Here is a 57,428-nt window from a genome sequence, read left to right as displayed (position 1 = left end):
CGATGTTCGGGCCGACGTTACGGCTGTATTCACCCTTGAGCACCTCAGGCGCTGCGCAGGCGAACTCGACGTTCTCGATACCGCGCTTGAGTTCGCCAGCCGCGTCTTCCAGCGTCTTGCCATGCTCTTCGCTGATCATCTGCGAGATGCGTGCTTCGTTCTGCTCCAGCAGTTGCTTGAAGCGGAACATCACCTGGGCACGCTTGGCCGGCGGGGTGTTGCGCCAGGCCGGGAATGCAGCCTTGGCAGAGTCGATCGCTTCCTGAACGGTCGCGCGGCTGGCCAGCTCGACCTTGCGTACTGCCTGGCCAGTGGACGGGTTGAAGACATCGGCGGTGCGCTCACCCTTGGAAACCAGCTCGCCGTGGATCAGGTGCTGAACAATGCTCATGCAAAACTCCAAATAAAGAAGGTTGATGCTGGCGCGCAAAAAACTCACGCGCCTTACGTCAGAATCGGAAAGATCAGTCGATCTTGTTCAGCGCTTCACCGACCGCGTCGAACAGACGGTCCAGTTCCTGCGGCTGTGTATTGAACGTTGGGCCAAACTGCAAGGTGTCGCCGCCAAAGCGCACGTAGAAGCCGGCTTGCCACAGCTTCATCGCGGTTTCATACGGACGGACAATGGCATCGCCATCGCGGGCGGCGATCTGGATCGCGCCGGCCAGGCCATAGTTACGGATATCGACGACGTTCTTGGTGCCCTTCACGCCGTGCAACAGCTTCTCGAAGTGTGGCGCCAGCTCGGCGGCGGACTGCACCAGATTTTCCTTCTGCAGCAGGTCCAGCGCGGCGATACCGGCGGCACAGGCTACCGGGTGGGCCGAGTAGGTATAGCCGTGCGGGAATTCCACAGCGTATTCCGGGGTCGGCTGGTTCATGAAGGTCTGGTAGATCTCGCTGCTGGCGATCACCGCGCCCATCGGAATGGCGCCGTTGGTGACCTGCTTGGCGATGCACATAAGGTCAGGGGTCACGCCAAAGGCCTCAGAACCCGTCATGGCGCCCATGCGACCGAAGCCGGTGATCACTTCGTCGAAGATCAGCAGGATATTGTGCTGGGTGCAGATTTCACGCAGGCGCTTCAGGTAGCCCTTAGGCGGCGGCAGTACACCAGCCGAACCCGCAAGCGGCTCGACAATCACAGCTGCGATGTTCGACGCATCGTGCAGTTCGATCAGCTTGAGCATTTCATCAGCCAGGGCGATGCCGCCCTCTTCCGGCAGGCCTTTGGAGAAGGCATTGACCGGCAGCACAGTGTGCGGCAAATGGTCGACGTCCAGTAGCTGGCCAAACATCTTGCGGTTGCCGTTTACGCCACCCAGGCTGGTACCAGCGATGTTCACACCGTGGTAACCACGGGCACGGCCAATGATTTTGGTCTTGGTGGCCTGGCCCTTCAGGCGCCAGTAGGCGCGGACCATCTTCAGCGCGGTATCGGCGCACTCGGAACCGGAGTTGGTATAGAAGACGTGATTCAGGTCACCAGGGGTCAGCGCGGTGATCTTCTCGGCCAACTGGAACGAAAGCGGGTGACCGAACTGGAAGGCAGGGGAGTAATCCAGGGTGCCGAGCTGACGTGCAACCGCTTCGGTGATTTCCTTGCGGGTATGCCCGGCACCACAGGTCCACAGGCCCGACAAGGCATCGAAGATCCTGCGCCCTTTGTCATCGACCAGGTAATTGCCTTCGGCCGCCACGATCAGCCGTGGGTCGCGATGGAAATTGCGGTTGGCGGTGTAAGGCATCCAGTGCGCATCCAGCTTGAGCTGGCTTGCGATACCGGCAGGAGCGGTTTCGGGCATGTTCATCGGCGGTTCCTCGAAAAACGAATAGGCAACGATGGATGTTGTTGCAGCTAAATTCGCACGTGGATAAAGTCTGAAAAAGACTACATTTCTAATCTTCAGGTAGCGCAAGACTAAACTTATGAGCCGACGCCCCGATCCACTCGCCCAAGTCAGCGATTTCGACATCCGCCTGCTGAAGATCTACCGCAGCGTGGTCGAGTGCGGCGGCTTCTCGGCTGCCGAAAACGTGCTGGGCATTGGCCGCTCGGCCATCAGCCAGCAGATGAATGACCTGGAGCAACGCTTGGGCCTGCGCCTGTGCCAGCGTGGCCGCGCCGGGTTTTCGCTGACCGAGGAAGGCCGCGAGGTCTACCATTCGGCGCTGCAACTGCTCAGTGCGCTGGAAACCTTCCGTACCGAAGTCAACGGCCTGCACCAGCATCTGCGCGGAGAACTGAACATCGGTTTGACCGACAACCTGGTAACCCTGCCGCACATGCGCATCACCCATGCATTGGCCGAACTCAAGGATCGCGGCCCCGAGGTGCGCATCCAGATCCGCATGATCGCCCCAAGCCAGGTCGAGCAGGGTGTGCTCGATGGCAGCCTGCATGTCGGCGTGGTGCCGCAGACCAGCCCGCTATCCGGCCTTGAGTACCAACCGCTGTATAGCGAACGCTCGCTGCTCTATTGCGCGGTTGGCCATCCGCTGTTCTATGCCGACGATCAACAGATCGACGAAGCCCGCCTCAACAGCCAGGAGGCGATCGCTCCGACCTTCCGCTTGCCCGCCGAAATCCAGGCCCATTATCAGGCCCTGAACTGCACCGCCAGCGCCTCGGACCGTGAGGGCATGGCATTTCTGATCCTCACCGGCCGCTACATCGGCTACCTGCCCGACCACTACGCAACACTTTGGGTCCAGCAAGGTCGCCTGCGCGCCCTCAAGCCCTCGCAGCGCTTCTATGACCTGAGCCTGAGCTGGGTAACGCGCAAAGGGCGGCGGCCGAACCTGGTACTGGAAAGCTTCCTTGAAAGCCTGGCTGCGACACGCTGATGCCTGCTTGTGACGCTAATGCTTGTTACTTGAGCGCAGGAAGGTAATCTTGTCCGACATCCGTTGCCACAGACCTGTACGGAATCGTCCATGACCCTAGAAGTCCCTGCGCATCGCCTATCCGCCTCGGGCAAGCCCGCTGGCCGCATCCGCCAGAAGAACGAACAGGCCATCATCCAGGCCGCCGAAGACGAGTTCGCCCGCCATGGCTTCAAGGGCACCAGCATGAACACCATTGCGCTGAAGGCCGGCTTGCCCAAGGCCAACCTGCATTACTACTTCACCAACAAGCTCGGCCTGTACATTGCCGTGTTGAGCAACATCATCGAGCTCTGGGACAGCACCTTCAACGCCTTGAGCGTTGATGACGACCCCGGTGCTGCGTTGAGCCATTACATCCGCACCAAGATGGAATTCTCCCGGCGCAATCCGCAAGCCTCGCGGATCTTCGCCATGGAGGTGATCAGCGGAGGCACTTGCCTGACCGAGTACTTCAGCGCCGACTACCGCGAGTGGTTCCGGGGCCGGGCGGCGGTGTTCGAGGCCTGGATCGCGGCAGGCAAGATGGACCCGGTAGACCCGGTTCACCTGATATTCCTGCTATGGGGCAGCACCCAGCACTATGCCGACTTCGCCACCCAGATCTGCCAGGTTACTGGCCGCAGCCGCCTTACCAAGCAAGACATGGAAGATGCGAGCAATAACCTTATCCACATCATCCTCAAGGGGTGCGGCATCACGCCGAGTGCCTGACATCGACTTATGCCTTCTACCCTGCTCGACCTCTGCGAGTTTCGCGAGGAAATCCGCAAAAGCCGCTTCATTACCCTCGCCGGCCCGATATCCAGCGCCGCCGAGGCGATGAGTTTCATCGAACGCCATAGCGACTTGGCTGCCACGCACAATTGCTGGGCCTGGAAGCTGGGCGCGCAATACCGCAGCAGCGATGACGGTGAACCTGGCGGCACGGCCGGCAGGCCAATCCTGGCTGCCATAGAAGCCCAGGACTGCGACCAGGTCGTGGTATTGGTGATCCGCTGGTACGGGGGCATCCAGCTAGGCACCGGCGGCCTGGCCCGGGCTTATGGTGGCGGTGCCAACAAGTGCCTGCAGCAGGCGCCGAAAAGGCTGCTGGTGCAACGCAGCGAGTACAGCTGCAGCTGCAGCTTCAGCGAACTGGCCCTGGTCAAACTGCGCCTGGCCGAAGTCGACGCTTTGGTGCTGGAAGAACGGTTCACCGCCAACGGGGTGGATCTGCACATTGCGGTAGGTGAAGCACACATCGGCGCGCTGCAACAGCAACTGGCCGACCTCAGTCGCGGGCGCATCCTCTTGGAAGCCCACTGACCTTTGCCCACAACAACTGTGGGCCTGCCTGTGGATAAGCTTGGGGCATTCTGATGCAGGCCACGCACTTCAAGGCCTGCAGAGCATTGAGCGTTTTTTGACCACTGCGTGGTGAAAAGCTCGACCCGCTGAGCTGTCAAGAGTTATCCCCAATCGTCAAGCGTATAACACTACGGCCGCCTGGCAGTTTGCACACATTAACTGTGGAATAGCCTGTGGATAACCCGTTAGCCAACAAGCGAAGCACCCGGGCGCACACAGCCAAACGCCATTGCTCATTTCTTGACCAGTGTTGATGCGGCGCATGACACCAGGCTGAAGTATGCTCAAATCCTTTTCTTCTACCGCGACAGGAATGCTCCTATGACCACTCCACGAACTGCCCTTATCATCGGCGCCTCCCGCGGGCTTGGCCTTGGCCTGGTGCAGCGCCTTCACGAAGATGGCTGGAACATTACAGCCACGGTGCGTGACCCGCAAAAAACCGGCGCACTCGGCGAAGTGCCTGGGGTGCGCGTCGAGCAGCTGGAAATGAACGACACCGCACAGCTCGATGGCCTGAAGCAGCGCCTGCATGGCGAAGTCTTCGACCTAGTGTTCGTCAATGCCGGCGTCATGGGGCCGCTGCCGCAGGACCTGGAAACCGTGCAGCGCAATGAAATCGGCGACCTGTTCATGACCAACGCCGTGGCGCCGATCCGCGTCGCCCGACGCCTGGCCAGCCAGGTGCGTGAAGGCTCGGGCGTGTTGGCGTTCATGAGCTCGATCCTGGGTAGCGTGACCATCCCCGACGGTGGCGAGGTCTGCCTGTACAAGGCCAGCAAGGCCGCCCTGAACTCGATGATCAACAGCTTCGTGGTCGATCTGCAGCGACCTGACCTTTGCGTATTGGCCATGCACCCGGGTTGGGTAAAGACCGACATGGGCGGCGAGAACGCCGAAATCGACGTGCTCACCAGTACCCAAGGCATGCTCGAACAGATCAAGGCGCAAAGCGGCAACGGCGGGCTGCGCTTCATCAATTACAAGGGCGAATCGCTGGTCTGGTGAGTTGAACCTGATCAGTGGTTGAAACAATGCAGGGCCAGGCCGGGCGCAATGCCCGGCCTGGCCCTGTAGAATGGCGGCAACCGTACCTGATTTGAGAACACCCACTATGTATGAATGGTTGAACGCCCTGCCCAAGGCTGCACTGCACCTGCACCTGGAAGGCTCACTGGAACCCGAGCTGCTGTTCGCCCTGGCCGAGCGCAACAAGATCGCCCTGCCCTGGAACGACGTCGAAGCCCTGCGTAGCGCTTACGCCTTCAACAATCTGCAGGAATTCCTCGACCTTTATTACCAAGGTGCGGACGTGTTGCGCACTGAGCAGGACTTCTACGACCTGACCTGGGCCTACCTGCAGCGCTGCAAGGCGCAGAATGTCATCCACACCGAACCGTTCTTCGACCCACAGACCCACACTGACCGCGGCATCCCGTTCGAAGTGGTGCTCAATGGTATCAACCAGGCACTCAAGGATGGTCGTGAGCAGCTGGGTATCAGCAGCGGCCTCATCCTGAGCTTCCTGCGCCACCTGAGCGAAGAAGAAGCACAGAAAACCTTGGACCAGGCCCTGCCCTTCCGCGACGCGTTCATCGCGGTAGGCCTGGACAGCTCCGAGAAAGGCCACCCGCCGAGCAAGTTCCAGCGCGTCTTCGACCGTGCCCGCAGCGAAGGCTTCGAGGCGGTGGCCCACGCTGGCGAGGAAGGCCCACCCGAGTACATCTGGGAAGCCCTCGACCTGCTCAAGATCAAGCGCATCGACCATGGCGTGCGCGCCATGGAAGACGAGCGCCTGATGCAACGCATCATCGACGAGCAGATCCCGCTCACCGTGTGCCCACTGTCCAATACCAAACTCTGTGTGTTCGACCACATGAGCCAGCACAACATCCTCGACATGCTCGAGCGCGGCGTGAAAGTGACCGTGAACTCGGATGACCCCGCCTACTTCGGCGGCTACGTCACCGAAAACTTCCATGCCTTGCACACTCACCTGGGCATGACCGAAGACCAGGCTCGCCGCCTCGCGCAGAACAGCCTGGACGCACGGTTGGTCTGACCGGACACGGCGTTGCAGTTACCCCACCTGCAACGTCGGAACGCGGGCAATGCGATTGATCTGCTGAATCCCCAGGGCCGAGATCTGCAATGCCCGCGTATTCTCGGCCTCACGTATCCATCCCGATTGCAGGAACAAGGTGAGCAAGGCCTGCCCCAGGCTACCGCCAAGATGAGGCCCCTGGTCGCTCCACTCATTACAGTGGCAGATCACGCAACCGCGCTGCTGCTGAGGTGCCAGTGCATCGATATAGACGCCAATGCTTGCCAGCTGCGCCCGGCCCTTCTCACTGACCATCATCTGATGCACGCTGCCCTCCAGCCAGCCTGCTACCACCAATCGGTGATAGAGCTCACCGGCCAGCTCGCCGCCCAAGTGATCAGCGCAGCGACGCGCCCGGCGCATCGACATTGGCATCGGCAGCGGCTTGGCCTGCGCGCCTCTGTCATTACCCAGTTGCACACTGGCCAAGGCTTCTACGGCTGCGCCCACCTGGGGCGTCGCCAGCCGGAAGTAACGCTTGCGACCGCGCGCCTCAAGCCTGAGCAGGCCTGCCGAAGACAGCAATGACAAATGGGCGCAGGCCGAGGAGGAGGTCAACCCAGCCATCATCGCCAGCTCATCGGTCGGTCGCGGCGTGCCATCAATCAGCGCCCACAACATGGCGCTCCGCTTGGGGTCGGCCATCAGGCCGGCAATCTGACTGATACTGCTGACTGTATTCATGTCCCTTTAACTCCCTGCAAGATCACATCTGAATTCCAATGGCCAACATTGGCAACGCCGATTGCCCCCTAGCTGCTACCGGCCTGGCACCGGGGTCAGTATAAGCCGCATGAAAGCCCGCTCTAGCAGCCGTGCAGACAGACCTGTGGGTCAAAGGGGGATGGGTATGGCAACCCTTGATCCATTGAGATAGGCGAACGGCCCCCGCCTCAGTTTTAGGTGACAGGCATCAGACCGCGAAATAAAGGGGAAGAAACAACGCATGAGGAAGAATGGCCCCGTGCGGGCAGCGACTCTGCCGACAGCGCCGTTCCATAAATAGCGCAAATAAAAGCGAAGGTTCGACACCCTGCAGAAATTGCATCTGGAAGCGTCTGACGCCCCTGCCGGAAAATGCCCTGACCGCCAGTCAGGACAACCATTCATGCCCTGGCACCACGTAACCGCAGCGCTACACTTGACCCGCTCTCCCCACCATTCGGAGGTATGCCGCGATGGAGATTATCGTCAGTGCGTCCAACCGCAACCCCAACTGCCCCTGGGAGGTCAGGCTCGACCAGCATGTGGTGAGCTTCCGCAGCGAAGCAGAAGCACGTGCCTTCGTCGTCACGCTGGAAGCCCGTTTGCGCGCGCCTCACCCGCTCAAGCCGGACGCGTGGCCTGCAAGCGCCGGGTCAACAGCGCAACACTGACCACCAGTGCCCCGCACAGGCTGATTACCAACGCCATGGGCACTGCACTGCCGTCGTGCAGCAGGCTGACCAAAGCTGCCGCGCCTGCGGCAACGCTGAATTGCAGGCACCCCATCAAGGCCGAGGCGCTGCCGGCGCGTGCGCCCTGGCCGCTCATGGCGCACGCCGAAGCATTGGGGATGATGCAGCCCAGGCTGGCGATGCAGATGAACAGCGGCACCAGCAATGGCCATAGTTCAGCCGGGCGCAGCGCTGCTACAGCGAGCAACGCCAGGGCCGCGACCAGGTACAGCCAGACGGCACGCACCAGCAGGAAGGCCGGACCACGCTTAGCCAGCAGGCGCGCGTTGATCTGCGCCACCAGGATGAAACCTGCCGCATTGGTACCGAACAGCCAGCCGTAGTGTTCGGCCGGCACACCATAGAGCTTGATGAACACGAAAGGTGAACCCGCGATGTAGGCAAACATACCCGCGATGGCGATCCCCCCTGTCAGGGCATGGCCAAAGAACGTGCGGTCAGCCAACAACCGCACGTACTGGCGCAATGCGCCGGATAAAGGCTGGCGTGGCATATGCGCGGGTAAGCTCTCGGGCAACCCCAGGCCGACCGCCACCAGGCAAGCAGCGCTGAACAGGCTCAATGTCAGGAAAATCGACTGCCAACCAGCCAGGTTAACCAGTACGCCGCCGAGCATCGGCGCCAGAATGGGCGCCAACCCCATCACCAGCATCAGTTGTGAGAACACTTTGGCCGACGCCACCGGGTCGCACTTGTCGCTGACGATAGCCCGTGACAACACCATGCCGGCGCAGCCGCCCAACGCCTGGACGAAGCGAGCCAGGATCAGCGTGTCGAGGTTAGGCGCGTAGGCACAGGCCAGCGACGCCAGGGTAAACAGCGCTACGCCGAACAGCAGCGGTTTGCGCCGGCCAAAGCGGTCGGCCATCGGCCCATAGGCCAGTTGCCCCAGCGACAAGCCGAGGAAGTAGGCAGCCAGAGTGGTCTGGACATGTTTTTCGTCGGTGGCGAACGCCTGCGCCATGGCCGGGAAGGCGGGCAGGTAGAAGTCGATCGCCAACGGCCCGAACGCACTGAGTGCGCCCAGGATAAGCACCATTCGCAGGTTCATCAGGAATCCATAGCAGGCTAAGCAAGTGCGTAAGTCTACCTGCAGTGGACAGTATCAGCATGAAAACATTTGCAACAAAACAGGGCCGCAAACACGGCCCCTTCCAACTCAAGCCACCTCAGCCTGGTAGCCCTCTTCACGAATCGCAGCCAGCAACTGCTCAGCACCCAGAGCGCTCTGCACACGCACCTGCTTGCCGGCCAGGTCGACCTCGACCTGGGCGTTTGCATCCTGTTCCTGCACCGCGCGGGTCACCGCCTTAACGCAGTGGCCACAAGTCATGCCTTGTACGTTGAACACTTGCATGGGTGTTGCCTCCTTCAGGGTTTAACTCAGTTTCAAGCTTGCCATCGGGGCAAGGTCAAGTTCTGCATCCAACGGCCGGGCTGGAAATCCGCACCAACCTCGGCCAAGCTGCGCCTTTGACGATTCGGCAAGCAGGAGATTCTTCATGTTCAGGACAGCACTGGGCGTTGTCGGGCTATTGGGCACGCTGGCCGCGGTGCCACCGGCAAGCGCCGAAGGCAACTCGGACTACAGCGTGCTGATCATTTCACGCGAACGCCTGGAAGTGGCCACCAGCTGCGAAATCGGTGTCTACCTCAACGACCAGCTTTCCGGGCGCGTATTCCAGGAACAGTCGACCTCTTTCAACCTGCCGCCCGGCCCTGTTGATGTACGCTTGCGCCTGCTGCCGGGGCAGATGCCCGGCTGCGCGCCCGGCCTGGAAGACCAGCGCAGCACGCGACTGATCCTGCAGGCGGGCCAGATCAACAAGTACCGCATTGCCATGGGCCACAATGGGCTGGTACTGAGGCGAGCCAACCTGGACTATTGACCTTCCCCACATGGCAAGGTTGATGCTGGTGGCCTGTCCAAGGAGGAGAGCCATGCCCGCATCCACTGTATTCGACCTGCCGATCTGCGGCATGACCTGCGCCAGCTGTGCCGGCCGGGTCGAGCGCGCTCTGCGCAAGGTCAGCGGCGCTGAACAGGTCAGCGTCAACCTCGCCAACGAACAGGCCAGGGTCCAGGCCCCGGCCGGCAGCCTGCCCGCCCTGGTCGAGGCTGTGCGCGGCGCCGGGTACGAGGTACCGACCCGCACCGTAGAGCTACAGATCGATGGCATGACCTGCGCCAGTTGCGTCGGCCGAGTCGAGCGCGCGCTCGGTAAACTACCGGGCGTTGAACAGGCCAGTGTCAACCTTGCCAACGAACGTGCCCACCTTCAGGTGCTGCAGGGCGTTGATGACAACCTGCTGCTCGGCGCGGTCGAAAAGGCCGGCTACAGTGCCAGGCTGCCGCTGTCGGTCAACAATGACCAGGAAGCCGTCCAGCGTCGCCTGCGCAACGAACGTCTGGCCGTCGGCGCTGCCCTTTTGCTGGCCCTGCCCCTGGTGTTGCCGATGCTGGTTCAACCGTTTGGTCTGCACTGGATGCTGCCGGCCTGGGCGCAATTCGCGCTGGCCACCCCCGTGCAGTTCATCCTTGGCGCACGCTTTTATGTGGCGGCCTACAAGGCTGTGCGCGCCGGCGCCGGCAACATGGACCTGCTGGTCGCGCTGGGCACCAGTGCCGGTTACGGTCTTAGCCTGTACCAATGGGCCAAGGCCTCTGCCGGGATGGCCCCGCACCTGTACTTCGAGGCATCGGCGGTGGTGATCGCCCTGGTGTTGCTGGGCAAGTACCTGGAAAGCCGGGCCAAACGCCAGACCGCCAGCGCCATACGGGCCCTCGAAGCGCTGCGCCCAGAGCGTGCAGTGAGGGTGGTCGATGGCCATGAAGAAGACGTTGCAATTGCCCAATTGCGGCTCGGTGACCTGGTGCTGGTCAAGCCAGGGGAGCGCTTCCCGGTCGATGGTGAAGTGGAAGAAGGCAGCAGCCACGCTGACGAAGCCCTGATCAGCGGCGAGAGCCTGCCAGTGCCCAAGCAACCCGGCGATAGCGTTACCGGCGGCGCGATCAACGGCGAGGGCCGGCTGCTGCTGCGCACCAGGGCATTGGGCACAGAAACCGTGCTGGCCCGCATCATCCGCCTGGTCGAAGACGCCCAGGCGGCCAAGGCGCCCATCCAGAAACTGGTGGACCGGGTCAGCCAGATCTTCGTCCCGGCCGTGCTGGTAATCGCACTGCTGACCCTGATCGGCTGGTCGCTGGCCGGCGCCCCCCTGGAGACCGCGCTGATCAATGCCGTCGCCGTGCTGGTGATTGCCTGCCCTTGCGCCCTTGGCCTGGCCACACCTGCAGCGATCATGGCGGGTACAGGCGTTGCCGCGCGCCACGGCATCCTGATCAAGGACGCCGAGGCGCTGGAGCGCGCACATGCGGTGAACCGCGTGGTGTTCGACAAAACCGGAACGCTCACCTCCGGCAGCCCGCGCGTTGTCCACAGCCAGGCCCTGGTCGGTGATAGTGCCGAGTTGCACCGCCTGGCGGGGGCCCTGCAACGTGGCAGCGAACACCCCTTGGCCAAGGCGGTACTCGACGCCTGCACCGAGCAAGGCCTAAAGGTTCCCACGGTAGCCGACAGCCAGTCGCTTACCGGCCGCGGCATCGCTGGCCGGGTGGAAGGCCGCGAACTGGCGCTGGGCAACCGGCGCCTGCTCGACGAGTGCAACCTGCAACCCGGCGCCCTCGCCACAGAAGCACAGGCCTGGGAAGCCGAAGGCCGTACCCTGTCCTGGCTGATTGAACGAGGCGCACAACCTCGCGTGCTGGGGCTGTTCGCCTTCGGCGACAGCATCAAGCCCGGTGCCGACCAGGCCATCGCAGCCCTGCGCAAGCGCCATATCAGCAGCCACCTGCTGACCGGTGACAATCGCGGCAGCGCCAAGGTGGTAGCCGATACCCTCGGCATCGATGACGTGCACGCCGAAGTGCTGCCAGCCGACAAGGCCGCCACGGTAGCCGAACTGAAAAAGCACGGTGTGGTGGCGATGGTCGGCGACGGTATCAACGATGCCCCAGCGCTTGCCGCCGCCGATATCGGCATCGCCATGGGCGGGGGCACGGACGTGGCCATGCAGGCAGCCGGCATCACACTGATGCGTGGCGACCCACGCCTGGTGCCTGCCGCCCTGGAAATCAGCCGCAAGACCTATGCGAAAATTCGCCAGAACCTGTTTTGGGCATTCATCTATAACCTCATCGGCATCCCACTGGCCGCGCTGGGTTACCTGAACCCGGTACTGGCTGGCGCCGCCATGGCGTTGTCCAGCGTCAGCGTGGTGAGCAATGCCTTGTGGCTCAAGACCTGGAAACCCACCAGCACCTCGCAGGAGGCCCCATGAATATCGGCCAGGCCGCCCGCCGCAGCGGGCTCAGCACCAAGATGATCCGCTACTACGAAGCCATCGGCCTGCTCAAGCCGGCCACCCGCAGCGACAGCGGATACCGCCTGTACCAGCCAGAGGACCTGCACAGCCTGGCCTTCATCAAGCGCTCACGCGACCTGGGGTTTTCCCTGGAAGAGGTGGGCAAGCTGCTGACCCTGTGGCAGGACCGGCAACGCGCCAGCGCTGATGTGAAGGCTCTGGCTCTGCAACACATCGATGAACTGAACCGGCGCATTGAGGAGTTGGCCAGCCTGCGTGACACCTTGAGCGAACTGGTAGCCCACTGCAAAGGCAATGACCGGCCTGACTGCCCGATACTCAAAGATCTCGCACAAGGGGGCGAGTGCTGTCACTGACGCGTTTGACCACCACGCCCAGACACTTGGTATGCCATATTAGCCTGAAGCCGACCGAATAGTCGCCAAATGCGCCTAGACCCAATAAATACGGGCATTTTCATTCAAAAAACCCCGGACGCTGCCGATACAGTTTCTACCTGCCTCGCGTGTCGAAAAAAATAAATTCCGGGAGCGTCGATGAACATCAAACAGAAACTGACCTGGGCATTCGCGGTCATCGCCGCACTGCCCATCGTCCTCGTAGCCACCTTGGTGGTCATCAACCTGCGCGGCGAAGCCCGCGAGGATTTTCTTGACGGCAGCAGCCGGGAAATCCGCCAGGTCAGTAACGCGATGAACCTGTTTTTCCAGGGCATCACCCAGAACGTCGACTACCTGGCCAGCCTCCCGCAGGTCACCGGTAGCAGCGACAACGTCAAGAAACACATAGGCGCCGACGCCGCGCAAATCACCCCGAGCGAACAGGACAAGACACTGTTCGAACTGTTCACGCGCCTGGCCAAGAGCCACCCGGACTACGCCTACGTGTCCTATGGCCTGCAAGACGGCGGCTACGCCTTCTGGCCAGGCGACCCGAACATGAGCAACTACGACCCGCGCACCCGCCCCTGGTACCAGGCGGCCATGGCCAACCCTGGCAAGACCCTGCGCACCGCCCCTTACTACTGGGCCGGCGACGATGCCGTATTGGTCAGCACCGTGCGTACCGTTGCCAACCAGCTGGGCAGCCCCGGTGGCGTGGTCAACATCGACGTCTCGCTCAAGGGCCTGACCGAGATCGTCCAGCAGATCAAGCTGGGCGAAAGCGGCTACCTGATCCTCATGGAAAACAACGGTAACGTGATGGTCGACCCGCGCGATGCCAGTCACAATTTCAAACAGCTGGCCAGCTTCGGCGACGGTTATGCCGAGCTGGCCAAGGCCGGCAAGGGTTTGGCTGAAGTCGAAATTGGCGGCGTGCGCTACATGGCCAACGTCTACCCCGACGAAAAACTCGGCTGGACCTTCATAGGCCTGATCCAACAAAGCGAAGTGATGCAAACCACCACCCGCCTCACCTGGCTCATCGGCGGCGTCGCGCTGGTGCTGGCCGCGCTGTTCGCCGTGGTCGGTGCCACTTTCGCCAAACTCATCGTGCGCCCCATCAACAGTGTTTCCAGTGGCCTGGAAGACATCGCCCAGGGCGAAGGCGACCTGACCCGCAACCTGGAAGTGCGTGGGCGTGATGAAACCGCGCAACTGGCCGGCTGGTTCAACCAGTTCCTCAGTGCCATCCGCAGCCTGATCCAGCACATCGGCGCGGCGGCGAGCAAGATCCTCAGCACGTCCACCAGCTCTACTCAGGTCTCCAGCGACATGGCCGAGGCCGCCGGGCGCCAGCGCGAAGCGGTGGACATGGTGTCCACCGCATTCCACGAAATGGTCGCCACCGCCAACGAGGTTGCCCGCTCCTGCAGCCAGGCCGCGCAATCGGCCGACAGCGGCCAGCAACAGGCCCGCGAAGGCCAACAGCAGATCGATGCGGCCGTCAGCAGTGTCGACCGGCTGAGCCAGGAGATCGAGCAATCGGCGCAGTCGATTCAGCAGTTGGAGCGCGACAGCAATGCCATTCAGTCGATCCTCGGTACCATTCGCTCGATTGCCGAACAGACCAACCTGCTGGCGCTCAATGCTGCGATCGAAGCCGCCCGCGCCGGCGAACAGGGCCGTGGGTTTGCGGTAGTTGCCGACGAGGTCCGGGCGCTGGCCAAGCGCACCGCCGATTCCACTGCTGAAATCGACGGGCTGCTTGGCAACCTGGCCAGCCGTACCGCCGAAGTGGCCGAGCAGATGCATGCCAGCCTGGAAGTGTCGCAGCAGTCGGTCAGCCGCATTGGCCTGGCCCGCGACAGCTTTGGCCAGATACGCGAGTCGGTGGACATCATCCGCGACATGAACACGCAGATCGCCACCGCGGCGGAAGAACAGCACCAGGTTGCCGAAGACATCAACCGCCATATCAGCCAGATTCACGGTGATGCGCAGCTGGTGGCCGACCTGGCTCAGGCGGCGCGGCAGGACTCGGAAAGCCTGGCCGGGTTATCCAATGAGCTGGATTCGCTGGTACGACGCTTCCGTACCTGACCGGTTGTCTGCACCGGCCTCTTCGCGAGCTATCGGGAAGAGGCCGGTACCCCTGCTACAACGTCAACTCACCCGGTGTCGAGCCAAACAATTGCTTGAAGGCCGCGATATAGGCCGACGTCGAGTCATAGCCACAGCCCAGCGCCGCTTCGGTCACGCTCGCCCCCGTCTCCAGCAGCGCCAGCGACGACAATAGCCGCATGCGTTGACGCCAGTTGCGAAAACTCAAGCCCGTCTCTCGCTGAAAAAGGCGCATGAGGGTCTTCTCCGAGCACTGCAGTTGGCGGGCCCACTGCTGCAGGGTCTGCACCTGATCCGGCGCGGCTATCAGGCCGTTGCACAGCGCCAGCAAGCCTGTATGCCGTGGCAGTGGCAGGGAAAACCCCACTTCAGGCAACGTACGAAGCTGGTCGAGCAGCACCGAGACCAAGCGGCCTTCCACGCTGTCGCCTTCGGGATAGTGCGGCGGGAACACGCAAAACTGCTTTATCAACTCACGCGCCAGCGGGGTCACTTCCAATACCCGGCACTGCGCCGAAGCCCACGGGCAAGCGTCGCGGCGAATGTACAGGCTGCGCATTTCCGCCCGCCCGGACGTCACCACTTCATGTTCGGCGTCGGCAGGGATCCACACGCCCCACTGCGGCGGCGCGAAATAGCTGCCATCACGCGTGTAGACACCCAGCACGCCGCTGATCGCATAGGAAAACTGCACCCAGTCGTGGCTGTGGCGGGTGGTCCAGGAGCCGGCCCCCAAGCTTTCAGCACGGGCATAGAGCGGCCTGGGCAAATGGACCAGGGCAGGGATGGCGCGGGGGTGTCCTATAATCGGCATGGTGAGTTCTTGTAGTTCTGACCAGACAAGCCTAACACCCGCCATCGCGACCCTGCAGCCCTTCAGGCAGTTACCGCTCGACGATCACTGTCACCCCTTGCCCGCCCGCCGCGCAGATCGAAATCAAGCCTCGCCCCTTCCCTGCCGTCGCCAGCAGTTTGGCGAGGTTTGCCAGGATCCGCCCCCCGGTCGCCGCAAACGGGTGCCCTGCCGCCAATGAGCTGCCTTTGACGTTGAGCTTGCTCCGATCGATCGCACCCAGGGGGGCATCCAGCCCCAGCCGCTCGCGGCAGAACTCGGCACTCTCCCAGGCCTTGAGCGTGCACAGCACCTGGGCAGCAAATGCCTCATGGATCTCGTAGTAATCGAAGTCTTGCAGGGTAAGGCCATTGCGCGCCAGAAGCCGCGGCACCGCATAGGCCGGCGCCATCAGCAGCCCTTCCTGGCCCTTGACGAAGTCCACCGCAGCAGTCTCGCCATCGACCAGATAGGCCAGCACCGGCAGGCCCTGTGCCTGCGCCCACTCCTCTGTGCCCAGCAGCACCAGCGACGCACCATCGGTCAGCGGTGTGGAATTGCCTGCTGTGAGTGTGCCCAAGCCACTGCGGTCGAACGCGGGCTTGAGCTTGCTCAACTGCGCAAGGGTCAAGTCCGGCCGCAGGTTGTTGTCGCGCGTAAGGCCCAGAAACGGTGTCAGCAGGTCATCCTGCCAACCCTCGGCGTAGGCCGCTGCCAGATGCTGATGGCTAAGCAGAGCCAGCTCATCCTGCTCGGCGCGACCGATCTGCCAGGCCTGGGCCATGCGCTCGCAGTGTTCGCCCATCGACAACCCGGTACGCGGCTCGCCATTGCGTGGCAGCTCGGGCTTGAGATGGCCCGGGCGCAACTGTAGGAAGGGCTTCAAACGCTCGCCCAGAGTCCTGCCGCGGTTGGCCTGCAGCAAGATGCGCCGCAACCCCTCATTGACCCCGATCGGGGCATCGGATGTGGTGTCGACGCCACCGGCGATACCGCTGTCGATCTGCCCGAGGGCAATCTTGTTGGCCACCAGCAGGGCAGCCTCCAGCCCGGTACCGCACGCCTGCTGAATATCGTAGGCCGGTGTCTGCGGCGACAGCCGCGAACCGAGCACGCATTCGCGGGTCAGGCTCATGTCGCGCGAATGCTTGAGCACCGCACCGGCCACTACTTCACCCAGGCGCAAACCGTGCAGGCGGTAGCGTTCTGTCAGGCCCTCCAGCGTGACCGTGAGCATCGCCTGGTTGCTGACAGTGGCGTAGGCACCGTTGGAGCGGGCGAAAGGGATTCGGTTGCCGCCCAGAATCGCGACCCGGCGAAGTGAACGCATGCGTAGATTCCTCCTGAAACAATTCGATCCGAACAGCCTAGGTGTTTTTGCCGCATTCGAACGACCTCTTCACAAAGTTGGTCCACACTTCAATGCTTGCCTTCAGGGAGACCCGCACATGAGCGACCGCTATCTCGGCTTTGCCAACTCCAACCTCGGCCGCCGCTTCGTCGATGCCCTCGGGCTGCCACGCCCGGCACCGCTGGAACGCTGGCAGGCCGGCCGCCTGCGCCCGGTGGAGGGCGCACTGGTCATCGGCGGTGGGCCTCTGGCAAATCAGGTCGAAGCCATCGCTCCACGCCTGACCGACGAATGCTACAGCTTCAATGGTGTAAGCCTGCAGGCTCCCGCCTGGGTGGCTGGCCTGGGGCCCAAGCTCAAGGCCGTGGTGTTCGATGCCAGTCATCTGTCCGACAGCGATGAGCTGAAGCAGTTGCGCGAATTCTTCCAGCCGTTGCTGCGCAGCCTGGCACCCTGCGCCCATGTGGTCATACTCGGGCGCGCACCGGAAGGCATCGACAACCCGCTGGCCAGCGTCGCCCAGCGTGCCCTGGAGGGTTTCAGCCGCTCGCTGGCCAAGGAATTGCGTAACGGTGCGACGGCGCAGCTGTTGTACGTGGATGAAGCTGCCGATGGCCAGCTCGAAGGCGCCTTGCGCTTCTTCCTGTCACCCAAGAGCGCATTCATTTCCGGCCAGGTGCTGCGCTTGCAGGCCTGTGCCAGCCAGGTCGAAGACTGGACGCGGCCGCTCGCCGGGCGCCGGGCATTGGTCACTGGCGCTGCACGCGGGATCGGCGCCGCCATTGCCGAAACCTTGGCACGTGATGGTGCCGAGGTGATGCTGCTGGACGTGCCGCAGGCCCAGCAAGACCTCGATGCACTCGCCGCCCGCCTGGGTGGCAAGGCGCTGGGGCTGGACATCTGTGCCAGTGACGCAGCCGCGCAACTGCTCCAGGCCTTGCCTGATGGCATCGATATCGTCGTGCACAACGCCGGCATCACCCGGGACAAGACCCTCGCCAACATGACCCCCGATTACTGGGACGCCGTCATGGCGGTCAACCTCAAAGCACCCCAGGTACTGACCCAGGCGCTGTATGAAGGCGGCGCCCTGGGCGCAGACGCACGCATCACTCTGCTGGCCTCGGTCAGCGGCATCGCCGGCAACCGCGGCCAGGCCAACTATGCCGCAAGCAAGGCCGGGCTGATCGGTTTTGCCCAGGCCTGGGCACCCAAGCTGGCCGGGCAAGGTGGCAGCATCAATGCCGTGGCCCCCGGTTTTATCGAGACGCACATGACCGCCGCCATGCCCATGGGCCTGCGTGAAGCCGGGAGGCGCCTGAGCTCGCTGGGCCAGGGCGGGCGCCCGCAGGATGTCGCCGAGGCCATCGCCTGGCTCAGCCAGCCCGGTTCCGGCGCGGTGAATGGCCAAGCGCTGCGGGTCTGTGGCCAGGCATTGATGGGAGCTTGAACATGAACCGGCACTGGCATGACCTGAACAGCCCCGACTCACGCGCAAGCCTTTATCTGCGCGCGGCCAGCAAACGCAAGATCAGCGGCCACGCCCTGCCAGCCGATGGCCTGCGCTGCTTCATCCCTATACAGCCCGGCAATCTCGCGGCGTACCGCAATCTGTGCCACTTCACCGATGACGCCCGCTTGCCGGGCACCTACCCCCATATCATGGCGTTTAACCTGCAGTTGCAGTTGCTGACCGCCCACGGCTTCCCTTTCCCGCTGCTGGGCCTGGTACACCTGCACAACCGCATCGAGGTGCTGCGCCCCCTGGGTGGTATCGACGGGCTGCACTTTGCGGTGCATGCCGACAACCTGCAGCCACATGCCAAAGGCGGCACATTCGACCTGATCACCGAAGCCGAGGATGGCCTTGGCCTTTTGTGGCGCGAAACCAGCCGCATGCTGGTGCGCGGCTTGAAACTTGAAGGGCAGCCTGAAGAAAGCGAGGAAAGCGAACCGCAGCCTTTGCCTGAAACGACCCGCTGGTACGCCGACAGCGATATTGGCCGGCGCTACGCCAAAGTCTGTGGCGACTACAACCCGATTCATCTGAGCGCCACAAGTGCCCGGTTGTTCGGCTTCCCCAGGGCGATCGCCCATGGCATGTGGAGCAAGGCCATGGCGCTGGCAGCGCTGCGTGGGCACCTGCCAGGCAGCGGGTATGCCTTTGAAGTGGATTTCCGCAAGCCAGTGCGGTTGCCCTCGGAGGTGGTATTGAGTGCCAGCGCCGCCGGCCCTGCCGGTGAGCTGCGCCTGGATGGGCATGGTGAACTGCTGCACATGGTCGGGCGCTGGGGTTCGCTCTGAAGACCGCAGGCTGCTTTGGCCCCTTGAATCCTCTTGCTTTGCATTGGGGCTGCACGGAAGCTATGCGGCACTAGGAGAACCGCAATGAACCTGCAAGAACTCACTCAACGCCTGCACCAGATCCGTGACAACAACGACTGGCGCGGCTTCCACAGCCCGAAGAACCTGGCCATGGCCGCCAGCGTGGAAATGGCCGAGCTGGTGGAAATCTTCCAATGGCTCAGCGAAGACGAATCGCGCCAACTGCCTGCGGACAAGCTCGCCCACGCCGGCCAAGAGGTAGGTGACGTCATTCTCTACCTGCTGCTGCTGTGCAGCGAACTGGGCCTGGACATGGAGCAGGTGGTACGGGCCAAGCTGGCCGACACCGAAAGGCGCTTCGCCCGATGAACGACCGTCACTTCGATGAGCTGGCCACTCGCTTCGCCGAGAAGATCTATGGCGGCGCCAAAGGCGCGATCCGCCTGGCCGTACTGCAGGCCGACCTGGCCGATGCCCTCCCCGACCGCCCGCTGCGGGTACTCGACATCGGAGCCGGGCTCGGCCACATGGCTTTATGGCTGGCCGAGCGCGGTCACCAACTGACCCTGGCCGAGCCGGCCGCACCCATGCTCGAAGGTGCCCGCACGCGCTTTGCCGATGCCGGCCAGACCGCCACGTTCATCCAGGCGCCATGGCAGGACCTGCTCGGTCAGCTCACCGAGCCCTACGATCTGGTGCTGTGCCACGCCGTGCTCGAATGGCTGGCCGAGCCAGAGAGCATCCTGCCAGTGCTGCACCAACTGACCGCACCTGGCGGGTGGTTGTCCCTGGCCTTCTACAACCGGGATGCGCTGGTTTATCGCAACCTGCTCAAAGGCCATTTCCGCAAGTTGCGCAGCAACCGCCTGGAAGGTGAAAAACAGAGCCTCACCCCGCAGAAACCGCTTGATCCACGTGAGCTCAAGGTGCAACTTGATCCTCTGTGGCAGGTCGAAACCGAGAGTGGCGTGCGAGTTTTCCACGACTACATGCCCAGGGAATTCCAGGCCAAGGCCGAGATGCTCGACCTGCTGGAAATGGAACTGGCCCACCGCCGCCACCCGAGCTTTGCCGGGCTTGGCCGCTACCTGCACTGGATGTGCCGCCCTCGCTGACCCACCCGCCGGGAGGATTTCATGCCGTACCGCCTGCTGTGCCTGGCCTTGCTCCCGCTTGCCCTCAGCGCCTGTCAGGGCAGCAACCCGTACGTTGCCAGCAGCCGCCCCTTGCCGCCGGCCCCCGCGCAGGCGGCCAGCACCTTCGACGCCAGTGCCTACCCGGCCCCACCGCGTGACTATGGCCGTTACCGCAGCTGGAGCTGGCGCGACGGCCAGTTGCCAAGCGGCACTGCCGACGCCGACCCGGGGCAACTGGCCGATGCCGTCAGTGGCGCCCTCGACCAGCATGGACTGCGCCCGGCCAGGGGCGCGACCGGCGACTTGCTGGTCAGTGCCGACATGCGCCTGGAGCGGCGTTTGCGCCAGGTACGCGACTATGATTACTACGACCCCTACTACGGCCCCGCCCCCTACGGCGGTGTCGGTTTCGGCGGTTACCGCAACGGTTACGGCGCCTATGGCAGCGTGCCGATCGTACGCACTTACGAAGTTGAAGTGATGGTGGTGCGCATCGACCTGTTCGACGCCCGCAACGGCCAGCCGGTGTGGAGCGCGAGCGCTGAAAGCGGCAGTGACAAAAGCTCGCCGCGTGACCGCGAAAGCGCATTGCGCGAATCGGTACACAAGGCACTCAGCGGCTATCCTCCCAGTTAATGCCTAACGGAGAACCATCATGTTGCGTCGCTTCGTTCTACTGTCATTCGTGCTGTTGCTTGCCGCCTGCTCCAGCAACAACGTCCAGCAGGATTTCGACGCCAGCCGAGACTTTGCCGCGTACCGCAGCTGGGCATGGCAAGAGCCGGCCCTGCACTACCGCCCGGATGACCCGCGTATCAAGAGCGACCTCACCGAACAGCGGATCCGCCAGGCCGTCGCCGACCAGCTCGACCAGCGCGGCCTGCGCCCGGCACAAGGCAATGCCCAACCTGATGTCACTGTGCGTGCCTACCTGATCGTCGAACAACGCCAGCAGCAGATCACCACCAACTACGGTGGTGGCTGGGGCGGTTATTGGGGTGGCTATTGGGGCGGGCCGATGTACAACGAAACCCGTAGCGTCGATTACAAGGTAGCGACCATCCAGGTCGACATGTTCGATGGCCGCGACGGCAAGCTGGTCTGGCGCGGCAGTGCAGAGCAGATCATGAACAACTACCCGCCCAGCCCTGAGGAACGCAACAGCGCCATCCAGAAGACCGTTGGCCAGGTACTGGGCAATTACCCGCCAGGCAGGGCCAAATGAGCATGGCATAGCCCGTTCGTCAGATCGCGTCTACCCTGTTGATAAACCTGCTGAACGGGTAGACGTGTTCAACGAATAAGGATCGACCTGCCAATGCAAAGCATTGTTCTGCTGATGTGGCTTGCCTTGTGCACTGAACAGGATATTCGCGAACGCCAGATCGCCGATGTCCTGACCTTGGGCGTAGCAGCCTGTGCGCTGATCTGGCTGTTCTTCACCGGCCACACCTGGATTGGCGCCGACGCCAGCGATGCCGGCTGGGCATTGGCCATCGTCATGCTATTGACCTTGCCCGGCTACATGCTCGGCCACTTCGGCGCTGACGACGTCAAGCTGATGGGCGCCCTGGCGTTGGCGACCAGTCATCAGTATGTGCTGGGGACCTTTATCGGTGCCGGCGTCAGCGTGTTGCTGTGGCTGCTGACTCGCCGCCGCCTGTGGACCCTGTTCAACCCCAAGGTAAAGAAGCGGCTGCAGGCGCTCACCGAACAAATGGGCGACAAACAAGCCTTCGTGCCTTATGTGCTGGCCGGCTTTCTGCTCACAGCGGTATGGATCCAATAATCAGTCCCGTTGTCCGATAACTTGTACATGCGTTGTACAGGTTCGCAAGCAGCGTCTATGGTTAAGCTGCCAGAGCGTCTGGCCCGGGAGCAGGGCCGCTTAGGAACAGGGAGTTGATCGTGAACAAGTCATTCAGCGAGGTGAAGGTTCTGGTGGTCGATGACCAGCCCCTGATCGTCGAACAGTTGTGTGAGTATCTCGAAAATCATGGCCACCATTGCGTGGCCGCGCATTCAACAGACGAAGCCATCGAGCGCTATGTGGCAGATGAATCCATTGGCCTGGTGCTGTGCGACCTGCACATGCCCGAGCGCGATGGCATTGAACTGGTGAGGGCGTTGAAGGAAATTGCCGGGCGCCAGCGCGTGTTCGAAGCGATCATGCTCACTGGCCGAGCCGACAAGCAGGACGTGATTCGTGCGCTGCGCGAAGGCTTCGCTGATTACTACCAAAAACCCGTTGACCTCGACGAACTGCTGGAAGGCGTGCGTCGCCAGGAGCAGGTTTTGCTGGAGCGCAAATCCAACTTCCAGAACCTGGGCAGTCTCAACAAACGGTTGCAAGACCTGGCGGGCTGCATCGATGAGCTTTACCAGGACCTGGAGAAAGCGCGGGGCCAGGGCGTCCACCGCCGCGCCAGCGATGTCGAAGAGGGCGAGAGCGATCTGCCCGCCGCGTTCGAGAAGCTCTCACCACGCCAGCTGGAAGTGGCCCGGCTGGTGAGCAAAGGCAAGACCAACTACCAGATTGCCTGCGAGCTCGGGATCACCGAAAACACCGTGAAACTGTACGTTTCGCAGGTGTTGCGACTGACCCATATGCACAACCGCACGCAACTGGCGCTTGCGTTGACACCCAGTTCGTCGCCGGTGCACCAGCGGTTCACCACCCATTGAGTGAAACGGTCTTCACAGGCCCTGTCACCGGCAGCCGCCGATAGGGCCTGAAGACCCGACGCTCAATCCAGCTGATAGCTGACGCTCAGCATCAGCCGAGGCCGGCGGTTCAGGCTGTCCAGTGCCACATCCGCCAGCGGCTTGGCCACCTCCAGCGCCACATTGCCATATCGCCCGCCTGCCAGGCGCACGCCCAGCGCTACCGAACTAAGGTGCGCATCCTCGAAAGGCCCGCCGTTGTACCAGGCGTGCGCCGCATCGAGCACCGCATAGGGCTGCACCCGTTGCAACCAGGCACGGCCAGCCATAATGCTGTAGTTGAGCTCGTAAGCCACACCCCAGCCCTTGTCACCTGAGGCCTGGTCGCTCGGGTAGCCGCGGCCGAAACGCTGCCCGCCAAACACCGCTCGCTCACCGTCGGGCAGCCTGTAGTCACTCCAGTGCACTGCGGCCGACACGACGCCCTGCCACTTTTCAGACAGTTGGTCGCTCTGCAGCCCGGCGATCCGAAAGCGCAGAAAGTCCATGTCGTAGTCCGCATCGCTACGCGCCCCCAGGTAGTCCATACCCTGATAGACCCCAGCGCTGGCGATGCGCAGGCGACCGGGATCTGCCTTGCGCCAGTCGCCTTCGAATGACAGCGCGCGAACATAGGTGTCGTACTCGGGTAAGCCGCCCGCCCGATACTCAATGTGCTCGCCGACCGAATAAAAACGCCCGGCCACGTTCACCCATTCGTTCGGTGCAATCATCAGGGGCTGGCCGAGGCCGATAGAATAACGCTCGCTCTCAAGGCGCTGATTGATGTCGGCACCGCCATCCAGCCGGACACGAGTACGCGGCTCACTGCGGTACCGTGCAGCGCCTAGCAGCAATTGGTTGCCGTGAGCGTCCAGAGGCTGGCTGTAATCAAGGCGCTGGTAATCAACGTGTTCGTCACCGGCCGGCAGCAGAAAGCTCGCAGTCAGTTGCTCGGCAAAGCGTGTCTGGCCATTGCTGGAGATTTTGAACAGCGCCTGCAGGTCCCCGCGGCTGCCGTCACTCAGGGTCACGCCAGCATCAACTGGCCTGCGCCACGCACGTATTTTCAGACGGTTCGCGTCTTCAGGGGCCGGCCCCACCGCCACTTCAGCCTTCACATTGATACCCGGTAGCCGCTGCACCGCGCCGACATAGCGCTCGAGCGTTTCCTGGGTCAGTGGCCGCTCGGCGAGCAGGCGTCCTGTCACCTGCTTGAGGTAGAGCGCGGGCGGGCCGATATCACCCAGCAGTTCATAGTCCTGGATGTACCCTTCCACCAGCACCACATGCACACGGCCATCGGCAAAGTCCTGAGGTGGCAGGTAGGCATACGACAGCGGGTAGCCATCATGCTGGTAACGCTGGGTCAGTCGCTCAGTGAATTGCTGCAGATCACCCAAGGAGATCTCGTGCCCAATCAATGCTTGATAGTGCTCACGCAATTCACTCAGCGGGTAAACCGTACCGCCCTCGAAGCGCACCTTGTGCAGCACGAATCGGGCATCTGACGGCAAGCTCTCGGGTGCAGCAGGTAACACGACATGCAGCGCCGGGGTAACGGGGCGATAGGTATCTACCGGCAGGTTGGCGGTGGGCAGGCGGCGCTCGTATTCATGGGTATCGAGAAAAGCCGGCAACGGCTCGGCAAGGGCCAGGCTGGCCCAGGTCAGCAGTAACAGGGGCACGACCGCAAGACGCATAGGACGCTCCACGATCCCTTGGGCGCCGGGGCGTCGGCCGGCCACACCCATCACCAGCAAGCGTAGGTGCTGCCCCGGCAAACGTCGAACGGCTAATCGCTGACCTGGAACGCCACCCGCGCGGTTTCACCGCTCTCATCGAGTGCGCTGAGCTCGATCTGCCCGGCCTGCTCAAAGCGCACCCGCATGCTGCCCTGGCCCTCGGTCTGGCCAAGGGGCTGGCCGTTGAGGAACCACCAGCGCCGCCCACCCCCACCCAGGGCCGAAACCTGCAGTTGCAACGGCTCGCTGCTGGTGGCCGGGCGGCGCAGGTTGTCGCCTGGGCGTACACCGACGATGGACAGGGGCGGTGCCGTGGCAGGTACCTGCGGCGGGCAGCTTGGGTCCACCGCCGGCAGCCGCGCCGCACGCCGCTCGACCCGCGCCAGCCAAGGCTCGAGCGGGGCCGGCCAAAGGGCGACATCGCGCGCGTGGGCACCTGGGCACGAGCCATCCACCCGCAGCCCCTGCGCGTTGACCCAGACCTGCTCACGCAAACCCAGCCCAAGCGGTTGATCGGCTGCCTGCAGGGTCGGCGGGGTGGTGCCGTCGAGTGTCCAGGCAAAGCGCTGGCGCCTGCAGTTGGGGTCTTGCCAGTTCATGGGCTGGCCCAGCGGCCAGCAGATCGCGGCCACGCCAATGCTGGCGGGCACCTGTTCGACCGGCACGCCAAGGCCCCGCTGGCTGTCACGGTTGGTCAGCAGGTCGTGAATCTGCAGCATCAGCGGCGCCGCCGAAGCCAGGCCGAACTGGCCGGGCACTGGGGTGCCGTCGGGCCTGCCAATCCACACGCCAATCAGATAACGCGGCCCGACGCCGATCGACCAGGCATCACGAAAGCCATAGCTGGTACCCGTTTTCCAGGCCAACTGCGGGCGTTGCACCAACTGCGCGTGCGGGTCACGGTCCGGCCGCGCCTGGCCGCTGAGAATACGCCGGATGATCCACGCCGCCCCCGGCGACAGCAGACGCCGCTCCAGCAGCGGATCCTGCGGTTGCAGACGCACCCGTGCACTGTTGCCGCCACGGGCCAATGCCGCATAACCACCCACCAGCTCCTCCAGGCGGCTGCCTGCGCCACCGAGGATCAACGACAGATTAGGCTCGGCCAAAGGCGGCAGCGCCAGCGGCATACCGGCCATGCGCAGTTGCGCGGCAAAGCGTTTGGGCCCATACGCTTCGAGCAACTGCACCGCCGGCAGGTTGAGCGACAAGGCCAGCGCCGAACTGGCCGAGACCGGGCCGCTGAAACCCATCGAGAAGTTGCCAGGCCGGTAATCGCCATAGCGGCGCGGTACATCCTGCAGCAGCGATTCGGAATGGATCAGGCCGTCGTCCAGGGCCATGCCATAGAGGAACGGCTTGAGGGTCGAGCCCGGTGAACGCAGCGAGTGGACCATGTCGACGTGGCCGAAACGGCGCTCATCGGCAAGGTCGATCGAACCCAGGTAGGCACGCACGGCCATGCTCTGCGCATCCACCACCAGCACGGCCGCGGAGGTACGTTCCGGCAAGCGGGCACGCCAGCCCAGCAGCAGGTCCTCGAGGCGCCGCTGCAACGAGGCATCGAGCGTGGTGCGGATCAACGGCGGGCTGCCGAGAGTGTTCAGGCGGCGCGCCAGCAGCGGTGCCAAGGCTGGCTCCTTACGCGGGGCCAGCAATAACGGCTCTTCGGCAGCTTCCTTGATCTGCCAGGCAGGCCACACCTGATACTCGTCCAGGCGCTGCAGCACCTTGTCCCGCGCACGCTGGGCGCGTGCGGGGTGACGGTCCGGGCGCAACCGGCTGGGTGCCTGGGGCAGCACTGCCAGCAGCGCCGCTTCGGCAGGCGTGAGGTGCATCGGCGATTTGCCGAGGTAGGCCCAACTGGCCGCCGCCACGCCCTGCAAGGTGCCACCGAAGGGTGCGCGATTGAGGTAGATCTGCAGAATCTCGTGCTTGGACAGGTGCCATTCCAGCTGCGCCGTACGCCACAGTTGCCGCAGCTTGCCTGCCAGCGTGCGTTCGTGCGGGTCGAGTAAACGCGCAACCTGCATCGACAGCGTGCTGCCACCTGAAACAACCCGCCCGCCGCGCACGTTCAGCCATGCCGCGCGCACCAGCGCCAGCGGGTTGACCCCTGGGTGGTGGTAGAACCAGCGGTCCTCATAGGTCAGCAGCGCCTGCAGGTACAAAGGCGAAACCTCTTTGGGGCTGACCGGGTAGCGCCACACGCCCTCGGCATCGGCGAAGCGCCACAAGGGCGTGCCGTCTTCGGCCAGCACGACCCGCGCCAGATCATCTGCCGGCATGGGCAATGGCCAGATACGGTCAGCCAGCCACAACAGGCCGGCGATGCCCACCAGCGCCATCACGCTGGCGCGCAGGATCCTTGCCGCACGCGTGCGCGGTCGCGCTAAGCTAGGCATCGGGAACCGACCGGGCCAGGTAATGGCCAAAGGCTTGGGGACGGCAACCTCGCCGATTCGTACATCAGGAAGCAACTATGCATGTAGAAGGTTTTTTCGAGTGGCTTGGCCAGGCACTGGGTTCGTTGATCCGCTTCATCGTCGACGCCTTGGGCGGCCTGTTCAACCTGCTGGCCAACGCCGGGGGCAACTTCATTGATGGCCTTGCGCGCACACTGGGCATGGACACCTCACTGGTCAGCATCCTTGCCCTGATCGTCGGCCTGCTGCTGCTGTACTCGGCAATCCGCGCCTTCATGCGCGCCTCGATCATCCTCGGGATCATCTGGCTGGTGCTGGGGTTGTGGGTGATGAGCTGGGTGATTCATTGAGCGTGCACCGTCAATTGTAGGAGCGGCCTTGCGTCGCGATCGGGCGCGCAGCGGCCGCAAAAACGGCACACACGATACTTCTTGTTCACCAGAGTTGCTGGTCTGGGGCCTCTATGAGGCCCTTTCGCGACGCAAGGCCGCTCCTACAAAAGAGCAGCGTGCCCTACCTTGATTTGACCGTCATCTCACCCTGCCCATCGCCCACCGCCTGCAGGTTCGGCCGGTACATCGACTCCACTTGCGGCGGCGGTATACGGTAGGTGCCCGGGGTCACCGCTCGCGCCAGATACAACAGGTGAGTGGTGCCATAGCCGTCGAGCTTGAGCGCCGCCACATACCGGTCATCACGGTATTCCTGATGCACCACGCTGGCGTTTTGCATCGACTCACGCCACTGCTTCACTGCGCTGCTGGCATTGTTCAGGCTGGCAGCGCTCTGCGCCAGGTTCTGGTTCTCCAGCTCCAGGCCCGCCGGCAACAGGTCGACCACCAGCGCATCCGGAACCCGCTCCGTGGTCTTGAGCGCCAGATGCACCAGCACCAGGTCACCGCTGCGCACGTTGTGCAGGTCCAGTACCTGGCCGTTCATGCCCAGGTATTCACGGCGGATCTCCATGCCGTTGCCGCCTGCGGCAGGCGCCTGACGTGGATAGCCCGAGAGGGTCAGTTGCTGGTAGACAGTTTCACTACCTTCGTTCTGCACACTCAGCGGCGAGGCCAACAGTGGGCCTTCGAGCTTCATGCCAGCGTCGCCATTGCTGAACTCCCGCACCTCACCGGCACTGTCCAGGCGCGCCTTCCACGGGCTCTCAGGCTTATCGAGCAAGCCACGCCCGGCCAGGTACAGCGCATTACGCTCCTGCGTCGACAGCCAACGGTTGGCGGCCAGCTCATCAGACAGCGCGAACAACCGCTGATCGACCTGGTTGCTGGCCAGATCACTCTCCTGCAGCAACGCCAGGATCAATGCCTGGTCACGCAGGCTGCTGCCGTAATCGGCCATCCAGCCTTTGCTGCGGCTGATACCCAGGCCTGCTTGCAATGCCTCCTGCGAACGCGGCTTGTCGCCCATCTTGTCCAGCGCCACCGCCAGTTGTACCAGCGGCAGGCCGGAGCGCGCATCGGCGCGCCGTTCGAACAGGCTGCGCAAGGCACCCAGCGGAGCCTGCTGGCTGCGCGAAAGTACCAGCGCAGCGTAGGCCTGCACGGCAAAGCGGGTGTGTTCGGCGTTCTCGCTGTAGTCGACCTCGATCAGGTTACGCTCCTGCAAGTAGCGCAGCAGGCGTTCATTGGCTTTCTTCAGCGCCTCGGCCGGCACACCATAGCCTTGGTCACGGGCCCTGAGCAGGAAGTCGGTGACATAGGCGGTCAGCCAGTACTCCTCCTCGCTGTCAGAACTCCACAGCCCGAAGCTGCCGTTGTAGCGCTGCATTCCCAGCAGATGTTCGATGCCCATTTCGATCTTGCGCTTGCGCACCTCGGCCGGCTCGCCCTTGATCCCCAGGCGCTTGAGACTCTGCGCATCGGCGTACAGCGAGGGGTACAGGCCGCTGGTGGTCTGTTCCAGGCAACCGTAGGGGTAGGCTTCGAGGGCACGGATCTGCTCGGCCAGGTTAAGTGGCGGGCGGCTCGACAGCGCCAGGCTGGCTTCCAGCCCGGCCGGTTCGAATGCTGCCAGGTCGGCTTCAGGCAGCGTCCAGGGCTGGTCCTTGAGGGCCACGCGGTAATGCTTGAGCACGGCCGGGTACGCCGGGCGTACGCCCAGCGTCCATTCACGTTCAAAGATGTTTTGCGGCTCGCCTGGCAACTGCAGGCCATTGACCCGCACATGCACCTTGCCCTGGCCCAAGCCACCCTGCGCCTGCACCGGGATCATCAGGGTGGTGCGCTGGCCCTCGGCCAGGGCAACACGCTGCTGGGCGCTCATTGCCAGGCTCACCTGCCCCTCGGTGCTGATATCGACAGTCAGCTGCTGGGCCAGGCCGGAAAGGTTGGCCAGGTCCAGCGCCAGGCTGGTGCGGTCGCCACCGGCAAGGAAGCGCGGCGCCGAGAGTTCGGCAATCAGCGGGGCCGCCACCACGGTCTTGCCCTCGGCCATGCCGAAGTGGTCCTCGGTCCAGGCCTGGGCCATCAACCGCAGTTCGCCATTGAAGTCGGGAATATCGACGCTCGCCTCGCCCTCGCCCTGCTCGTTCAGGGTCACCGGCACACTCTGCCGGGCAACGATGGTGACCGTGGTGTTGGGGCGCTTGCCACCCTTGGCCATGGCTGCGTCACCGCCGAAGGCCAGGCTGGCCAGGCGCCCCTGACCGGCTTCGATCAGTTGGCCATAGATGTCCAGCTGGTCGGCGCCATAGGCCTTGCGGCCGAACAGGCTGGCGTATGGGTCAGGGGTCTTGAAGTCGGTGATGTTGAGGATGCCCACATCCACAGCAGACAACAGCACATGGGCCTGTTTAGGAATACTGCCATCGGCATTGGTGGCCTTGATCCTGACCGTCAGGGGTTGCTTGGGGCGCATTTTTTCCGGTGCCTGCAGGCTGACCGCCAGCTTGCGCTCGGCGCGGCCCAGCGGCAGGTGTAGCACACCGACGGCACGCTTGGGCGTGGCATTGGCCTTGCGCTCACCCGGGCGGATCACCAAGGCACTGATGTACAGGTCGTGGCGAGCCCACTGCTTGTCCAGTTGCACATCGAAGGTCTTGCCTTCGGCGGGGACGTCGATCTCCTGCCACCACAGCGGGCCATCGCTGGATTCGATCATCAGGTAGCCATTGCCGGCAGCTGGCGGGGTTACCGTGACCTTGGCAGTAGCGCCATCAGCGTAAGCCGGCTGGTCCAGCGCCAGCTTGACCTGGTCGGGGCGCACTGCGCCGCCTTCGGCATTGTCCTGGGCGCGATACCCCGCCCAGAAGCGTTCGCTGGACACCAGGCCAGTCTGTGGGTCTTCCACCTCGACGCGGTAAGGTCCCCACTCGACCTGGAAGGTCAGCTTGGCAGTAGAGCCCGCTTGTACATTGACGCTTTGCTCACTCTGAGTGAGGAATTTTTCGTTGTAGTTGTAGCTCCAGCCGTCACTTTGCGAGTAGTTCCAGTAGTAATCGCGGCGCTCTCGGATCAGCCGTACCTTGAGGTCGCTGGCAGCGAGCTTGTTGCCGTCTCGGTCGGCCACCAGGAACTCGAATTCCACCGGGCCGTCGCTGTCGGTTTCCTCGCCCTCGAACACGCCACGCAGGCCAGGCAGGCGGTCGGCGGGCCAGATCGGTTGTTCGAGACGACGGGTGATCGGTCGGCCACCGGACTCCTGCAAGCTGGCCTGCACGGTCAACTGCAGCGGCGAGCGCGCTTCGGCCCAGCGGCTTTCGATATCGACCACGGCCTTGCCAGCCTGATCGAGGGTCACTTCATCCAGCTCCAGGTCTTGGTTCAGCTCGGTTTCGGTGACCGAACCAAACTGATAACCCGGCAAAGCAGGTACCGCTTCGCGCAAGGGGCGCACGTACGCCTGGCCGCTCAGGCGATTGCCCGCCGCCGGCGCACCGTAGAGGTACCGGCCATGGACCTGGACCTGCGCCGTTTCTTTGGGCGAGAGCGGTGTGCTGCTGCCCTTCAGTTCAAGCGCCAGGCGTTCAGGAAGGAAGTCTTCGACGAGGAACTCATAGACCTGCTTGCGCCCCCCGCCAAGGTCGAGCAGCAGTTGCCAACGACCGGTCGGCGCTTCTGTAGCCAGTTGCAACTGGTACTGATAAAGGCCGTTGGCATCGGCCTCCCAGACAAACTTGCGGCTGACCTGCTCATCCGGGCGGCGTACCTCAACACCGACTGGCTGGGCCTTCACCGGCTTGCCATCCTGGTCGCGCAACAGGCCGTTGAGCAGCACCGTCTCACCCGGGCGATACAGGTCGCGCGGGCCAAAGATAAAAAACTGCAGCGGGTTTGCCTGCGGGCCGGTGATGTCGAATTCGGCCAGGTCCAGCGCTGCAGTGTTCAGGCGTAGCAGTGTGGTATGCACACCCTGGGTCGCGATCAGGGTATCGGCCTTGGCCGTGAGCGGCAGCTGGGCATGGCCTTGGCCATCGGTCTTGGCCTGGGCCAGCAGCTTGCCCTTGTCGTCATGCAGTTCGAGGTTTACCTGGTTGAGCGCCTTGCCGCCCTCCAGGGCCTGGGCAAACACGTCAAGACGGTCGCGATAGCGGTGGGCCGAGACGCCGATATCGCTGAGGGTGAACAGCGTCGCCGGCTGCGAATAATCGTAGGTTCCTGACGCGCGCATCACTGCCAGGTATACGCCCGGCTCCTGCAGCGGCTTGATCCCGGCGATCGGCAGCAACACGGTCTCACGGGTATTGCGCGCCGGGTTGAGGTCGAACCGGCCGCTGTAGACCAGGTCGGCCAGGGCCAGGGTTTCCTTGGACTGGTAGTAGTAGAGGCTGCTGTTGCGGCCCCAGTTGACCAGGAAGGTCGAGAGCATGTCCGGCTTGACCCGGAAAAACTCGACATCGACCTTGTCGACGTTCAGGGCAATCACCGGCAGGCCCTCGGCCAGCCGCGTAGGCAGCAGCGAGCCACGGCTGGCGAAGCCGATGGTCGGCTGCATGTCGCGGGTTTCCAGGCGGGTCACCGACTCGCTTTCCAGCTGCTTGCCGTTGACAGCCAGCAGGCCCTTGTCGACGGTCAACACAAGCTTGCGCTGCGGCTCGAGGTGACGCAGGCGCAGTTCCATCTGGTTGTCGGCAAGCTCCCAGGCACCGTCGACCTTGCCTTTGACGGTATCGACCAGATGCAGCTTGGCAGCGAAGTTCTGCTTGGCGTCCAGCGGTGCGGAAAAACTGACCGAGAGGGCACTGGCGCCGTCGAGCTGCACTTCCGAAACATCCAGTACGCTGAGCTCACGGCCTTCGTAGCGTTTGGCGAGTTCGGCAGGGTCCTGGCGCTTGGGCGCAGCAGATTCGGCCGGGGTGCTTGCCGCCGGTTTTTCGGTGGCGGCAGGTGTGTCTGGCGTGGAGGAATCACAGGCACTGAGCAGGGCCAGCGCGCAGGCCAGCAACAATCCTTTGTTGAACATGGAGTGGGGACTCTAATCGGCAGCGTATGCGTGAAGGCAGCAACTATAGCGCAACGGCAGGTGGCTGGCCGTTAGAATGCGGCCTATCGATCCAGAAGGGCCGCTATGCGGGCCTGTTTTCCCAGGAACTCAAATGTCGCAAATTGCCACCGACTGGCAGCACCGCCTCACCCACCGCAAAGTCTGGGCCCTGGCCGCACCGATGATTCTGTCCAACATCTCGGTGCCCTTGGTGGCCCTGGTAGACAGCACGGTCATCGGTCACCTGCCCCACGCCCATCAGCTTGGCGCAGTGGCGGTGGGCGCCACGCTGTTCACCTTCATGGTCGGCCTGATGGGCTTCCTGCGCATGGGCTCCACCGGCTTCGCTGCCCAGGCCGCGGGGCGTGCCGACGGTGCTGCGCTGCGCCAGGTCCTGGTGCAAGGCCTGCTGCTGGCGGTGGGCTTTGCCCTGCTCATCGGCCTGCTCGCCCTGCCCTTCAGCCAACTGGCGCTGCACGCGATGCAACCGAGCCAAGCCTTGCAGCAATCGACCGAGGCCTTCTTCCATACCCGCCTGCTCGGCCTGCCGGCGGCGCTGGCCAGCTACGCGCTGGTCGGCTGGTTCCTCGGCACCCAGAACGCCCGAGCACCGCTTGCCATATTGCTGACCACCAACCTGCTGAACATCGGCCTCAACCTATGGTTCGTTCTTGGCCTGGATTGGGGTGTGCTGGGGTCGGCGCGGGCGTCGGTGATCGCCGAGTGGTCGGCCGCACTGCTGGGCCTGGCCCTAACCCGCCCTGCCCTGCGCGCCTACCCCGGGCATATCGCCTGGGCGGCACTCAGGCGCTGGCAAGCCTGGCGGCCGTTGCTATCGGTCAACCGCGATATCTTCCTGCGCAGCCTGGCCTTGCAGCTGGTGTTCCTGCTGATCACCGTGCAAGGCGCGCGACTGGGTGAGGCCACGGTGGCGGCCAATGCATTGCTGCTCAACGGCCTGCTGCTCACCGCCTACGCCCTCGACGGCCTGGCGCATGCGGTGGAAGCCCTGTGCGGCCATGCCATTGGCGCCCGCGATCGCGACACCCTGCGCCGCTCGCTGGTGGTGGCCTGTGGATGGTCATTGATTACCAGTCTGGGTTTTGCCGGGCTGTTCCTGCTGGCCGGGCATGTGTTCATCGACCTGCAGACCGATATCGAGAGCGTACGCGCGGCCGCCTATCCGTACCTGCCGTACCTGGCGGTACTGCCATTGGTAGCGGTGTGGAGCTACTTGCTGGACGGGCTGTTCATCGGTGCCACGCGGGCGCGGGAGATGCGCAATGCAATGCTGGTTTCGGTGCTGGTTGCATTGCCGCTGGCGTGGGCCATGAGTGGCTTTGGCAACCACGGTTTGTGGTTGGCGTTTCTCGGGTTCATGGCGTTGCGGGCGGTGACGTTGGGATGGGTGGGCTGGCGCCTGCAACGAAAAGGACTGTGGATTCACTGATGCTGGGGCTGCCTTGCAGCCCTTTCGCGACGCAAGGCCGCTCTACGAGCGACCGCTGTAGGAGCGGCCTTGTGTCGCGAAATGAGGGCGCAGCCCTCACCTGCACACTCACAGCCATACACAATCCCAGTGAGAATACTCGCCAGCACGCTGTACCAGTCCGGCACGGATTGGGTTGGCGATGATGTATCGAGCAACGGCCCTGATGTCCTGCTCACGCCGTAACGCTCGGTCATGGAAGCCAGGTTGCCAGATACGGCGCCTATCAGCTCCGGCTCGATAAAGCGCGCAACTGCTTCGAGATTTGAATGCGCACATCAATTCGCCAAGCGTTCCGTGGCCTAGCTCGATCAGCCAGTGCAGATGATCTGGCATCAAGACCCACGCCAGCGTTCGACAGCACGCTTCCTGATCGCTTAGCCGCAACTGTTGAATGGCGGCTCGGGCGAAAGGAAGATTCTTGAAGATTGGAGCGCGATTGCGGGTAACCGTTGTTAATAGATACAGCCTCCCCTGCTCCGAGTGGCGGCCTTTGCGCAAACGGTGATTGCCTTGACGGTCCATGTCGGTATCCCTTGAACATTGCGTTCAACGGTAGTCAGCCCCATGCAGCCGGGTACGTTTGTTCCTTTTCCTGATGTGACACCGGTGAGGGCTGCGCCCTCATTAGCGACGCAAGGCCGCTCCTACGGGGGTAGCAGGAGCGGCCGTGACAATCACGACGACAGGTAGGAAGACCGGGTCAGCCCCAGGCGCAGTGCATCGAGGAACTGGGTACGCTCTCGGGCGCTGATCTTGGCGCTGGCCACCTTGTCGCGGTAGTGGGTCATCAACTCCTCCGGCGACAGGTGTACATAGCGCAACATGTCTTCGATGGTGTCGTGGGTCTCGATACCGGCGTGGAACACGCTGCCATCGGCGTTCTGGTAAATGTTCACCGAGTCGGTATCACCGAACAGGTTGTGCATGTCACCGAGAATTTCCTGGTAGGCACCGACCAGGAACACGCCCAGCAGGTAGTCCTCACCGTCCTTGAGCGAGTGCACCGGCATGCTGGTCTCGATGCTCTGCTCGTCGACGTACTGGTTGATCTTGCCGTCGGAGTCGCAGGTCAGGTCCTGCAGCACTGCACGGCGCAGCGGCTCTTCGTCCAGGCGGTGCAACGGGATGATCGGCAGCACCTGGCCGATGGCCCAGGTGTCCGGCAGGCTCTGGAACACCGAGAAGTTGCAGATGTACTTGTCGGCCAGCTTGTCGTTCAGTTCGTCCAGCACCTGGCGGTGCGAGCGCTGGCGGGCCTTGAGCGAGTTGTGCAGGCGACGGCACACGGCGAAGTAGCACTGCTCGGCCAGGGCCTTTTCGGCCAGGCTGATCTTGCCATCGGCATATTGCGCTGCCACGTCTCCCATGTAGTGCGTGGCGCGCCAGTAGGTCTCGGTGACCATCTCGATGTCGGTCGGGCCGAGCAGGTCGGCCAGCCACTGCACGGTCTCGGGCAGGCTTTCCTTGTTTTCGATGGTCGGCACGTCGTCGTTGTGTTTCTCGACGTCGGTCACCTGGATCACCAGCATGGCGTGGTGCGCAGTCAGCGAACGGCCACTCTCGGAGAAAATGTGCGGATGCGGCAAGCCCTGCGCGTCGCAGAACTCCTTGAGCATGCCCACCACCACGCCGGCATAGTCGTCCATGTCGTAGTTGATCGAACTGGCGTTGCGCGAGTGGGTGCCGTCGTAGTCCACGCCCAGGCCACCGCCCACGTCGATATGGTCGACGGGCAGGCCCAGGGCACGCAGCTCGCCGTAGTAGCGGATGGCTTCCTTGAAGCCGTGCTGGTAGTCGGCCAGGTTGGCGATCTGCGAACCCATGTGGAAGTGCAGCAGGCGGATGCCCTGGTCCAGCCCGGCATCGCGGAAGCGCTGCACGACCGAAATCAACTGGGCAGCCGACAGGCCGAACTTGGACTTCTCGCCACCGGTGTCTGCCCACTTGCTCGAAGCCAGCGACGACAGGCGAACGCGCAGCCCAACCTGCGGCTTGACCTTGAGCTCGGCGGCCTCTTCGATCACCAGCGCCACTTCGGACTCTTTCTCGATGACGATGAACACATTGTGGCCGAGCTTCTGGCCCATCAGCGCCAGGCGGATGAACTCGCGGTCCTTGTAGCCGTTGCAGACGATGGTGCCGCCCTTCGGTGCCAGCGCCAGCACCGCCAGCAGTTCAGGCTTGGAACCTGCCTCCAGGCCGATGGAAACGTTCTGCGTGGCGATGATGTTCTCTACCACCGCTTCCTGCTGGTTGACCTTGATCGGATACAGCGCGGTGTACTGGCTCTGGTACTCAAGGCGCGCGATGTTGGCGTCGAAGGCACCAGTCAACTGGCGCACGCGGTCCTGCAGAATGTCGGGGAAGCGTACCAGCAGCGGCAGCGACAAGCCGCTCTGGCGCAGCTCATCGACCTGCTCGAACAAGTCGATCGGCGCGCTCTGAGGGCCGTTGGGGCGCACTTCGACGCGCCCGGCTTCATTGATGGCGAAATAACCAGCGCCCCAATGGCGGATACCATAAACACTGCGGCTGTCGGCCACGGTCCATTGGCTACCATCGTCTTTGCGTGTGCGTCGTACGGACATTCAAGTCCCCTATAAAGTCGAAAACACTGCCCCACATGGTGGCGGGCGCAGTGTAAAAGCTGGAAATGACGATTCATCCGTGCCCAGCAATAGACCCTGGTCACGGGAACGAGTTTAGAAAGCGCTGGGCAAAAAATCGCGTGATGGCCTCAGCCCCCGGACTTTTTCGCCTTGAAACCCTGTTTGGTCAGCTCGCCGATCAACAGCTCGACATGGTCGCCCTGGATCTCGATAACCCCGTCCTTCAGGGCACCGCCGGTACCGCAGCGGCGCTTGAGGGTGGTGGCCAGCTCCTTGAGCTGGTCTGGCGGCAGCGGCACGCCGGTGACAGTGGTCACGGTCTTGCCGCCACGGCCTTTGCTCTCACGGCGAACACGGGCGATGCCGTCGCCTTCGGGGATGGTTTGCTGCTTGCAGATGCAGGCACCCACCGGCTGGCTACAGTCGGGGCAGTGCCGACCGGCGTCGGTGGAAAACACGAGACCGCCAAGGGCGGAAAAGGAAGAAGCTTTCTTGGCCACTTTTGTTCCTCTGTGCTGAGGACAAAAACTGGTCGGCAGGAGCCGACCGCGAAGCCCCACTCTGGCAGGGGCGGCGCTACTGCCGCAAGATCCTGCAACAGCCCGAAAAGGGCGCGCAGTGTAACGATAAATCAGGTGATTGCTAAGTACCGGAATGCGCCATTTTGCGAAAGATTTGCGACCCATGGGACCCTGGGACCGCAAAGCGGCCCCAGCCTTAGCCCAGACTGACCTTGTACCGCTGCAGCGCCGCCAGCGAGTCCGGACAGTAGGGCTTGCTGAGGCTTTCTGCCTCAGCCTGGGCGAGGCTGATGAACCTCGCCTCGCTCACCTCTTCAGGCTGTAACCGCAGCGGCGCGTCCGACACTGCCGAATACACCGCGCACCATAACCGGTTGTCGGGCTGGTCGAAGTAGAACCGTTCGTGGAAACGCAACTCGGCGCCCTCGATGCCCAACTCCTCGGCCAGTTCACGGGCCGCCGAGTCGGCATACGCCTCCCCCGCCGCCACCATGCCGCCTGCGGCCACATCCCAATAGCCCGGATACAGCGCCTTGCTCAAGGTGCGCCGGTGTACGCACAACTCACCGGCGCCATTGAACAGCAGAATGAAGGTACAGCGGCCAATCAGACCACGCTGGCGAAGCTCTGCCCTGGGCAGCGCACCAAGCACCTGATCGGCTTCGTCCACCCAGGCGACCAGTTCGCGGTCGGAAGCCGCCCGGTGGGCGGCCTCGTTGGGGCTTATAGCCATGTTCAACCCTGCGACAACAGTTGACGCAGGTCGATGACCGCCGCGTTGGCCCGCGAAATATAGTTGGCCATGACCAGCGAGTGGTTGGCCCACATGCCGAAGCCGCTGCCGTTGAGCACCATCGGGCTCCACAACGCTTCCTGCGACGCCTCCAGTTCACGAATGATCTGGCGCACGCTGACGGTGGCATTCTTCTTCGCCAGCACGTCAGCGAAGTCCACTTCGATGGCACGCAGCAGGTGCGACAGCGCCCAGGCCTGGCCGCGGGCTTCGTAGAACACGTTGTCGATCTGCAGCCAAGGCGTTTCCACCACCTCCTCGTCCACCTGCGGCGCTTGGCCAGCAACCACCGATTCGGTCTTCAGGGTGGTATTGAGCTTGACCCGACCAACACTTGCCGACAGGCGCTGCGACAGCGAACCCAGGCGCGTGGCGACATCGCCCAGCCAGTTGTTCAGGTTGTCGGCACGGGTGTAGAAGATCGCACCCTTGTCGCCAGCCGCCAGGCGGGTCTGGTAGCGGGCAAGCGATTTGATGCCCTCTTCGAACTCCGATTCGCTCGATGGCAGGATCCAGCTCTTGTTGTCGAAGTTGAAGCGCGGCTCGGCCTTGGCAAGGTCCGCATCCTCGGTGGACTGCGACTGCGAGCGGGCGAAGTCTTTGCGCAAAGCGCGGGACAGGTCACGCACCTGGACCAGCACGCCGTATTCCCAGCTCGGCATGTTGTCCATCCACAGCCCCGGCGGGAAGCGATCGTTGGAAATGTAGCCGCCCGGCTTGTGCAGCAGGGTTTCGGCCACAGTCTTGAGCGTTTCGATGGTGGTGTAACCAATCACCATCTGCTGGCCGTTGCGCTCGGCTGCTGCCTGGGCATTCTGCTGCACCGGGAACAGCTCCGGTTCCTGGCTCCAGTACCAGCCCAGCCCGATGCAGACCAGCAGGTACAACCCGATCAGGGTCCCCAGGGCTCGGCTCCAGAGGCCACCCACATAGCTACGGGCGGCAGCACCGCGGCCATCGACACGCTCACGGGGCTCGGCCTTGGCCTCGCGGTTTTTCCAGTCCAGCATGGCTTTGTCCTTATCAGTCACGACGGTTCAGGGCTTTTGACCACAGGCCAGTGCCAGGGTGCCACGGCAAGCCCACGTTGCTGCACTATAAAGCAGACACCACCGTACGCATAAGCGACCAATCGGTCAGCAACTGAATATTCGTCATCAACGCTTTGTTGATCCCGCGCACTCGCATGCCTGGAAAGAGCTGCTAGCATAGAGCCATCATCGCACCTGCATATCCCACTAATAAGTAGTCAGGACATGACCCAAGCCGCGGAGCCGAGCCAAGAGCGCCTCAAGCAGGAGCTCGATCACCTGTTGCAACGCCTGTCGCGCACTCGTTTGCGCCAGGGCGACCAACTTGATCAGCTGACGTTGCCACCTGCTCGCAGGCCGGTGTATCTGCTGCTGCGCGACCATGAGCGCGCCGAGCGTCTGGCCCAGCAACTGGAGTTCTTCGGCCTGAGCGTGCAAGCGCTGTTCAGCGTCGACGCTTTGCTGGCGTCAGTGGCCGAGCAGGCACCCTCTGCCATCGTGATGGATGTCGACTTCAGCGGGCCAGGTTGCGGCATGCAACTGGCGGCACAGGCGCAGTCGGGTCTGGAGCAGCCGATCCCGCTGCTGTTCTTCAGCCTGCACGAAGCCGACACGCCAACGCGCCTGGCCGCAGTACGCGCAGGTGGTCAAGCATTTCTCACCGGCACACTGGAAGCCTCCAGCCTGCTTGAGAAGCTCGAGATCATGACCAGCACCGCGCCTCTTGAACCGCTGCGCGTGCTGATCATCGACGACTCGCGCACCCAGGCACTGCACACCGAACGCGTGCTGGGCAGCGCCGGCATGATCACCCGCAGCCTGACCGACCCGATCCGCGCCATGGCCGAGTTGGCCGAGTTCCAGCCCGACCTGATCATTCTCGACCTGTACATGCCAGCCTGCTCGGGCCCGGAACTGGCCAAAGTGATCCGCCACAACGACCGCTACGTCAGCGTACCCATCATCTACCTGTCCGCCGAGGACGACCTGGACAAACAGCTCGACGCCATGAGCGAGGGCGGCGACGACTTTCTGACCAAACCGATCCGCTCGCGCCACCTGATCACCACTGTGCGCAACCGTGCTGCCCGAGCGCGCCACCTCAAGTCGCGCATGGTCCGCGACAGCCTTACCGGCCTGTACAACCACACGCACATCCTGCAATTGCTGGAAGATTGCAGCTTTCGCGCCCGTCGCGAGGGCCAGCCGCTCAGCTTTGCCATGCTCGACATCGACCACTTCAAGAAGATCAACGACCGCCATGGCCACCCCATGGGTGATCGGGTTATCAAAAGCCTGGCGCTTTTTCTCAAGCAACGGCTGCGCAAGACCGACTTCATCGGCCGCTATGGCGGCGAGGAGTTCGCCATCGTCATGCCCAACACCACACTGGATGCCGCGCACAAGGTGCTCGACGAGATTCGCCGGCGCTTCGCCGAAATCCTCTACCCGGCACAGCCTTGCGACCTGCGGTGCACGTTCAGTGCCGGGGTGGTGCAGCTGGACGATGAGCTCGATGCATTGAGCATGGCCAGCACCGCTGACGAGGCGCTGTATCGGGCCAAGCATGCGGGGCGCAACTGTGTGGTGCGGGTCGAGCCTTAGCCGGCCGGCCCGCGCCCATTAGATAGCGTTAAGCCACCATCGTCATCACCCCGTCACAAAATAGCAATAACTTCAGGCACCTACCCCTCCACCCCCGCAGGAAGTTCGCGGCTATGCGCCTGAAGTGGCTGACCAATTTCAACACCCTGTTGCTGGTGACCGTGTGTATCGCTCTGGGCGCGACCCTTTGGTGGTCGCAGCGCGCCCTGGAGCACCCCTATCAATTGATGGAACGCTATCTGGGCCTGTCGCAGCAGTTCCAGAACCAGGCCGCGCGCAACATCCAGGCTTATCTGGGCAGCGGCGACGCCCTGCGCCATGCGGCGGCGCTGGAGGCCAACCAACAGCTTGGGCAGGCACTGGCCGACTGGCCTGAAGAGCTGGCCGGCCAATTGCGCCCAAGCCTTGATACCCTGCAAGCCTTCACCGCCAACGAGCTGCTCGCGGCCGGCAAACTGGCCGGCGACCCTCAAGCCCTGCTGTTGCAGGCCGAACGTGAACTAGGCGCCAATTTCGAACAACTGGCCGGCTATGCCCGCGACAGCGCCAGCAGCGAGGCGAGCGGTTATCTGCTGCCGCTGCTCGACGCCAGCGTACACCTGGGCCGCCTGTCGCTGGCCCGTGACAAACTGGTCAGCAGCGGCCGCGCCGAGCTGGCCGACGAGGTGGAACGCGAGCTGCAACTGATCCGCGCCCAGGCTCAGGTCATCGACAACCTGCCGTTGCTGGGCGTGACCCGCGCCGCCGAATCCAACGCTGATGATTTCGCCGCCATGATGGGCCTGGAAACGCAGGCCGCCGGGCAACAGGAAGACGTTGCCGTTGGCCTCAAGCGCGAACTGCAGAGCCTGCTCAACCGCTACCCTGGCGAACTGCAACGCACCCGCGAACAGATCGAGCGGCGCGCAGCCCTGGCCGCCAGCACCAATGAACGGCTCGACGCCGTGCAAAAAGCCATTGCCAGCCTTGAGCCTGAAGTGCGCGGCCAGCACGCCCGTATCGCCAGCGAAGTGCGCCTTATCCAGGGCCTGATGATCGGCCTGATCCTGCTGATCGCCCTGCTCATCGACACATTGCAGCGGCGGCTGACGCGCACCCTGACCGGCCTGGCCCCGGCCCTGTCGCGATGGGCCGAAGGCGACTTCGCCGCCCCCATCGCCCTGGGCAAGACCAACCGCGAGCTGCACGACATCCAGGAATCGCTCAACCGCCTGCGCCAGTACCTGGTGGAGCTGGTCGGCACCATCCGCCACAACGCCGAGCAGGTGGCCGGCAGCAGCCACGCACTGGCCGGCATGAGCGCCGCCCTGCATGACGGCGCAGAGCGCCAGGCCGGTGACACCGGGCAGATCCGCGATGCGCTGGGCGAACTGGAAGCCACCATTTTGCAGGTGGCTGGTGATGCCAGCTCCGCGGCCGATGCCAGCCGCGATGCCGGCCGCGCCGTGGAGCAAGGCCAGACGGTGATCGGCCAGAGCCTTGGCGGGCTGCGTACGCTGGTCGATGAGGTGCAGGGCAATGCCCGCATGATCGAACAGCTGGCCGAGGAGTCGGCCACCATCGGCGGTGTGCTCACCGTGATCAGATCGATCGCCGAGCAGACCAACCTGCTGGCATTGAACGCCGCCATCGAAGCCGCCCGCGCGGGCGAAATGGGCCGCGGCTTTGCCGTGGTTGCAGACGAAGTACGCTCGCTGGCACAACGCACCACAGGCGCCACTGGCGAGATCCAGGCGCTGATCGACCGGCTGCAACAGGCGGCACGGGAGTCGGTGACAGGTATGCGGGCGCAACTGGAACATGCGCAAGCTACAGCTGACCAGGCTCAGGCTGCCGATGGCGCGCTGGACGAGATCGTCAACGCGATCCGCACCATCGCCGATACTGCAGTGCGCATTGCCGACGTCACGGCGCAGCAGAGTGATGCGGTGAGCGAGATTCGAGGGCACAGCGAGCGGATTCATGAGCTGGGTGAAGACAACCTGCAGCGCATCGGTGAAGGGCGCGAGCAGGGCGAGCAATTGCTGACCCTTGGCGGCGAGCTGAACCGTGCGGTGCGGGCCTTCAGGCTTTGATTTTTTGCCTGCACCGGCCCCACACCCCCAACCAAGGCCAACTCCGCTATCATGCCGGGCACGTTCCACCTCGCGAGTCCGCCATGCGCCGCCTGTTTTTCCTGCTGTTCCTGCTGCTGGCCAGCCCTGCCTTCGCCACGGGCCTGCTCGACAACCGCCCCAGCGCCACCCTCGGCGCCGCCTCGCTGAGCAACAGCGCAGACTTTTTGCCCGTACATGAAGCCTTCAAGCTCAGCCTGGTCCAGGCCGATGCGCACACCATCAAACTGCGCTTCGTCGCCACCGACGGCTATTACCTCTACCGCCATCGCTTCCAGTTCCGCAGCGAACCGGCAGACATCACCCTGGGTTCGCCGAACATTCCCAAGGGCGAGGCCAAGCACGATGAGTTCTTCGGCGACGTCGAGGTCTACCACGGGGTGCTCGACATCGAACTGCCGCGCACCGACGCCCGCGCATTCACCCTGCTGGTCGGCTACCAGGGCTGTGCCGACAAGAGCCTGTGCTACCCACCAGAGACGGCACGCCTGAGCATCGACGGCGCAGGGGGGAGCACGGCCGACGCCCCGGCGACGGCCAGCGAGCAAGGCTGGAGCTGGAAATCATTGCTGCTGTTCTTCCTCGCCGGGGTCGGCCTGACCTTCACGCCCTGCGTGCTGCCAATGCTGCCGATCCTCTCTGGCGTGGTCCTGCGCGGCCAGGTCGCCGGCCTGCGCGGCCTGGCCCTGTCGCTGGCCTATGTGCTGGCCATGGCCGCCAGTTTCGCCCTGCTGGGGGCGCTGATGGGCCTGTTCGGTGCAGGCCTGAACCTGCAGGCGCGGCTGCAATCGGCTTGGGTACTGGTGCCTTTCGCGCTGTTCTTCGTGCTGTTCGCACTGGCCATGTTCGGCCTGTTCGAACTCAAACTGCCACAGGCCTTGAACAATCGCCTGGACACGCTCGCCCACCGCACCAAGGGCGGCTCGCTGCTGGGTGCAGCAGTGCTGGGCGTGCTGTCCAGCCTGCTGGTTTCGCCGTGCGTCTCGGCACCATTGGCCGGCGCCTTGCTGTATATCAGTGCCAGCGGTGACGCCCTGGGTGGCGCACTCAAGTTGTTTGCCCTCGGCCTGGGCATGGGCGCGCCATTGTTGCTGGTGGCCACGGGGGGCGCGGCCTGGCTGCCAAAGAGCGGGCCTTGGCTGAACACCGTGAAAAACGCTATTGGTGTGTTGCTGCTGGGCCTCGCCATCGGCCTGCTCAGCCGCGTGCTGCCGGGGCCGGCAACCTTGTTGCTGGTCGGTTTCCTGAGCGTGGGCGTAGCCGTTTTCCTCGGTGCGCTGGAGTTCGTGGTCAAGGCGCCACGCCAACGCCTGGCGCAACTGCTGGGCCTGGCCCTGCTGGTCTACGGCCTGGCCTGCTGGTACGGCGCCCTCAATGGCCAGGGCGACCCGCTGCGCCCATTGCCTGCGCCAACGCCGACAACCGTCGGCAGTGGCCCGGCAGCTTCGGTGGATGCCTGGCAAACCGTCACTACGCCGGCCGCACTTGACGCGGCCCTGGCCGAGGCGAAAGCTGCGGGGCAGCCGGTCTTGCTCGACTGGTACGCCGACTGGTGCATCAGCTGCAAAGTCATCGAGCATGAAGTACTCAACGCAGCGCAGGTCCAACCGCAACTGGGCGCATTCAAGTTGCTGCGTTTCGACATCACCGAAAGCAACGCCGAGCAACGTACCCTGCTCGACCGCTACCAGCTGTTCGGCCCGCCTGCACTGTTGTTCTTTGCCGCGAACGGCAGCGAAATGACCACCGATCGGGTCATTGGCGAGATAAACGCCGCCGAATTTGCGGGTGTTCTGGCGCGCGTGCGCGGCAAACTCGGTCTATAACTTCCCGCGTGCTGGCATATTTCTGCGAACGAGTGACCAGATTTTAATATTTGGTCACATACTTCGCGCGAACCTCGGACATCGTGCTGGCTATTGCCGGGAACTGGACACTTGCCGTCGCTTTACGGCACACTCGCCGCGCTGTGTCGAATTGCCCTACAAATCCAAGGAATCTGCAGATGGCAACGCTACTGGTGCTTCACGGCCCCAACCTGAACATGCTCGGGCTCCGCGAACCGGGCCACTACGGCGCCGTGACCCTGGCCCAGATCAACCAGGACCTGGAGCAGCGCGCCCGCGCCGCAGGCCATCACCTGCAGTACCTGCAGAGCAATGCCGAGTACGAACTGATCGACCGTATTCACGCCGCACGCAACGAGGGTGTGGACTTCATCCTGATCAATCCGGCTGCTTTCACCCACACAAGCGTCGCATTACGTGACGCATTGCTTTCGGTGAGCATCCCATTCATCGAAGTGCACCTGTCCAACGTGCACAAACGCGAACCGTTCCGTCACCACTCCTACTTCTCCGATGTAGCCGTAGGGGTGATCTGCGGCCTGGGCGCCAGCGGGTATCGCCTGGCCCTGGAGGCCGCACTGGAACAACTGGCTGCCAACGCACAGCCCTGATGATAGAAGCCCTGGCCTGAGTGGGCCGGGGTTCGAGAAAAACGTTTCAGATACGTTTTTAACTTAATGCCCCCTGACCGAACCTTTGGGAGTTGATGATTAATGGATATCCGTAAAGTCAAGAAACTGATCGAGCTGCTGGAAGAGTCTGGCATCGACGAACTGGAGATCAAGGAAGGCGAAGAGTCGGTCCGTATCAGCCGTCACAGCAAGACCCCAGCCGCTCAACAGTTCTACGCACCTGCGCCAATGGCTGCCGCGCCTGTAGCTGCTCCGGCCGCTGCTGCCCCGGTTGCCGAAGCTGCCGCCGCTGCCCCGGCCCTCAAAGGCACCGTGATCCGTTCGCCAATGGTCGGTACCTTCTACCGCAAGCCTTCGCCGACCTCGCCGAACTTCGCTGAAGTTGGCCAGAGCGTGAAGAAAGGCGACACCCTGTGCATCGTCGAAGCGATGAAGATGATGAACCACATCGAAGCCGATGTCGGCGGCGTTATCGACGCCATCCTGGTGGAAGACGGTCAGCCGGTTGAGTTCGACCAGCCGCTGTTCACCATCGTTTGATTCGCGGAGAGCCAACGATGTCTGGGAAGCTGGAAAAAGTCCTGATCGCCAACCGCGGGGAAATTGCCCTGCGGATCCTGCGTGCCTGCAAAGAACTGGGCATCAAGACCGTCGCCGTGCACTCCACGGCCGACCGCGAACTGATGCACCTGGGCCTGGCAGACGAGTCGGTCTGCATTGGTCCCGCTTCGTCCAAAGATTCGTACCTGCACATCCCGGCGATCATCGCCGCCGCTGAAGTGACAGGCGCTACCGCCATCCACCCGGGTTACGGCTTCCTCGCGGAAAACGCCGACTTCGCCGAGCAGGTGGAGAAGTCCGGTTTCGCCTTCATCGGCCCGCGCGCCGACACCATTCGCCTGATGGGCGACAAGGTTTCGGCCAAGGACGCGATGATCAAGACCGGCGTACCGACCGTACCGGGCTCCGATGGCCCGCTGCCGGAAGACGAAGAGGTCGCCCTGGCGATCGCGCGTGACGTCGGCTACCCGGTGATCATCAAGGCCGCCGGTGGTGGTGGTGGTCGCGGTATGCGCGTGGTGCACAAGGAAGAGGACCTGATCGCCTCGGCCAAGCTCACCCGTACCGAAGCCGGTGCAGCCTTCGGCAACCCGATGGTCTACCTGGAGAAGTTCCTGACCAACCCACGTCACGTGGAAGTTCAGGTGCTGTCCGACGGCCAAGGCAACGCCATCCACCTGGGCGACCGCGACTGCTCGCTGCAGCGTCGTCACCAGAAGGTACTTGAAGAAGCACCTGCCCCGGGCATCGACGAGAAGGCCCGCCAGGAAGTCTTCAAGCGTTGCGTCGATGCGTGCGTCGAGATCGGCTACCGTGGCGCCGGTACTTTCGAGTTCCTGTACGAAAACGGCCGTTTCTACTTCATCGAAATGAACACCCGTGTGCAGGTTGAGCACCCGGTCTCGGAGATGGTCACCGGTATCGACATCGTCAAGGAGATGCTCAGCATCGCCGCTGGCAACAAGCTGTCGATCCGTCAGGAAGACGTGGTGATCCGCGGCCACTCGCTGGAGTGCCGGATCAACGCCGAAGACCCGAAGAAGTTCATTCCGAGCCCAGGCAAGGTCAAGCACTTCCACGCCCCGGGTGGCAACGGCGTTCGCGTCGATTCGCACCTGTACAGCGGTTATTCGGTTCCGCCGAACTACGACTCGCTGATCGGCAAGCTGATCACCTACGGCAAGGACCGCGACGAAGCCATGGCGCGCATGCGCAATGCCCTGGACGAGATCGTCGTCGACGGCATCAAGACCAACATCCCGCTGCACCGCGACCTGGTGCGTGATGAAGGTTTCTGCAAAGGCGGCGTGAACATCCACTACCTCGAGCACAAACTGGCCAACCAGGAGTGATCGCGTTAGCGTGATGCAGCAAAAAACCCGGCCTTGTGCCGGGTTTTTTGTGGGGTTGTTCTCAGGCCATCGGTTATGCGCTACCACGGTTACCGGCCCGATCGCTGGCAAACCTGCGCCTACAGTCAGATCAGTGCACTGAAAAACAGTGAAGGGCCCGTGGGACCCGGCTCGCCGGCGATTGGCCTGCAAGGCAGCCCCTCAAGTCATCCACAAACACACCGCACTCGCGTAAACTGCCAGCCTTCGCGCAGCCTCGGGCTGCCCCTCTCGATTTACCAAAGGTGCCCGCCATGCCTTGGCTGCAAGTACGCCTGGCCATCAGCCCGGAACAAGCCGAAACCTACGAAGACGCCCTGCTCGAAGTCGGCGCCGTATCGGTCACGTTCATGGACGCCGAAGACCAGCCCATCTTCGAACCCGACCTCAACACCACACCGCTGTGGTCGCACACGCACCTGCTGGCACTGTTCGAGGCGGACGCCGACCCTGAGCAGGTTTTCGCTCACCTGCGCCTGCTGACCGGTGCGCAGCTGCCGGAACACCAGGCCGAAGTGATCGAAGATCAGGATTGGGAACGCAGCTGGATGGACAACTTCCAGCCAATGCGCTTCGGCCGCCGCCTGTGGATCGTGCCAAGCTGGCACGAAGCGCCGGAAAAGGACGCAGTCAACCTGCTGCTTGACCCTGGCCTGGCCTTCGGCACCGGCACCCACCCGACCACCGCCCTGTGCCTGGAATGGCTCGACGGCCAACAGCTCGAAGGCACCCAGGTGCTGGACTTCGGCTGCGGCTCGGGCATTCTGGCCATCGCTGCATTGTTGTTGGGCGCACGCGAAGCGGTCGGTACCGACATCGACGTGCAGGCCATCGAAGCCTCGCGTGACAACGCCCAGCGCAATGGCGTCGCCGACGAGAAGCTGGCGCTGTACCTGCCCGAGCATATGCCGGCCATGCAGGCCGACGTGCTGGTCGCCAATATCCTGGCTGGCCCTTTGGTCTCGCTGGCGCCGCAGCTGTCCGGCCTGGTACGCCCAGGTGGCCTGCTCGCGTTGTCTGGCATCCTTGCCGAACAGGGTGAGGAGGTCGCCGCGGCCTACGCCGCCGACTTCGAGCTGGACCCGATCGTCGTGCGCGACGGCTGGGTGCGCATCAGTGGTCGCCGCCGCTAAGCGGGCCTAAAATACTTCTCTGCACAGCTCCCGGATCGCCGCATGACCGACAGTTTCGTCACCCAGTGCCCGCATTGCCAGACCAGCTTTCGCGTCACCCATCACCAGTTGAGCGTGGCGCGCGGCGTAGTGCGCTGCGGCCATTGCCTGCAGGTGTTCAACGCGGCGAAGCAACTGCTGGAGCAGAACCGCGCCAGCACCGCCCCGGCCGTGCCGCCGATACCGGTGGTCGCGCCCGTCACCGCGCCCGAGCCCCCGGTCAGCGAGCGCTCAGCCGCCGAGCCGCAAGACTGGGCAGCCACAGCGCAAGCCCTCGACGAACTCGACCTGGACCAGGAACTGGCCCGCCTCGAACGCCGTGGCAAGCCAGACGAGCCGCGCCCTGCTGCCCCTGCCGATGCACTGCAGGCGCGGCGTGACGAGCCCGCCGCCGAGCCCCATGGCGACGCACTGTTCGGTAATGCAACCGACGATCACCATGAGCCGCTGGAAACCGTCGATCCCGCCCCGGTACTGCTGGAGCAGGAGCCACTGGACCTGGAGCCCGCCCCAGGCGATCGCACCGAGCCCACACTGGACGGCAACCTGGACCTGGACTTCGATGATGAACCTGCCACGCACCGGGCTGCCGAGCGCGATAACGCGCACGACTTTTCCGAGCGGCTGTCGCCAGATGACGAACCCGTTCACGAAAAAGGCCTGAGCGCCCGCGATGATGACGATACGGATCTGCATCTGGCGGCGCACGATGACACCCCTGCCCCGGCGCTGACTGGCGAGCGCCTTGAACCTGGCTTCGCTGCCAGGCCCCAGCGCCCGTCACGCAAGGAGCCGCTCATCGACGTGGTCGACGACCCTCTGCAACTGGGCTGGGAGAAGCCGCGCCCCCACTGGGGCAAACGCGTGCTCTGGGGCTTGCTCACCCTGCTGGCCGCCGGCCTGCTGGCATTCCAGTACGTGTGGTTCCATTTCGACGAAATGGCGCGCCAGGACCAGTACCGCCCGCTCTTCCAGCAACTGTGCCCGATGCTTGGCTGCGAGGTGCCCACCCGTGTCGACATCGGCCGAATCAAGAGCAGCAACCTGGTGGTGCGCAGCCACCCTGACTTCAAGGGCGCGCTGATCGTCGATGCGATCATCTACAACCGCGCGCCCTTCGCCCAGCCGTTCCCGCTGCTGGAACTGCGTTTTGCCGACCTCAATGGCCAATTGATCGCCAGCCGGCGCTTCAAGCCGAGCGAGTATCTCTCGGGTGAATTGGCCGGCCGTGGCGAAATGCCCAGCCAGACGCCGATCCACATTGCCCTGGACATCCTCGACCCTGGCCCGAAAGCAGTGAACTACAGCCTCAGCTTCCGCTCCCCCGAATAAACGCCGAGCGGCAAGCTGCAAGAGAAGCGAGCCGACAACCGGTCTGGCTTCTTCTTGCCGCGTGAAGCGTGAAGCTTGAAGCTCAAAGGCATAAGCCTACAACTGTTCAGAATTTATCCAAATCCATCTTTATCCGGTCACCGAGAGCGGGTATTATGCCAACCCTTTTTCGACTCCAATGATTCGGCCCCACAACAGGGAACACCTATGTCGGCGGTACGCATCGGCCCATACACACTACGCAACAACCTGATCCTCGCGCCCATGGCCGGGGTCACGGACCAGCCTTTCCGTACACTTTGCAAGCGCCTGGGCGCGGGCATGGTGGTGTCGGAGATGGTCAGCAGCGACATGAGCCTGTGGAACAGCCGCAAGTCGAGCCTGCGCCGCATTCACGAAGGCGATCCCGAGCCGCGCTCGGTACAGATCGCCGGTGGCGATGCGCAGATGATGGCGGCGGCGGCCAGGGCCAACGTCGAAGCTGGTGCCCAGATCATCGACATCAACATGGGTTGCCCGGCGAAAAAAGTCTGCAACAAAGCTGCAGGCTCTGCTTTATTGAGAGATGAAGCTTTGGTCAGCGAGATTCTCCACGCCGTCGTCGGCGCGGTGGACGTCCCGGTGACCCTGAAGATCCGCACCGGTTGGGACCGGGCGAACAAGAACGGCCTGAACGTGGCGAGGATCGCCGAGCAGGCTGGCATCCAGGCGCTGGCGGTGCATGGCCGCACACGCGCCGACCTGTACACCGGCGAAGCCGAATACGACACCATCGCTGCCATCAAGCAGGCGGTGTCCATCCCGGTTTTTGCCAACGGCGATATCACTTCGCCAGAAAAGGCCCGGGCGGTGCTGGACGCCACCGGCGTCGACGGTCTGCTGATTGGCAGGGCCGCCCAGGGGCGGCCCTGGATCTTTCGCGAGATCGAGCATTACCTGGGGACTGGCCAGTATTTGCCGGCCCCGCAGCTGGACGAAGTGGAACGTATCCTGCTGGAGCACCTTGCCGCGCTGCACGCCTTCTATGGCGATGTGATGGGCGTACGTATCGCCCGCAAGCACGTTGGCTGGTACCTGGCAACACGACCCGGCGGCAAGGAGTTTCGCTCCCGGTTCAACGCTTTGGAAGACACACAAGCGCAGTGCGCCAACGTTCGAGCGTATTTCAGCGAACGTCGACAGAGCCTTGAGACAGAGGACGGACAAGGGGTGGCCGCATGACGATGATGACCGAGACATTAGTGAGTGGAACAACGCCCGTGAGCGACAACGCCAACCTCAAACAGCACCTCAACACGCCGAGCGAAGAGGGCCAGACCCTTCGTGACAGCGTCGAGAAGGCGCTGCACAACTACTTCGCACACCTGGAAGGCGCTACCGTCACTGACGTGTACAACCTGGTGCTCTCCGAAGTCGAGGCGCCCCTGCTCGAAAGCGTGATGAATTACGTCAAGGGCAACCAGACCAAGGCCAGCGAGATGCTCGGGCTCAACCGAGGCACCCTGCGCAAGAAACTCAAGCAGTACGACTTGTTGTAAGCCAGAATCCCAATCAGAAAAGGCGGCTCCCTGAACAGAGGCGCCTTTTTTGCTGACTCCACCGCGTTATTGGAATCCGAAATGACCGACCAGACTACCCGCCTGCCAGTCCGCCGCGCCCTGATCAGCGTCTCCGACAAGACCGGTATCCTCGAATTCGCTCGTGAGCTGCAGCAGCTCGGTGTCGAGATCCTGTCCACCGGCGGCACTTACAAGCTGCTCAAGGACAACGGCGTGAACGCGGTGGAAGTGGCCGACTACACCGGCTTCGCCGAAATGATGGACGGCCGGGTCAAGACCCTGCACCCGAAGATCCACGGCGGCATCCTCGGCCGTCGCGGTGTCGACGACGCCATCATGAACGAGCACGGCATCAAGCCGATCGACCTGGTCGCCGTCAACCTGTACCCATTCGAAGCCACCATCGCAAAACCTGGCTGTGACCTGCCGACCGCCATCGAGAACATCGACATCGGTGGCCCGACCATGGTCCGTTCGGCTGCCAAGAACCACAAGGACGTCGCTATCGTGGTCAACGCCGGTGACTACGCCAGCGTCCTCGAGGGCCTCAAGGCCGGCGGCCTGACCTACGCCCAGCGTTTCGACCTGATGCTCAAGGCCTTCGAGCACACTGCCGCTTACGACGGCATGATCGCCAACTACATGGGCACCATCGACCAGGCCAAGGACACGCTGTCCACCGAAGCGCGCAGCGAGTTCCCGCGCACCTTCAACAGCCAGTTCGTCAAGGCTCAGGAAATGCGCTACGGCGAGAACCCGCACCAGAGCGCGGCGTTCTACGTTGAAGCCAACAAAGGCGAAGCCAGCGTTTCCACCGCCATCCAGCTGCAGGGCAAGGAGCTGTCGTTCAACAACGTGGCCGACACCGACGCCGCGCTCGAATGCGTGAAGAGCTTCGTCAAGCCGGCCTGCGTCATCGTCAAGCACGCCAACCCATGCGGCGTCGCCGTGGTGCCTGAAGACGAGGGCGGTATCCGCAAGGCCTATGACCTGGCCTACGCTACCGACACCGAATCGGCCTTCGGCGGGATCATCGCCTTCAACCGCGAACTGGATGGCGAAACCGCCCAGGCCATCGTCGAGCGCCAGTTCGTCGAAGTGATCATCGCCCCGAAAATCTCCCAAGCTGCCCGCGACGTGGTGGCTGCCAAGCAAAACGTACGTCTGCTGGAGTGCGGCGAGTGGCCAGCCGAGCGCGCCGCCGGTTGGGACTTCAAGCGCGTCAACGGTGGCCTGCTGGTGCAGAGCCGCGACAACGGCATGATCACCGCCGAAGACCTGAAGATCGTCACCAAGCGTGCACCGACCGAGCAGGAAATCCACGACCTGGTGTTCGCCTGGAAAGTGGCCAAGTTCGTCAAGTCCAACGCCATCGTCTACGCCAAGCAGCGCCAGACCATCGGCGTGGGCGCCGGCCAGATGAGCCGCGTCAACTCCGCGCGCATCGCGGCCATCAAGGCAGAGCATGCCGGCCTGCAGGTGCAAGGTGCGGTCATGGCGTCGGACGCGTTCTTCCCGTTCCGTGATGGCATCGACAATGCAGCTAAAGTGGGTATCAGCGCCGTGATCCAGCCAGGTGGTTCGATGCGCGATGCTGAAGTCATCGCCGCTGCCGACGAAGCTGGCATCGCGATGGTGTTCACCGGTATGCGCCACTTCCGCCACTGATAGCAGCGGCAAGCTTTAAGCTGCAAGCTGCAAGCAAGAGCAGGCCCAGTCGCTCCTGCTTGCAGCCACAGCCCCTTGAATCCCTGAGTTGTGAGCATTTGAAAGGATCAGCGCGAACCGCTTTTGCTTGACGCTTGCAGCTTGCAGCTTCTCCGAAGGAGCCTGTAATGAAAGTTTTGATCATCGGCAGCGGCGGCCGTGAGCACGCCCTGGCCTGGAAAGTCGCCCAGGACCCACGCGTCGAGAAAGTATTCGTCGCCCCCGGCAACGCCGGTACCGCCATTGAAGCCAAGTGCGAGAACGTTGCCATCGACGTCACCGCCCTTGAGCAACTGGCAGACTTCGCCGAGAAGAACGTCGACCTGACCATCGTGGGCCCCGAGGCGCCGCTGGTCATCGGTGTGGTCGACCTGTTCCGCAGCCGCGGCCTGGACTGCTTCGGCCCGACCAAGGGCGCGGCCCAGCTGGAAGGTTCCAAGGCCTTCACCAAGGACTTCCTGGCTCGCCACAAGATCCCGACCGCCGACTACCAGAACTTTACCGAGATCGAGCCGGCACTGGCCTACCTGCAGGAAAAAGGCGCGCCGATCGTGATCAAGGCCGACGGCCTGGCCGCAGGCAAAGGCGTGATCGTCGCCATGACCCTGGAAGAAGCCGAAGCCGCCGTGCGTGACATGCTCGCGGGCAACGCCTTTGGCGACGCCGGTTCGCGCGTGGTGATCGAAGAGTTCCTCGACGGCGAGGAAGCCAGCTTCATCGTGATGGTCGACGGCCACAACGTGCTGCCAATGGCCACCAGCCAGGACCACAAGCGCGTCGGTGATCAGGACACCGGCCCGAACACGGGCGGTATGGGTGCCTACTCCCCTGCCCCGGTCGTTACCGCCGATGTACACCAGCGCGTGATGGACCAGGTGATCTGGCCGACCGTGCGCGGCATGGCCGAAGAAGGCAACGTGTACACCGGCTTCCTGTATGCCGGCCTGATGATCGACAAGGCGGGCAACCCCAAGGTCATCGAGTTCAACTGCCGCTTTGGCGACCCGGAAACCCAGCCGGTCATGCTGCGCCTGGAGTCGAGCCTGGTGCTGCTGATCGAAGCCGCTTTCGCCAAGGCGCTGGACAAGGTCGAAGCGCAGTGGGACCCCCGCCCAAGCCTGGGTGTGGTGCTGGCTGCCGGCGGTTACCCGGGCGACTACGCCAAGGGCGACGCGATCAGCGGCCTGGAGGCCGCAGCCAAGATCGAAGGCAAGGTGTTCCATGCCGGTACTTCGCTCAAGGACGGCCAGGTAGTGACCAACGGTGGCCGCGTGCTCTGCGCCACGGCCATGGGCAGCACGGTTGCCGATGCCCAGCAGCAGGCTTACCGCCTGGCCAAGGAAGTCACCTGGAACGGTAGCTTCTACCGTACCGACATCGGCTATCGGGCTATCGCCCGCGAGCGCGGTGAACACCAGCAATAACCTTTACCGGATAGCCGCAGCGTCTTGCGCATGCGGCCTTCGGCTCGTCGACAGGGCCCCATCGCGGGCCTTGCCTTCGACTTGGCGCGCCGCGCATAGTTACTACACGGCACATCAGCTAGGAAGGGATCTCGTAGTGCGTCGGCTTCGGATTGCCACAGCTCTGATCGTCAGCTTGCTGACCCTGCTCTGCCTGCTCCCGGCTTCGGCTGACCAAGGCGGAGGCTGGTCCGTTTTGCTCGACGAACAAGCCAACCTGCAATTGAGCGACGTCCGCTCGGATCGCTATCGCAACCAGTTCAGCCCTACTACGCTGAGCGACCTCGATGCCGCACCGGCGCAACAGGCCCTGTGGCTGCACTATCGCCTCGAACCGGGTGACCAGGAGCAACTGCTGCGGGTCTTTGCCCCGGACCTTTCACGCCTGGACCTCTACGCCCTCGACGGCGACAGGCTATTACGCCAGCTGCACCACGGGCGCCAGGCCGGCAACGCCAGCACGACCCTGCGCGGCAGCGATCACGTATTGCCCCTGCCAAACAGCCGCAAAGCGGTGGACATCTACCTGCGCCTGGTTTCCGAGCATCAGCTGCGCCCGGCCATCAGCCTGGAGCCTGCGGCAGTCGCCGCTTCAAACCATGGCCAGCCGTTGCTGTTCGGCATGCTCTTCGGCGGCCTGGTCATGCTCATACTGCACAACCTGATCCGCTTTCTGTACACCCGCTCCAGCACCACCCTGATCCTTGCGCTGTACCATGGGCTGATGCTGCTCAGCGGCCTGATCCTGCTCAACCTCAGCGGCCCCTGGTGGCACCTGTGGCACAGTGCGCAAACTCCGGCCGCCTACCTGACCCTGGTACTGGCGGGCCTCGCGGGGCTGTATTTCACCCAGCACTTCTTCTCGCGCTGCAACTCACCGCAGCTCAATCGCTTGCTGCAGGGCGAAATGCTGGTGGCCGGGGTCAGCGGCCTGATCCTGCTGTTCGTGGATACCCTGCCGCTCAACCTGATGACCTACGCCCTGCTGGCCCTGGGCAGTGTGAGCATGCTGCTGGTCAGCAGCTACCACTGGTACAAAGGTTATGCGCCGGCACGCCTGTTCAGCCTGGCCATGGTGGTGTTCAACCTGGGCGGGCTGGTGCTGCTACCGGCCCTGCTTGGCCTGACCCGCACCTCGACGCCCTGGCTGCTGTGCATTCTGCTCGGGTTGACGGTGGCCAGCGGCCTGCTGCTCAACCTGGCGGTCAGCGAGCGCCTGCGGCGGATGAGCGAAGAGCGCTTCAGCGCCAGCCGCGCACTGGCGGCCAGCGATGCCGAAATCAATGCCAAGGCCGAGTTCCTGGCCAAGATCAGCCATGAAATCCGCACCCCCATGAACGGCGTGCTGGGCATGACCGAACTGCTGCTGGGCACGCCACTGTCGGTCAAACAACGTGACTACGTGCAGACCATCCACAGCGCCGGCAACGAACTGCTCACACTGATCAACGAAATTCTCGACATTTCCAAACTCGAGTCGCGACAGATCGAACTGGACGATGTGCAGTTCGACCTCAATGCCCTGATCGAAGACTGCCTGAACATCTTCCGCGCCAAGGCCGAACAACAGAACATCGAGCTGATCAGCTTCACCCAGCCACAAGTGCCACGGGTCATCAGCGGTGACCCGACGCGCCTGCGCCAGGCCCTCTCCAGCCTGCTGGAAAACGCCCTGAAAAATACCGACCAGGGTGAAATCCTCCTGGTCGTTGCACTGGACCAGCGCGGCGAGGTGCCGCGCCTGCGTATCGCCGTGCAGGACAGCGGCGAGCCACTGCCTGCGGCCGAACGTGAAGCCCTGCTGCAGGCAGAGCTGCACAGCCATCACTTCCTTTCCAGCAACAAGCTTGGCGGCCACCTTGGGCTGATCATCGCCAAGCAGTTGATCGGCCTGATGCAAGGCGAGTTCGGCATCAAGAGCAGCACCAGCATGGGCAACACCCTGTGGCTGACCCTGCCGCTCGACCCCTCTCGCCTGGAGCAACCCTTGGCCGACCTCGACAGCCCATTGCGCGACGCCCGGGTGCTGGTGGTGGACGACAACGACACCTGCCGCAAGGTGCTGGTGCAGCAGTGCAGCGCCTGGGGCATGAACGTGAGTGCCGTACCCTCGGGCAAGGAGGCCTTGGCCCTGCTACGGACCAAGGCGCACCTGCGTGACTATTTCGACGCGGTCTTGCTCGACCAGAACATGCCGGGCATGACCGGCATGCAGCTGGCGGCCAAGATCAAGGAAGACCCAAGCCTGAACCACGACATCCTCGTGGTGATGCTCACCGGTATCAGCAATGCACCGAGCAAAGTCATTGCCCGTAATGCCGGGGTCAAGCGCATCCTGGCCAAACCGGTGGCCGGCTACACCCTCAAGACCACTCTGGCCGAGGAGTTGGCCCAGCGCGGCCGCGAACAGACCGTGCCGACGCCCTTGCCAGGCACACCGCCCACCCACGAGCTGCCGGGCGACTTCCGCGTGCTGGTCGCCGAGGACAACAGCATCTCGACCAAGGTGATCCGCGGCATGCTGGGCAAACTCAACCTCGAACCGGACACCGCCAGCAATGGTGAGGAAGCCCTGCAAGCCATGAAGGCCCAGCGTTATGACCTGGTGCTGATGGATTGTGAAATGCCGGTACTGGACGGTTTCTCTGCCACTCAGCAACTGCGCGCCTGGGAAGTCGCCAACCAGCGCCCGCGCACCCCGGTGGTGGCACTGACCGCGCACATCCTGGCCGAACACAAAGAGCGCGCACGGCTGGCCGGCATGGACGGGCACATGGCCAAGCCGGTGGAGCTGTCGCAATTGCGCGAGTTGATCCAGTATTGGGCGAACCAGCGGGAAGCCAAGACCGATCCGCTGCATACTTCGTAACCGATAAAGCGCTGTAGGAGCGGCCTTGTGTCGCGAAAGGGGTGCGCAGCAGCCCCAATTCCGTGTGGCGCTGCTGAAATTCTGGGGCT

Annotated in this window: 48 protein-coding genes and 1 pseudogene (1 of these 49 running past the window's edge); 34 read left to right on the top strand and 15 right to left on the bottom strand. The window is 63.3% G+C overall.

What is annotated here, in order from left to right; genetic code table 11:
- Positions 1–391 carry the 5' end (the start) of a CoA-acylating methylmalonate-semialdehyde dehydrogenase gene (locus EGJ09_RS25045; RefSeq protein ID WP_046787873.1) on the bottom strand. Its footprint begins 1,103 nt before the window's first position, so 391 of the gene's 1,494 nt are visible here — the first part of the coding sequence; the start codon lies at positions 389–391; its stop codon lies off the left edge, out of view.
- Positions 392–464: 73 nt separating this feature from the next.
- Positions 465–1,811: an aspartate aminotransferase family protein gene (locus tag EGJ09_RS25040; RefSeq protein ID WP_125925049.1), complete on the bottom strand. Its 1,347-nt coding sequence runs from the start codon at positions 1,809–1,811 to the stop codon at positions 465–467.
- A gap of 118 nt (positions 1,812–1,929) precedes the next feature.
- Between EGJ09_RS25040 and EGJ09_RS25035 the strand changes: the two genes are divergently transcribed.
- From EGJ09_RS25035 to EGJ09_RS25015, 5 genes are all read left to right on the top strand, one after another.
- Positions 1,930–2,847 (top strand): LysR family transcriptional regulator, encoded by a 918-nt coding sequence (locus tag EGJ09_RS25035; RefSeq protein WP_125925048.1) that lies wholly within the window; start codon positions 1,930–1,932, stop codon positions 2,845–2,847.
- A gap of 90 nt (positions 2,848–2,937) precedes the next feature.
- A complete protein-coding gene (locus EGJ09_RS25030) occupies positions 2,938–3,600 on the top strand; it encodes a TetR/AcrR family transcriptional regulator (protein WP_039602415.1) in 663 nt (220 codons plus the stop codon).
- Positions 3,601–3,609: 9 nt separating this feature from the next.
- Positions 3,610–4,194, top strand: a complete 585-nt coding sequence (locus tag EGJ09_RS25025; RefSeq protein WP_125925047.1) for a YigZ family protein — start codon at positions 3,610–3,612, stop codon at positions 4,192–4,194.
- 363 nt (positions 4,195–4,557) lie between these two features.
- A complete protein-coding gene (locus tag EGJ09_RS25020; RefSeq protein WP_125925046.1) occupies positions 4,558–5,244 on the top strand; it encodes an SDR family oxidoreductase in 687 nt (228 codons plus the stop codon).
- A 106-nt stretch (positions 5,245–5,350) separates the two neighbouring features.
- Positions 5,351–6,298 carry an adenosine deaminase gene (locus EGJ09_RS25015; RefSeq protein ID WP_125925045.1) on the top strand — a complete coding sequence of 316 codons (948 nt, stop codon included), beginning with the start codon at positions 5,351–5,353 and terminating at the stop codon, positions 6,296–6,298.
- An 18-nt stretch (positions 6,299–6,316) separates the two neighbouring features.
- Here EGJ09_RS25015 and EGJ09_RS25010 read toward each other — a convergent pair whose 3' ends face one another.
- The gene (locus tag EGJ09_RS25010; RefSeq protein WP_046787867.1) at positions 6,317–7,024 is read right to left on the bottom strand and encodes a helix-turn-helix transcriptional regulator; all 708 of its coding nucleotides are present in this window, start codon (positions 7,022–7,024) and stop codon (positions 6,317–6,319) included.
- 494 nt (positions 7,025–7,518) lie between these two features.
- On the opposite strand from EGJ09_RS25010, the gene EGJ09_RS26655 reads away from it, so the two are divergent.
- Complete coding sequence (locus tag EGJ09_RS26655; protein ID WP_080952191.1) at positions 7,519–7,716, top strand: hypothetical protein; 198 nt, start codon at positions 7,519–7,521, stop codon at positions 7,714–7,716.
- Here EGJ09_RS26655 and EGJ09_RS25000 read toward each other — a convergent pair.
- On the bottom strand, positions 7,667–8,848 hold the full coding sequence (locus EGJ09_RS25000; RefSeq protein WP_125925044.1) for a multidrug effflux MFS transporter: 1,182 nt from the start codon (positions 8,846–8,848) through the stop codon (positions 7,667–7,669). The genes EGJ09_RS26655 and EGJ09_RS25000 overlap by 50 nt on opposite strands.
- Positions 8,849–8,956: 108 nt before the next feature.
- Positions 8,957–9,154 (bottom strand): heavy-metal-associated domain-containing protein, encoded by a 198-nt coding sequence (locus EGJ09_RS24995; protein ID WP_046787865.1) that lies wholly within the window; start codon positions 9,152–9,154, stop codon positions 8,957–8,959.
- A 145-nt stretch (positions 9,155–9,299) separates the two neighbouring features.
- On the opposite strand from EGJ09_RS24995, the gene EGJ09_RS24990 reads away from it, so the two are divergent.
- The 5 genes and pseudogenes from EGJ09_RS24990 to EGJ09_RS27130 all read left to right on the top strand — a co-directional run bounded on the left by EGJ09_RS24990 (position 9,300) and on the right by EGJ09_RS27130 (position 14,666).
- The gene (locus EGJ09_RS24990; protein ID WP_125925043.1) at positions 9,300–9,686 is read left to right on the top strand and encodes a hypothetical protein; all 387 of its coding nucleotides are present in this window, start codon (positions 9,300–9,302) and stop codon (positions 9,684–9,686) included.
- 52 nt (positions 9,687–9,738) lie between these two features.
- Positions 9,739–12,138, top strand: coding sequence for a heavy metal translocating P-type ATPase (locus EGJ09_RS24985; RefSeq protein WP_125925042.1), 2,400 nt, complete (start codon positions 9,739–9,741; stop codon positions 12,136–12,138).
- Positions 12,135–12,539 carry a Cu(I)-responsive transcriptional regulator gene (cueR, locus tag EGJ09_RS24980; RefSeq protein ID WP_046787862.1) on the top strand — a complete coding sequence of 135 codons (405 nt, stop codon included), beginning with the start codon at positions 12,135–12,137 and terminating at the stop codon, positions 12,537–12,539. The genes EGJ09_RS24985 and cueR overlap by 4 nt, the downstream gene beginning before the upstream one ends.
- 180 nt (positions 12,540–12,719) lie before the next feature.
- Positions 12,720–13,808 (top strand): annotated as a pseudogene (locus tag EGJ09_RS27135) (cache domain-containing protein); the annotation flags it as partial.
- A 90-nt stretch (positions 13,809–13,898) separates the two neighbouring features.
- Entirely contained in the window at positions 13,899–14,666 is a 768-nt protein-coding gene (locus tag EGJ09_RS27130) for a methyl-accepting chemotaxis protein (RefSeq protein ID WP_371928103.1), read from the top strand.
- 55 nt (positions 14,667–14,721) lie between these two features.
- Here the strand turns inward: EGJ09_RS27130 and EGJ09_RS24970 are convergent, their stop codons facing one another.
- Positions 14,722–15,501, bottom strand: a complete 780-nt coding sequence (locus EGJ09_RS24970; RefSeq protein ID WP_125925041.1) for a helix-turn-helix transcriptional regulator — start codon at positions 15,499–15,501, stop codon at positions 14,722–14,724.
- 70 nt (positions 15,502–15,571) lie between these two features.
- A complete protein-coding gene (locus EGJ09_RS24965) occupies positions 15,572–16,849 on the bottom strand; it encodes an acetyl-CoA C-acetyltransferase (protein WP_125925040.1) in 1,278 nt (425 codons plus the stop codon).
- Positions 16,850–16,967: 118 nt separating this feature from the next.
- Here EGJ09_RS24965 and EGJ09_RS24960 point away from each other — a divergent pair, with 118 nt between their 5' ends.
- From EGJ09_RS24960 to EGJ09_RS24925, 8 genes are all read left to right on the top strand, one after another.
- Complete coding sequence (locus EGJ09_RS24960) at positions 16,968–18,320, top strand: 3-oxoacyl-ACP reductase (protein WP_125925039.1); 1,353 nt, start codon at positions 16,968–16,970, stop codon at positions 18,318–18,320.
- Positions 18,321–18,322: 2 nt separating this feature from the next.
- Positions 18,323–19,174, top strand: a complete 852-nt coding sequence (locus EGJ09_RS24955; protein ID WP_125925038.1) for a MaoC/PaaZ C-terminal domain-containing protein — start codon at positions 18,323–18,325, stop codon at positions 19,172–19,174.
- A gap of 84 nt (positions 19,175–19,258) precedes the next feature.
- Positions 19,259–19,564, top strand: coding sequence for a MazG-like family protein (locus EGJ09_RS24950; protein WP_012316385.1), 306 nt, complete (start codon positions 19,259–19,261; stop codon positions 19,562–19,564).
- On the top strand, positions 19,561–20,310 hold the full coding sequence (locus EGJ09_RS24945) for a methyltransferase domain-containing protein (protein ID WP_012316386.1): 750 nt from the start codon (positions 19,561–19,563) through the stop codon (positions 20,308–20,310). The genes EGJ09_RS24950 and EGJ09_RS24945 overlap by 4 nt, the downstream gene beginning before the upstream one ends.
- 21 nt (positions 20,311–20,331) lie before the next feature.
- Entirely contained in the window at positions 20,332–20,967 is a 636-nt protein-coding gene (locus EGJ09_RS24940; RefSeq protein ID WP_012316387.1) for a DUF4136 domain-containing protein, read from the top strand.
- Positions 20,968–20,986: 19 nt separating this feature from the next.
- Positions 20,987–21,556: a DUF4136 domain-containing protein gene (locus EGJ09_RS24935; RefSeq protein WP_046787856.1), complete on the top strand. Its 570-nt coding sequence runs from the start codon at positions 20,987–20,989 to the stop codon at positions 21,554–21,556.
- Between the two features lie 93 nt (positions 21,557–21,649).
- Positions 21,650–22,120, top strand: a complete 471-nt coding sequence (locus tag EGJ09_RS24930; protein WP_039602427.1) for an A24 family peptidase — start codon at positions 21,650–21,652, stop codon at positions 22,118–22,120.
- Between the two features lie 113 nt (positions 22,121–22,233).
- Positions 22,234–23,016: a response regulator transcription factor gene (locus tag EGJ09_RS24925; protein WP_218176481.1), complete on the top strand. Its 783-nt coding sequence runs from the start codon at positions 22,234–22,236 to the stop codon at positions 23,014–23,016.
- A 62-nt stretch (positions 23,017–23,078) separates the two neighbouring features.
- Here the strand turns inward: EGJ09_RS24925 and EGJ09_RS24920 are convergent, their stop codons facing one another.
- Both EGJ09_RS24920 and pbpC read right to left on the bottom strand, forming a co-directional pair.
- Complete coding sequence (locus EGJ09_RS24920) at positions 23,079–24,737, bottom strand: ShlB/FhaC/HecB family hemolysin secretion/activation protein (RefSeq protein WP_125925036.1); 1,659 nt, start codon at positions 24,735–24,737, stop codon at positions 23,079–23,081.
- 92 nt (positions 24,738–24,829) lie between these two features.
- Entirely contained in the window at positions 24,830–27,184 is a 2,355-nt protein-coding gene (gene pbpC / locus EGJ09_RS24915; protein ID WP_125925035.1) for a peptidoglycan glycosyltransferase PbpC, read from the bottom strand.
- Positions 27,185–27,261: 77 nt separating this feature from the next.
- Between pbpC and EGJ09_RS24910 the strand changes: the two genes are divergently transcribed.
- Positions 27,262–27,555, top strand: a complete 294-nt coding sequence (locus tag EGJ09_RS24910) for a hypothetical protein (protein WP_046787853.1) — start codon at positions 27,262–27,264, stop codon at positions 27,553–27,555.
- A gap of 163 nt (positions 27,556–27,718) precedes the next feature.
- Here EGJ09_RS24910 and EGJ09_RS24905 read toward each other — a convergent pair whose 3' ends face one another.
- Entirely contained in the window at positions 27,719–32,620 is a 4,902-nt protein-coding gene (locus EGJ09_RS24905; protein WP_125925034.1) for an alpha-2-macroglobulin, read from the bottom strand.
- Between the two features lie 133 nt (positions 32,621–32,753).
- On the opposite strand from EGJ09_RS24905, the gene EGJ09_RS24900 reads away from it, so the two are divergent.
- Positions 32,754–34,091 carry an MATE family efflux transporter gene (locus tag EGJ09_RS24900; protein ID WP_125925033.1) on the top strand — a complete coding sequence of 446 codons (1,338 nt, stop codon included), beginning with the start codon at positions 32,754–32,756 and terminating at the stop codon, positions 34,089–34,091.
- Between the two features lie 108 nt (positions 34,092–34,199).
- Here the strand turns inward: EGJ09_RS24900 and EGJ09_RS24895 are convergent, their stop codons facing one another.
- From EGJ09_RS24895 to EGJ09_RS24875, 5 genes are all read right to left on the bottom strand, one after another.
- Entirely contained in the window at positions 34,200–34,655 is a 456-nt protein-coding gene (locus tag EGJ09_RS24895; protein ID WP_012316397.1) for a transposase, read from the bottom strand.
- 152 nt (positions 34,656–34,807) lie between these two features.
- Positions 34,808–36,721 carry an arginine decarboxylase gene (speA, locus tag EGJ09_RS24890; protein WP_012316398.1) on the bottom strand — a complete coding sequence of 638 codons (1,914 nt, stop codon included), beginning with the start codon at positions 36,719–36,721 and terminating at the stop codon, positions 34,808–34,810.
- 149 nt (positions 36,722–36,870) lie between these two features.
- Positions 36,871–37,242: a translation initiation factor Sui1 gene (locus EGJ09_RS24885; protein ID WP_115273805.1), complete on the bottom strand. Its 372-nt coding sequence runs from the start codon at positions 37,240–37,242 to the stop codon at positions 36,871–36,873.
- 217 nt (positions 37,243–37,459) lie between these two features.
- Positions 37,460–37,996 (bottom strand): NUDIX hydrolase, encoded by a 537-nt coding sequence (locus EGJ09_RS24880; protein WP_125925032.1) that lies wholly within the window; start codon positions 37,994–37,996, stop codon positions 37,460–37,462.
- Positions 37,997–37,998: 2 nt separating this feature from the next.
- Complete coding sequence (locus EGJ09_RS24875; protein ID WP_125925031.1) at positions 37,999–39,066, bottom strand: DUF2333 family protein; 1,068 nt, start codon at positions 39,064–39,066, stop codon at positions 37,999–38,001.
- A gap of 246 nt (positions 39,067–39,312) precedes the next feature.
- Between EGJ09_RS24875 and EGJ09_RS24870 the strand changes: the two genes are divergently transcribed.
- The 13 genes from EGJ09_RS24870 to EGJ09_RS24810 all read left to right on the top strand — a co-directional run bounded on the left by EGJ09_RS24870 (position 39,313) and on the right by EGJ09_RS24810 (position 57,339).
- Positions 39,313–40,692 carry a diguanylate cyclase gene (locus tag EGJ09_RS24870; RefSeq protein ID WP_125925030.1) on the top strand — a complete coding sequence of 460 codons (1,380 nt, stop codon included), beginning with the start codon at positions 39,313–39,315 and terminating at the stop codon, positions 40,690–40,692.
- Positions 40,693–40,805: 113 nt separating this feature from the next.
- Positions 40,806–42,767: a methyl-accepting chemotaxis protein gene (locus EGJ09_RS24865; protein WP_125925029.1), complete on the top strand. Its 1,962-nt coding sequence runs from the start codon at positions 40,806–40,808 to the stop codon at positions 42,765–42,767.
- Between the two features lie 83 nt (positions 42,768–42,850).
- On the top strand, positions 42,851–44,632 hold the full coding sequence (locus EGJ09_RS24860) for a protein-disulfide reductase DsbD (protein WP_125925028.1): 1,782 nt from the start codon (positions 42,851–42,853) through the stop codon (positions 44,630–44,632).
- A gap of 179 nt (positions 44,633–44,811) precedes the next feature.
- Positions 44,812–45,264, top strand: coding sequence for a type II 3-dehydroquinate dehydratase (gene aroQ / locus EGJ09_RS24855; protein WP_012316405.1), 453 nt, complete (start codon positions 44,812–44,814; stop codon positions 45,262–45,264).
- Positions 45,265–45,366: 102 nt separating this feature from the next.
- Complete coding sequence (accB, locus tag EGJ09_RS24850) at positions 45,367–45,825, top strand: acetyl-CoA carboxylase biotin carboxyl carrier protein (RefSeq protein WP_046787845.1); 459 nt, start codon at positions 45,367–45,369, stop codon at positions 45,823–45,825.
- A 17-nt stretch (positions 45,826–45,842) separates the two neighbouring features.
- Complete coding sequence (gene accC, locus EGJ09_RS24845) at positions 45,843–47,198, top strand: acetyl-CoA carboxylase biotin carboxylase subunit (protein WP_012316407.1); 1,356 nt, start codon at positions 45,843–45,845, stop codon at positions 47,196–47,198.
- A 293-nt stretch (positions 47,199–47,491) separates the two neighbouring features.
- Positions 47,492–48,370: a 50S ribosomal protein L11 methyltransferase gene (gene prmA / locus EGJ09_RS24840; protein WP_046787844.1), complete on the top strand. Its 879-nt coding sequence runs from the start codon at positions 47,492–47,494 to the stop codon at positions 48,368–48,370.
- 42 nt (positions 48,371–48,412) lie between these two features.
- A complete protein-coding gene (locus EGJ09_RS24835) occupies positions 48,413–49,741 on the top strand; it encodes a DUF3426 domain-containing protein (protein WP_125925027.1) in 1,329 nt (442 codons plus the stop codon).
- Between the two features lie 207 nt (positions 49,742–49,948).
- Complete coding sequence (gene dusB / locus EGJ09_RS24830) at positions 49,949–50,962, top strand: tRNA dihydrouridine synthase DusB (RefSeq protein ID WP_046787842.1); 1,014 nt, start codon at positions 49,949–49,951, stop codon at positions 50,960–50,962.
- Positions 50,959–51,279, top strand: coding sequence for a DNA-binding transcriptional regulator Fis (gene fis, locus EGJ09_RS24825; protein WP_008093076.1), 321 nt, complete (start codon positions 50,959–50,961; stop codon positions 51,277–51,279). The genes dusB and fis overlap by 4 nt, the downstream gene beginning before the upstream one ends.
- An 81-nt stretch (positions 51,280–51,360) precedes the next feature.
- Complete coding sequence (gene purH, locus EGJ09_RS24820; RefSeq protein ID WP_125925026.1) at positions 51,361–52,968, top strand: bifunctional phosphoribosylaminoimidazolecarboxamide formyltransferase/IMP cyclohydrolase; 1,608 nt, start codon at positions 51,361–51,363, stop codon at positions 52,966–52,968.
- 167 nt (positions 52,969–53,135) lie between these two features.
- Positions 53,136–54,431 carry a phosphoribosylamine--glycine ligase gene (gene purD / locus EGJ09_RS24815; RefSeq protein ID WP_046787841.1) on the top strand — a complete coding sequence of 432 codons (1,296 nt, stop codon included), beginning with the start codon at positions 53,136–53,138 and terminating at the stop codon, positions 54,429–54,431.
- A gap of 136 nt (positions 54,432–54,567) precedes the next feature.
- Entirely contained in the window at positions 54,568–57,339 is a 2,772-nt protein-coding gene (locus EGJ09_RS24810) for a hybrid sensor histidine kinase/response regulator (protein ID WP_046787840.1), read from the top strand.
- Positions 57,340–57,428 lie beyond the last annotated feature (89 nt).

The organism is Pseudomonas sp. p106 (genome assembly GCF_003936645.1).
Lineage (GTDB): Bacteria > Pseudomonadota > Gammaproteobacteria > Pseudomonadales > Pseudomonadaceae > Aquipseudomonas > Aquipseudomonas putida_E.
Note: the sequence above shows the minus strand (reverse complement) of the source record. Positions and strands in the feature narration are given on the sequence as shown.

What these genes read in the sequence shown, in the direction of transcription:
- EGJ09_RS25040 (WP_125925049.1), bottom strand. Translation starts at nt 1,811, where the DNA reads ATGAACATGCCCGAAACCGCTCCTGCCGGTATCGCAAGCCAGCTCAAG.
- EGJ09_RS25035 (WP_125925048.1), top strand. Translation starts at nt 1,930, where the DNA reads ATGAGCCGACGCCCCGATCCACTCGCCCAAGTCAGCGATTTCGACATC.
- EGJ09_RS25030 (WP_039602415.1), top strand. Translation starts at nt 2,938, where the DNA reads ATGACCCTAGAAGTCCCTGCGCATCGCCTATCCGCCTCGGGCAAGCCC.
- EGJ09_RS25025 (WP_125925047.1), top strand. Translation starts at nt 3,610, where the DNA reads ATGCCTTCTACCCTGCTCGACCTCTGCGAGTTTCGCGAGGAAATCCGC.
- EGJ09_RS25020 (WP_125925046.1), top strand. Translation starts at nt 4,558, where the DNA reads ATGACCACTCCACGAACTGCCCTTATCATCGGCGCCTCCCGCGGGCTT.
- EGJ09_RS25015 (WP_125925045.1), top strand. Translation starts at nt 5,351, where the DNA reads ATGTATGAATGGTTGAACGCCCTGCCCAAGGCTGCACTGCACCTGCAC.
- EGJ09_RS25010 (WP_046787867.1), bottom strand. Translation starts at nt 7,024, where the DNA reads ATGAATACAGTCAGCAGTATCAGTCAGATTGCCGGCCTGATGGCCGAC.
- EGJ09_RS26655 (WP_080952191.1), top strand. Translation starts at nt 7,519, where the DNA reads ATGGAGATTATCGTCAGTGCGTCCAACCGCAACCCCAACTGCCCCTGG.
- EGJ09_RS25000 (WP_125925044.1), bottom strand. Translation starts at nt 8,848, where the DNA reads ATGAACCTGCGAATGGTGCTTATCCTGGGCGCACTCAGTGCGTTCGGG.
- EGJ09_RS24995 (WP_046787865.1), bottom strand. Translation starts at nt 9,154, where the DNA reads ATGCAAGTGTTCAACGTACAAGGCATGACTTGTGGCCACTGCGTTAAG.
- EGJ09_RS24990 (WP_125925043.1), top strand. Translation starts at nt 9,300, where the DNA reads ATGTTCAGGACAGCACTGGGCGTTGTCGGGCTATTGGGCACGCTGGCC.
- EGJ09_RS24985 (WP_125925042.1), top strand. Translation starts at nt 9,739, where the DNA reads ATGCCCGCATCCACTGTATTCGACCTGCCGATCTGCGGCATGACCTGC.
- cueR (WP_046787862.1), top strand. Translation starts at nt 12,135, where the DNA reads ATGAATATCGGCCAGGCCGCCCGCCGCAGCGGGCTCAGCACCAAGATG.
- EGJ09_RS27130 (WP_371928103.1), top strand. Translation starts at nt 13,899, where the DNA reads ATGGCCGAGGCCGCCGGGCGCCAGCGCGAAGCGGTGGACATGGTGTCC.
- EGJ09_RS24970 (WP_125925041.1), bottom strand. Translation starts at nt 15,501, where the DNA reads ATGCCGATTATAGGACACCCCCGCGCCATCCCTGCCCTGGTCCATTTG.
- EGJ09_RS24965 (WP_125925040.1), bottom strand. Translation starts at nt 16,849, where the DNA reads ATGCGTTCACTTCGCCGGGTCGCGATTCTGGGCGGCAACCGAATCCCT.
- EGJ09_RS24960 (WP_125925039.1), top strand. Translation starts at nt 16,968, where the DNA reads ATGAGCGACCGCTATCTCGGCTTTGCCAACTCCAACCTCGGCCGCCGC.
- EGJ09_RS24955 (WP_125925038.1), top strand. Translation starts at nt 18,323, where the DNA reads ATGAACCGGCACTGGCATGACCTGAACAGCCCCGACTCACGCGCAAGC.
- EGJ09_RS24950 (WP_012316385.1), top strand. Translation starts at nt 19,259, where the DNA reads ATGAACCTGCAAGAACTCACTCAACGCCTGCACCAGATCCGTGACAAC.
- EGJ09_RS24945 (WP_012316386.1), top strand. Translation starts at nt 19,561, where the DNA reads ATGAACGACCGTCACTTCGATGAGCTGGCCACTCGCTTCGCCGAGAAG.
- EGJ09_RS24940 (WP_012316387.1), top strand. Translation starts at nt 20,332, where the DNA reads ATGCCGTACCGCCTGCTGTGCCTGGCCTTGCTCCCGCTTGCCCTCAGC.
- EGJ09_RS24935 (WP_046787856.1), top strand. Translation starts at nt 20,987, where the DNA reads ATGTTGCGTCGCTTCGTTCTACTGTCATTCGTGCTGTTGCTTGCCGCC.
- EGJ09_RS24930 (WP_039602427.1), top strand. Translation starts at nt 21,650, where the DNA reads ATGCAAAGCATTGTTCTGCTGATGTGGCTTGCCTTGTGCACTGAACAG.
- EGJ09_RS24920 (WP_125925036.1), bottom strand. Translation starts at nt 24,737, where the DNA reads ATGCGTCTTGCGGTCGTGCCCCTGTTACTGCTGACCTGGGCCAGCCTG.
- pbpC (WP_125925035.1), bottom strand. Translation starts at nt 27,184, where the DNA reads ATGCCTAGCTTAGCGCGACCGCGCACGCGTGCGGCAAGGATCCTGCGC.
- EGJ09_RS24910 (WP_046787853.1), top strand. Translation starts at nt 27,262, where the DNA reads ATGCATGTAGAAGGTTTTTTCGAGTGGCTTGGCCAGGCACTGGGTTCG.
- EGJ09_RS24905 (WP_125925034.1), bottom strand. Translation starts at nt 32,620, where the DNA reads ATGTTCAACAAAGGATTGTTGCTGGCCTGCGCGCTGGCCCTGCTCAGT.
- EGJ09_RS24900 (WP_125925033.1), top strand. Translation starts at nt 32,754, where the DNA reads ATGTCGCAAATTGCCACCGACTGGCAGCACCGCCTCACCCACCGCAAA.
- EGJ09_RS24895 (WP_012316397.1), bottom strand. Translation starts at nt 34,655, where the DNA reads ATGGACCGTCAAGGCAATCACCGTTTGCGCAAAGGCCGCCACTCGGAG.
- speA (WP_012316398.1), bottom strand. Translation starts at nt 36,721, where the DNA reads ATGTCCGTACGACGCACACGCAAAGACGATGGTAGCCAATGGACCGTG.
- EGJ09_RS24880 (WP_125925032.1), bottom strand. Translation starts at nt 37,996, where the DNA reads ATGGCTATAAGCCCCAACGAGGCCGCCCACCGGGCGGCTTCCGACCGC.
- EGJ09_RS24875 (WP_125925031.1), bottom strand. Translation starts at nt 39,066, where the DNA reads ATGCTGGACTGGAAAAACCGCGAGGCCAAGGCCGAGCCCCGTGAGCGT.
- EGJ09_RS24870 (WP_125925030.1), top strand. Translation starts at nt 39,313, where the DNA reads ATGACCCAAGCCGCGGAGCCGAGCCAAGAGCGCCTCAAGCAGGAGCTC.
- EGJ09_RS24865 (WP_125925029.1), top strand. Translation starts at nt 40,806, where the DNA reads ATGCGCCTGAAGTGGCTGACCAATTTCAACACCCTGTTGCTGGTGACC.
- EGJ09_RS24860 (WP_125925028.1), top strand. Translation starts at nt 42,851, where the DNA reads ATGCGCCGCCTGTTTTTCCTGCTGTTCCTGCTGCTGGCCAGCCCTGCC.
- aroQ (WP_012316405.1), top strand. Translation starts at nt 44,812, where the DNA reads ATGGCAACGCTACTGGTGCTTCACGGCCCCAACCTGAACATGCTCGGG.
- accB (WP_046787845.1), top strand. Translation starts at nt 45,367, where the DNA reads ATGGATATCCGTAAAGTCAAGAAACTGATCGAGCTGCTGGAAGAGTCT.
- accC (WP_012316407.1), top strand. Translation starts at nt 45,843, where the DNA reads ATGTCTGGGAAGCTGGAAAAAGTCCTGATCGCCAACCGCGGGGAAATT.
- prmA (WP_046787844.1), top strand. Translation starts at nt 47,492, where the DNA reads ATGCCTTGGCTGCAAGTACGCCTGGCCATCAGCCCGGAACAAGCCGAA.
- EGJ09_RS24835 (WP_125925027.1), top strand. Translation starts at nt 48,413, where the DNA reads ATGACCGACAGTTTCGTCACCCAGTGCCCGCATTGCCAGACCAGCTTT.
- dusB (WP_046787842.1), top strand. Translation starts at nt 49,949, where the DNA reads ATGTCGGCGGTACGCATCGGCCCATACACACTACGCAACAACCTGATC.
- fis (WP_008093076.1), top strand. Translation starts at nt 50,959, where the DNA reads ATGACGATGATGACCGAGACATTAGTGAGTGGAACAACGCCCGTGAGC.
- purH (WP_125925026.1), top strand. Translation starts at nt 51,361, where the DNA reads ATGACCGACCAGACTACCCGCCTGCCAGTCCGCCGCGCCCTGATCAGC.
- purD (WP_046787841.1), top strand. Translation starts at nt 53,136, where the DNA reads ATGAAAGTTTTGATCATCGGCAGCGGCGGCCGTGAGCACGCCCTGGCC.